The organism is Burkholderia sp. BCC0398, from assembly GCF_902833245.1.
GTDB classification, from domain to species: domain Bacteria; phylum Pseudomonadota; class Gammaproteobacteria; order Burkholderiales; family Burkholderiaceae; genus Burkholderia; species Burkholderia sola.
Genome location: NZ_CADFEM010000001.1, coordinates 683,961 through 741,631, shown reverse-complemented (window position 1 = coordinate 741,631; position 57,671 = coordinate 683,961). Strand labels below are relative to the sequence as shown.

48 protein-coding genes (2 of these 48 cut by a window edge) are annotated in these 57,671 nt (G+C 64.1%); 28 read left to right on the top strand and 20 right to left on the bottom strand.

Features of this window, described 5'->3' with window-relative positions:
* The 3 genes from HWX76_RS03245 to HWX76_RS03235 all read right to left on the bottom strand — a co-directional run.
* Positions 1-2,194 carry the 5' portion of an EAL domain-containing protein gene (locus tag HWX76_RS03245; protein WP_176015471.1) on the bottom strand. 320 nt of this gene lie to the left of the window's left edge, so 2,194 of the gene's 2,514 nt are visible here — the first part of the coding sequence; the start codon lies at positions 2,192-2,194; its stop codon lies off the left edge, out of view.
* 324 nt (positions 2,195-2,518) lie between these two features.
* Positions 2,519-3,838: an EAL domain-containing protein gene (locus HWX76_RS03240; protein WP_124631254.1), complete on the bottom strand. Its 1,320-nt coding sequence runs from the start codon at positions 3,836-3,838 to the stop codon at positions 2,519-2,521.
* Positions 3,839-4,192: 354 nt separating this feature from the next.
* Positions 4,193-5,635 carry an efflux transporter outer membrane subunit gene (locus tag HWX76_RS03235; protein WP_124631255.1) on the bottom strand — a complete coding sequence of 481 codons (1,443 nt, stop codon included), beginning with the start codon at positions 5,633-5,635 and terminating at the stop codon, positions 4,193-4,195.
* 92 nt (positions 5,636-5,727) lie between these two features.
* On the opposite strand from HWX76_RS03235, the gene HWX76_RS03230 reads away from it, so the two are divergent.
* Positions 5,728-6,780: an RNA-guided endonuclease TnpB family protein gene (locus tag HWX76_RS03230; protein WP_176015470.1), complete on the top strand. Its 1,053-nt coding sequence runs from the start codon at positions 5,728-5,730 to the stop codon at positions 6,778-6,780.
* A 35-nt stretch (positions 6,781-6,815) separates the two neighbouring features.
* Here HWX76_RS03230 and HWX76_RS03225 read toward each other — a convergent pair whose 3' ends face one another.
* The 4 genes from HWX76_RS03225 to HWX76_RS03210 form a co-directional block, all read right to left on the bottom strand.
* Positions 6,816-8,390 (bottom strand): DHA2 family efflux MFS transporter permease subunit, encoded by a 1,575-nt coding sequence (locus HWX76_RS03225; RefSeq protein WP_089489092.1) that lies wholly within the window; start codon positions 8,388-8,390, stop codon positions 6,816-6,818.
* A gap of 13 nt (positions 8,391-8,403) precedes the next feature.
* Positions 8,404-9,498, bottom strand: a complete 1,095-nt coding sequence (locus tag HWX76_RS03220; protein ID WP_089489093.1) for an HlyD family secretion protein — start codon at positions 9,496-9,498, stop codon at positions 8,404-8,406.
* 64 nt (positions 9,499-9,562) lie between these two features.
* A complete protein-coding gene (locus HWX76_RS03215) occupies positions 9,563-9,994 on the bottom strand; it encodes a MarR family winged helix-turn-helix transcriptional regulator (RefSeq protein WP_011548253.1) in 432 nt (143 codons plus the stop codon).
* Between the two features lie 105 nt (positions 9,995-10,099).
* Positions 10,100-11,020 carry a LysR family transcriptional regulator gene (locus HWX76_RS03210; protein WP_050017861.1) on the bottom strand — a complete coding sequence of 307 codons (921 nt, stop codon included), beginning with the start codon at positions 11,018-11,020 and terminating at the stop codon, positions 10,100-10,102.
* 90 nt (positions 11,021-11,110) lie between these two features.
* Between HWX76_RS03210 and HWX76_RS03205 the strand changes: the two genes are divergently transcribed.
* From HWX76_RS03205 to HWX76_RS03195, 3 genes are all read left to right on the top strand, one after another.
* A complete protein-coding gene (locus HWX76_RS03205) occupies positions 11,111-11,539 on the top strand; it encodes a MarR family winged helix-turn-helix transcriptional regulator (protein ID WP_050017862.1) in 429 nt (142 codons plus the stop codon).
* Positions 11,540-11,743: 204 nt separating this feature from the next.
* A complete protein-coding gene (locus HWX76_RS03200) occupies positions 11,744-12,991 on the top strand; it encodes an aconitase X (protein ID WP_176015469.1) in 1,248 nt (415 codons plus the stop codon).
* Positions 12,984-13,433, top strand: a complete 450-nt coding sequence (locus HWX76_RS03195; protein WP_124554529.1) for a DUF126 domain-containing protein — start codon at positions 12,984-12,986, stop codon at positions 13,431-13,433. Before HWX76_RS03200 ends, HWX76_RS03195 begins: the two co-directional genes overlap by 8 nt.
* A 13-nt stretch (positions 13,434-13,446) precedes the next feature.
* Here HWX76_RS03195 and HWX76_RS03190 read toward each other — a convergent pair whose 3' ends face one another.
* Positions 13,447-14,529, bottom strand: a complete 1,083-nt coding sequence (locus tag HWX76_RS03190; RefSeq protein ID WP_176015468.1) for an AraC family transcriptional regulator — start codon at positions 14,527-14,529, stop codon at positions 13,447-13,449.
* A gap of 75 nt (positions 14,530-14,604) precedes the next feature.
* Here HWX76_RS03190 and HWX76_RS03185 point away from each other — a divergent pair, with 75 nt between their 5' ends.
* The gene (locus HWX76_RS03185) at positions 14,605-16,638 is read left to right on the top strand and encodes an NADPH-dependent 2,4-dienoyl-CoA reductase (protein WP_176015467.1); all 2,034 of its coding nucleotides are present in this window, start codon (positions 14,605-14,607) and stop codon (positions 16,636-16,638) included.
* Between the two features lie 195 nt (positions 16,639-16,833).
* Here HWX76_RS03185 and HWX76_RS03180 read toward each other — a convergent pair whose 3' ends face one another.
* Together HWX76_RS03180 and HWX76_RS03175 are read right to left on the bottom strand one after the other, a co-directional pair.
* Positions 16,834-17,238, bottom strand: coding sequence for a DUF2471 family protein (locus tag HWX76_RS03180; RefSeq protein ID WP_050017867.1), 405 nt, complete (start codon positions 17,236-17,238; stop codon positions 16,834-16,836).
* Between the two features lie 137 nt (positions 17,239-17,375).
* Complete coding sequence (locus HWX76_RS03175) at positions 17,376-18,269, bottom strand: LysR family transcriptional regulator (protein ID WP_176015466.1); 894 nt, start codon at positions 18,267-18,269, stop codon at positions 17,376-17,378.
* 86 nt (positions 18,270-18,355) lie between these two features.
* Here HWX76_RS03175 and HWX76_RS03170 point away from each other — a divergent pair, with 86 nt between their 5' ends.
* Positions 18,356-19,141 (top strand): NAD(P)H-dependent oxidoreductase, encoded by a 786-nt coding sequence (locus HWX76_RS03170; protein ID WP_176015465.1) that lies wholly within the window; start codon positions 18,356-18,358, stop codon positions 19,139-19,141.
* 10 nt (positions 19,142-19,151) lie between these two features.
* On the opposite strand, the gene tssE is transcribed toward HWX76_RS03170, so the two are convergent.
* The 6 genes from tssE to tssK form a co-directional block, all read right to left on the bottom strand.
* A complete protein-coding gene (tssE, locus tag HWX76_RS03165; protein ID WP_176015464.1) occupies positions 19,152-19,574 on the bottom strand; it encodes a type VI secretion system baseplate subunit TssE in 423 nt (140 codons plus the stop codon).
* Complete coding sequence (gene tssH / locus HWX76_RS03160; RefSeq protein WP_176015463.1) at positions 19,571-22,288, bottom strand: type VI secretion system ATPase TssH; 2,718 nt, start codon at positions 22,286-22,288, stop codon at positions 19,571-19,573. Before tssH ends, tssE begins: the two co-directional genes overlap by 4 nt.
* A gap of 132 nt (positions 22,289-22,420) precedes the next feature.
* Positions 22,421-22,906 (bottom strand): Hcp family type VI secretion system effector, encoded by a 486-nt coding sequence (locus HWX76_RS03155; RefSeq protein ID WP_006750272.1) that lies wholly within the window; start codon positions 22,904-22,906, stop codon positions 22,421-22,423.
* 90 nt (positions 22,907-22,996) lie between these two features.
* Positions 22,997-24,775: an OmpA family protein gene (locus HWX76_RS03150; protein WP_244137934.1), complete on the bottom strand. Its 1,779-nt coding sequence runs from the start codon at positions 24,773-24,775 to the stop codon at positions 22,997-22,999.
* On the bottom strand, positions 24,772-25,527 hold the full coding sequence (locus HWX76_RS03145; protein ID WP_176015461.1) for a DotU family type IV/VI secretion system protein: 756 nt from the start codon (positions 25,525-25,527) through the stop codon (positions 24,772-24,774). Before HWX76_RS03145 ends, HWX76_RS03150 begins: the two co-directional genes overlap by 4 nt.
* Entirely contained in the window at positions 25,527-26,876 is a 1,350-nt protein-coding gene (gene tssK, locus HWX76_RS03140) for a type VI secretion system baseplate subunit TssK (protein WP_050017872.1), read from the bottom strand. The genes HWX76_RS03145 and tssK overlap by 1 nt, the downstream gene beginning before the upstream one ends.
* Before the next feature lie 580 nt (positions 26,877-27,456).
* Between tssK and tssB the strand changes: the two genes are divergently transcribed.
* From tssB to tssJ, 16 genes are all read left to right on the top strand, one after another.
* A complete protein-coding gene (gene tssB / locus HWX76_RS03135; protein WP_050017873.1) occupies positions 27,457-27,969 on the top strand; it encodes a type VI secretion system contractile sheath small subunit in 513 nt (170 codons plus the stop codon).
* Positions 27,970-28,042: 73 nt separating this feature from the next.
* Complete coding sequence (gene tssC, locus HWX76_RS03130) at positions 28,043-29,593, top strand: type VI secretion system contractile sheath large subunit (protein ID WP_050017874.1); 1,551 nt, start codon at positions 28,043-28,045, stop codon at positions 29,591-29,593.
* A gap of 78 nt (positions 29,594-29,671) precedes the next feature.
* On the top strand, positions 29,672-32,023 hold the full coding sequence (gene vgrG, locus HWX76_RS03125; protein WP_176015460.1) for a type VI secretion system Vgr family protein: 2,352 nt from the start codon (positions 29,672-29,674) through the stop codon (positions 32,021-32,023).
* Complete coding sequence (locus HWX76_RS03120) at positions 32,023-33,015, top strand: DUF4123 domain-containing protein (protein ID WP_176015459.1); 993 nt, start codon at positions 32,023-32,025, stop codon at positions 33,013-33,015. Before vgrG ends, HWX76_RS03120 begins: the two co-directional genes overlap by 1 nt.
* Complete coding sequence (locus tag HWX76_RS03115) at positions 33,008-33,772, top strand: DUF3304 domain-containing protein (protein WP_244137933.1); 765 nt, start codon at positions 33,008-33,010, stop codon at positions 33,770-33,772. The genes HWX76_RS03120 and HWX76_RS03115 overlap by 8 nt, the downstream gene beginning before the upstream one ends.
* A 124-nt stretch (positions 33,773-33,896) precedes the next feature.
* On the top strand, positions 33,897-34,661 hold the full coding sequence (locus HWX76_RS03110; RefSeq protein WP_176015458.1) for a hypothetical protein: 765 nt from the start codon (positions 33,897-33,899) through the stop codon (positions 34,659-34,661).
* Positions 34,662-34,785: 124 nt separating this feature from the next.
* The gene (locus HWX76_RS03105) at positions 34,786-35,550 is read left to right on the top strand and encodes a DUF3304 domain-containing protein (protein WP_176015457.1); all 765 of its coding nucleotides are present in this window, start codon (positions 34,786-34,788) and stop codon (positions 35,548-35,550) included.
* Between the two features lie 124 nt (positions 35,551-35,674).
* Positions 35,675-36,460 (top strand): hypothetical protein, encoded by a 786-nt coding sequence (locus HWX76_RS03100; RefSeq protein ID WP_176015456.1) that lies wholly within the window; start codon positions 35,675-35,677, stop codon positions 36,458-36,460.
* A complete protein-coding gene (locus HWX76_RS03095; RefSeq protein WP_176015455.1) occupies positions 36,450-38,699 on the top strand; it encodes a DUF2235 domain-containing protein in 2,250 nt (749 codons plus the stop codon). The genes HWX76_RS03100 and HWX76_RS03095 overlap by 11 nt, the downstream gene beginning before the upstream one ends.
* A gap of 61 nt (positions 38,700-38,760) precedes the next feature.
* Positions 38,761-39,018, top strand: coding sequence for a PAAR domain-containing protein (locus HWX76_RS03090; RefSeq protein ID WP_080334375.1), 258 nt, complete (start codon positions 38,761-38,763; stop codon positions 39,016-39,018).
* Positions 39,019-39,021: 3 nt separating this feature from the next.
* Positions 39,022-40,323 carry a hypothetical protein gene (locus tag HWX76_RS03085; RefSeq protein WP_235356299.1) on the top strand — a complete coding sequence of 434 codons (1,302 nt, stop codon included), beginning with the start codon at positions 39,022-39,024 and terminating at the stop codon, positions 40,321-40,323.
* The gene (locus tag HWX76_RS03080; RefSeq protein ID WP_176015454.1) at positions 40,301-44,089 is read left to right on the top strand and encodes an ImcF-related family protein; all 3,789 of its coding nucleotides are present in this window, start codon (positions 40,301-40,303) and stop codon (positions 44,087-44,089) included. Before HWX76_RS03085 ends, HWX76_RS03080 begins: the two co-directional genes overlap by 23 nt.
* Before the next feature lie 8 nt (positions 44,090-44,097).
* The gene (tssA, locus tag HWX76_RS03075) at positions 44,098-45,681 is read left to right on the top strand and encodes a type VI secretion system protein TssA (protein WP_176015453.1); all 1,584 of its coding nucleotides are present in this window, start codon (positions 44,098-44,100) and stop codon (positions 45,679-45,681) included.
* Positions 45,682-45,690: 9 nt separating this feature from the next.
* On the top strand, positions 45,691-47,505 hold the full coding sequence (tssF, locus tag HWX76_RS03070; protein ID WP_176015452.1) for a type VI secretion system baseplate subunit TssF: 1,815 nt from the start codon (positions 45,691-45,693) through the stop codon (positions 47,503-47,505).
* Positions 47,506-47,522: 17 nt separating this feature from the next.
* The gene (gene tssG / locus HWX76_RS03065; RefSeq protein WP_239469003.1) at positions 47,523-48,626 is read left to right on the top strand and encodes a type VI secretion system baseplate subunit TssG; all 1,104 of its coding nucleotides are present in this window, start codon (positions 47,523-47,525) and stop codon (positions 48,624-48,626) included.
* A 13-nt stretch (positions 48,627-48,639) separates the two neighbouring features.
* Positions 48,640-49,158, top strand: coding sequence for a type VI secretion system lipoprotein TssJ (gene tssJ / locus HWX76_RS03060; protein WP_050017399.1), 519 nt, complete (start codon positions 48,640-48,642; stop codon positions 49,156-49,158).
* A 99-nt stretch (positions 49,159-49,257) separates the two neighbouring features.
* Here the strand turns inward: tssJ and catC are convergent, their stop codons facing one another.
* Genes catC through HWX76_RS03045 form a run of 3 tightly spaced genes read right to left on the bottom strand, consistent with a single transcriptional unit; the run spans position 49,258 to position 51,660 of the window.
* Entirely contained in the window at positions 49,258-49,548 is a 291-nt protein-coding gene (catC, locus tag HWX76_RS03055; RefSeq protein ID WP_050017398.1) for a muconolactone Delta-isomerase, read from the bottom strand.
* Between the two features lie 43 nt (positions 49,549-49,591).
* Positions 49,592-50,494: a catechol 1,2-dioxygenase gene (catA, locus tag HWX76_RS03050; protein ID WP_089489105.1), complete on the bottom strand. Its 903-nt coding sequence runs from the start codon at positions 50,492-50,494 to the stop codon at positions 49,592-49,594.
* Positions 50,495-50,526: 32 nt separating this feature from the next.
* Positions 50,527-51,660 carry a muconate/chloromuconate family cycloisomerase gene (locus HWX76_RS03045; protein ID WP_050017396.1) on the bottom strand — a complete coding sequence of 378 codons (1,134 nt, stop codon included), beginning with the start codon at positions 51,658-51,660 and terminating at the stop codon, positions 50,527-50,529.
* Positions 51,661-51,751: 91 nt separating this feature from the next.
* Here HWX76_RS03045 and HWX76_RS03040 point away from each other — a divergent pair, with 91 nt between their 5' ends.
* Entirely contained in the window at positions 51,752-52,642 is an 891-nt protein-coding gene (locus HWX76_RS03040; protein ID WP_050017395.1) for a LysR family transcriptional regulator, read from the top strand.
* Between the two features lie 146 nt (positions 52,643-52,788).
* Here the strand turns inward: HWX76_RS03040 and andR are convergent, their stop codons facing one another.
* Positions 52,789-53,754 carry an anthranilate 1,2-dioxygenase regulatory protein AndR gene (andR, locus tag HWX76_RS03035; RefSeq protein WP_089489106.1) on the bottom strand — a complete coding sequence of 322 codons (966 nt, stop codon included), beginning with the start codon at positions 53,752-53,754 and terminating at the stop codon, positions 52,789-52,791.
* A gap of 213 nt (positions 53,755-53,967) precedes the next feature.
* Between andR and andAc the strand changes: the two genes are divergently transcribed.
* The 5 genes from andAc to HWX76_RS03010 all read left to right on the top strand — a co-directional run.
* Complete coding sequence (gene andAc, locus HWX76_RS03030) at positions 53,968-55,239, top strand: anthranilate 1,2-dioxygenase large subunit AndAc (RefSeq protein ID WP_050017393.1); 1,272 nt, start codon at positions 53,968-53,970, stop codon at positions 55,237-55,239.
* Positions 55,240-55,253: 14 nt separating this feature from the next.
* The gene (gene andAd / locus HWX76_RS03025) at positions 55,254-55,730 is read left to right on the top strand and encodes an anthranilate 1,2-dioxygenase small subunit AndAd (protein WP_006479528.1); all 477 of its coding nucleotides are present in this window, start codon (positions 55,254-55,256) and stop codon (positions 55,728-55,730) included.
* A 17-nt stretch (positions 55,731-55,747) separates the two neighbouring features.
* Positions 55,748-56,074 (top strand): anthranilate 1,2-dioxygenase ferredoxin subunit AndAb, encoded by a 327-nt coding sequence (gene andAb / locus HWX76_RS03020; RefSeq protein WP_124553930.1) that lies wholly within the window; start codon positions 55,748-55,750, stop codon positions 56,072-56,074.
* Positions 56,064-57,284, top strand: a complete 1,221-nt coding sequence (gene andAa, locus HWX76_RS03015) for an anthranilate 1,2-dioxygenase system ferredoxin--NAD(+) reductase (protein WP_176015451.1) — start codon at positions 56,064-56,066, stop codon at positions 57,282-57,284. Before andAb ends, andAa begins: the two co-directional genes overlap by 11 nt.
* A gap of 111 nt (positions 57,285-57,395) precedes the next feature.
* Positions 57,396-57,671, top strand: partial view of a DUF445 domain-containing protein gene (locus tag HWX76_RS03010; RefSeq protein ID WP_069618588.1) — the beginning only. Its footprint extends 1,011 nt past the window's final position; 276 of the gene's 1,287 nt are visible here — the first part of the coding sequence; the start codon lies at positions 57,396-57,398; its stop codon lies beyond the right edge, outside the window.

The window sequence follows — 57,671 nt, the reverse complement described above, 5'->3', positions numbered from 1 at the left end:
TCGCCAGGCTGATTCCCCGCGTCGCCAGTTCGCGCAGCAGGATGCCGATTTCCTCGCGGGTGTTCATCGCCATGCTTTCAAGCAACTCGAGCTGCAGGTATTCGGCCGGCAACGCGGTTTCGCTGAGAATGGTCGTCAGGTCGCTGAGGAAGTGGTCGGTAAAGCACTGCCGTGCCGATACGTTCACCGACACCCGCCCGAACTCGAAGCCCTCGTCGAGCCAGCGGCGCGCCTGTCGGCAGGCTTCGTGCAGCACCCATTTGCCGATCGGGACGATCAGCGCGGATCGCTCCGCCAGCCCGATGAAGTCGCCCGGCGGCACCAGGCCGCGATGCGGATGCAGCCAGCGCAGCAGCGCTTCCACGCCGACGATCCGGCCGCTCGCCAGATCGTATTGCGGCTGGTAGAACAGGCGGAATTCGTTCTGCTCGAGCGCGCGATGCAATTCGCCGAGCGTCTCCAGTTGCTCGATCGCCGACGACGTCATCTTGCTTTCGAAGAACTGGAACACGTTCCTGCCGCGGCTCTTCGCGCCGTACATGGCCTGGTCCGCGAGCAGGATCAAGTCCTCCGCCGCAGTGCCGTCGTCCGGATAGATGCTGATGCCGATGCTGGGCGTCACGAAGATCTCGCGATCGCCGATATCGATCGCCCGTCCCACTTCGTCCAGCAGCTTGCGCGCGACGCGTCCCACGTCGCGGACGTCGTCGATCTCCTCGAGCACGAGCGCGAATTCGTCGCCGCCCATGCGCGCCACCGTGTCGTTCGCGCGCACATTGGCGACGATGCGCTCGGCGACCATCTTCAGCACCTCGTCGCCGGCGTTGTGGCCGAGCGTATCGTTGATCAGCTTGAAGCGGTCGAGATCGAGGTACATCACCGCGACCTTGCGGCCGAACCGCTTCGCATGGCTGATCGCGTGCGCGAGCCGCTCCTCGAACAACATCCGGTTCGCGAGATTGGTGAGCACGTCGTGCGTGGCGAGATAGCCCAGCCGCTCCTCCGCCTGGCGCCGCTGCGTGATGTCGGAAAAGATCGCCGCGTAGTGAGAGATCTCGCCTGCGCTGTCGCGAATGCTGGTGATCGTCAGGTATTCGAGAAACAGTTCGCCGGTCTTGCGGCGATTCCAGATTTCGCCTTGCCAGTGGCCATCGGTCGTGAGCGAATGCCACAACTGCTTGTAGAAATCGGGCGTCTGGCGCCCGGAACTCAGCAAGCCCGGGTTGCGCCCGATCACTTCATCCTCGCTGTACCCGGTCAGGCGCGTGAACGCCTGGTTGACGCGCTCGATCCGCGCGCGTCGGTCGGTCACCATGATGCCTTCGAGCGCCGATTCGAACACGCGATCCGCCATGCGCAGGTTGAAGCGCGCGAGCCCCAGCGCTTCGTCGCGCTCGCGCAACGCGCTGCGCAGCTCGTTCGCGTATTCGTGCTCGATGCTCTGCAGCACGTCCGCGAAGCAGAGCAGGCCGGTCAGCCTGCCATCGTCGTCGCGGATGCCGACATGCCGCATGTTGTGTTCGGTCATGAAGCGCTGCGCCGCATACAGGCTTTGCCTGGCGGTCAGCATCTGCAGCGGCTTGCTCGCATGGGCGCCGACCGCGCCTTGGGCGCCGCCGTCCGCCAGCAGCCGGACGATGTCGCGTTCGGTCAGGATGCCGTGCTCGCCGTCGTCGTAGCCGACGAGGATCGCATCGAGCCGTTGCGCGCGCATCTGTGCGATGACGTCGTGCAGTCCGGCCTGCTCGGGCACCACGACGGGCGGATGGACGCGGATCGACTCGATCGGCTTCAGGTGCAGGAAAAATTCCGGGCCCTGGTTCACGACGACGTCGGTTTGCGTCAGCACGCCGATCGCGGCGCCATCCCGCACCACCACGAAGTGCCGCACGCCCGACTGCTTGAACTTCATCGCGGCTTCACCGAGCGGCGTGTCGGCCTCGAGCGTCATCACCGGATGGCTCATCACCTCGCTGACCGGCCGATCGAGCTCGCCCGGATTGTCGCCGGCCGACAGCGCATCGTGCTCGGTCCAGATCCCGACGACCTGTTCCTCCTTCATCACGACGATCGAGCTGCAACGTTCGGCGAACATGCGTCGCGCGGCCTCCCGCACCGGCGTGGCGGGTGCGCAGGACAGAATCTGGCGCGCGACGAGGCGCGCGATCGGAACATCGTAGCTGTTCGGGTACATTCTCTGACCAAGACGAAAAATCCTTGCCGGCGCGCTTCGATCCGGCAACCTTCGGGCGCGCCCGCGCCGGCCGGCAAGGCATGATCTTGCTCGCGTCGACGGGTTGCGCACTCATCGAGCTCGCCCACGCGGAATCGATGCCCGGTTGTCCGGCGAAACCGCACGCCGGCGCATCGCCCTCGCACGGGCTGCCGCCCTGAGTTAACGGCAGATTCGGTCAAGAGTTGAGTGCGATGACCCCATTCGGGCCGTACGTCGGCAAGTCGAGCGGCTGCGGGCTGGGCGAGATTGACGGCGCGGCCGTCGCGCCGCCCATTGCAAGGCTTACTGAGGGCGGTATGCGGGTAGCCCGCGCACCTGATCGTCGTACCACGTGGTGGCAGCGAGCCAGAGCGTGGTCAGGTCGTTCGGGGTGAAGATCGGCAATGTGTTGCACGCTGCGCGGATGACGTCGAAGTCCCCCGATTCCGCTGCCTCGCTGGCGTTCAGGAGCCAACCCAGCTCGCCATGCCGTTCGAGCAGTGCCCGCCGGATATCGGCGTGAATCGGCGTCGTCGTGACGACGTCCTCGATCGTGCTGCCGAACAGCACATGAACGAGTGAGAACACGCCTGCAATGAACGCGGTAGCGGCGAACCGGTCATCGTCGGGCCGCAGCCGGCCCGCGGCCAGTTCCATGAATCGCGCCCGCGCGCCGCATAGCTGCGCCAGCGGATCGGAGCGCAACGCGTCCAGGCGCTCATCGGCAAACAGGAGCAACTGGGTCCAGCGCGTAATTTGCCGCGTGCCGACCAGCATGATCGCCTCGCGCAGTGACGAAACGGGCTGGCTGAGCCCCACCGCGCTTGAATTGAGCAGCATCAGAAGGGGAATGACGAGGTTCGGAATGCGTTTGAGTTCGGCTTCGAGTTCAACGATCTCCGGTTCGCCGCCCAGAAGCACGAGCAGGCGCAGCAGCGCGTCGCGCGATGGCGTGACGCGCCGCGAGGTCAGCACCTGCGGTTTCGCGAAGTAGTAGCCTTGAAACAGTTCGAAGCCCGCTTGCATGGCGGAGGCATGGTCCTCCGGCGTTTCGATTTTCTCGGCGACCGACATCTTCCCGTGCTGCTTGACGGTGCCGATCAGTTCGGCAAGGTGCTCGCGCGGACATTCGAGAAAATCGATCTTGACGATATCGACGTAAGGGAGAAATTCGAACAGGCGGGGGGAAACCTCGGAAACATCGTCCAGCGCGAGCCGGTAGCCCGCGCGCCGCAGTTCGCTACAGCGCTTGCAGAGCGCGTCGTCGAACGTCACCGTTTCGAGGATTTCGAGTATGAAGCGTTCATGTGGCAACAACCAGACGATGTCGGACATCAGCACCGTTCGATCGATGTTCACATAGCCCGTGCGATCGCCCAGTGCGGCGGTGAGGCCGATATCCCCGATGAGTCTTCCGATGACCTGCGCGGTGGCGGCAGCGTCATCCGTGATGTGGGCGCGATTGGCTGTCCCCGAGCGGAACAATAGTTCGAATGCGATCAACGCTCCGCTGCGGTCCAGAATCGGTTGCCGCCCGAGGTAGACGTATTCCGGTGCGGCGGCTTTGCCGCCCGACTCCGGTTGATCGTCGGCGGGGCGGGGCGACGGTGCGCTCGTATTCAATCTTGAACGTTCCCTTTGAGTTGAGGTCTCGCGGATGCCAGGCGGGCATCCGTCGCATCCGGGGAGTTCGTTGTGCCGATGACTGACGCCCTCGCCGGCTTCTTCAACGTTCACGAAGATGCGCGCGGCCCTTCCGGGTCGGCGCCGACCCTCGCGGTTTGCTCCACCTGTCAGTTTACTCGCGGCACGGGCGGCCGCCTAGAAGTTGTCCCAGTCCCCCGCCGGGGCGGCTTGCTCTACCGGAGCGGGCGGCGCGGCGGGCCGATCCAGCGCTGACCGGGGGGGCGGATGCGTGTCGGAGGAGCCGCAGTGGGGTGCGTGTCCGGGCGGCTGACTTCGCATTGCGTGAGCCGCCTAGTTTTTCGCCACAGCGTCCGTTTCCGTCTGCGGCCCACCCGCCGCATCATTCCGGCTCCACCCACCCCCAAGCGACCGATACAACGCCACCGCCGCCAGCGCATGCTCGCGCTTGACCTGATTCAGCGAATCCGAATCGCGCAGATACACCTCCTGCGCCGACAGCACGTCCAGAAAGTCCGTCGCGCCACCCTTGTAAAGCTGATTCGCCAACCCGAGCGCTTTATCGGAAGCCGCCAATGCACTATCGAGCCGCCGCGTCGCCTCATCGGAGCTGACGAGATTCGCGCGCGCATCCTCGACTTCCCGCAGCGCTTGCAGCATCGTCTGCCGCAACCCGAGTTCCGACTCGCGCATCCGGCTTTCGCTCTGCGAGATATCGGCGGTAATCCGCCCCGCATTGAAGATCGGGCTCGTCGCACTCAGCGCCGCGCTGAACAGGTTGTCGGTCAACGTCGGCAACCCGAGATACGAGGCCGCCAGAATTCCGTCCGTCAGGTTCAACGAAAACTTCGGATACCGCTCGGCCTTCGCTACGCCGACTTGTGCCGCACGCCGCTCGACTTGAGCGTAGGCAGTCAGCACATCGGGCCGCCGCAACAATGCTTGCGAAGGCAACGTCCCCGGCGCGCCGACCGGCGGTGCCGGAATCTCCCCGGCTTGCGCCAACACGAGTCGATCGACCGATTCCGGCGTCCGCCCCGAATACACGGCGATCAGATTCAACTGATGCGAAATCTGCGCCTGCGTCGGCGGAATCCTGGCTTCGAGCGCATCGAGCTGGTTCTGCGCGCGGGTCACGTCGAGTTCCGTCGACAGCCCGAACGCCTGTCGCTTGCGCGTGAGTTCGAGCGCATGCTGCCGGATCTTCGCGTTGTCCTGCAGGATCTTCAATTCCTGCTGCGCCCAGCGCAGATCGACATACGCGGATGCCGCATCGGCAGCGAGCGCGAGGCGCATCGCATCTTCCGCATGCTTCTGCCCGACCAACTCCGCTTGAGCGGCGAGCAGATCGAGCCGTTCGCCGCCGAACACATCGGGCGACCAGCTGAGCGCGAGCCCCGCGCCGGCCTGCCGCACATAACCGAGCGGCGGCGGCGTGTTCTGCCGTGCGTCGGCCGCATGCGCGGTCGCGTCGAGTTCGGGCAGCAACACCGCGCGCTTCTGCACGGTCAGCGCCTGCGCCTGCTTCACGCGTTCGGCGGCGGCCTGCAGATCGAGATTGCCGTCGAGCACGGTCGCGATCAGCCGGTCGAGCACGGGGTCGTGGAATTGCGCCCACCAGGCGGCGGCGTCGATGTCCGCGCGCGGCACGTCGGTGTCCCATGCGGTAGGCGCGAGCGTCTGAACGGAATCGTTCAGCGCCGGATGCTGCGCGGGCTGCACCGCACACCCGGCGGCGAATGCGCTGACGGCCAGCGCGACGAGTAGCTTCTTCATCAGAATTTGCTCCGAGAAATCCCGCCATTGATGGCGGGAAGGAAAGAATTGCTGTTGACAGGCTGCTTCTTCCACGGGTTAGGATCACCGGCATGATCCTTGTCTACCGCTACCGGGTGAAGTCGCTCAACGGACTGCTTAACAAGCAGAGCCGTGCGGTGAACTACGTCTGGAACTTCTGCAACGACACGCAGAAGCACGCGCTCAAGTGGGGCAAGAAGTGGCCTACAGGATTCGACCTGAACGTGCTGACCACCGGCAGCAGCAAGGAACTCGGTATTCACTCCGGCACGGTCAACGCGACGTGCGAGCAATATGCGAAGTCGCGCAGCCAGCGCCGTCGGCCCTACCTGCGCTATCGCGGCAGGAAATCGCTGGGCTGGGTGCCGCTGAAGGGGCGTGACCTGAAGCGCGAGGGCGACGCGTTCCGTTTCGCCGGCAACACCTTCCGCGTGTTCAATAGCCGCCCGCTTCCCGAAGGCAAGATCAAGGACGGGGCCAACTTTGCGCAGGATGCACGCGGCAACTGGTTCTTGAACATAGCGATCGAGATGCCGGATGTTCAGGCTCGCCCGATCCGTTCCGGTGTGGGCATCGATCTCGGCCTGAAAGACTTCGCCACACTTTCGACCGGCGAGAAACTGCCCAATGACCAATTCGGTCGACGAGCGGCGGAAAAGCTGGCGAAAGCGCAACGGGCGCGAAAGCACAAGCGACATATCGCGAAGCTGCACGCGAAGATCGCCAATGCCCGAGCCGATTTCCAGCACAAGCTCGTGCTCGAGTTGGTGTGGCGCTTCGATTACATCGCGGTCGGCAACGTGTCGGCTGTCAAACTCGCCAGAACCAGAATGGCGAAGAGCGTCTACGACGCATCCTGGTCGTCCTTCCGAAACAAGCTCCGCTACAAAGCGATGGCGCACGGGGCCACGTTCGAGGAAGTCGACGAAAGCGGTTCGACCCAGTCCTGTTCGGCGTGCGGATCGAAAGACAGCACGACGCGGCCGAAAGGTATCGCGGGACTGCGAATAAGAGAGTGGGCCTGCAGTGACTGTGGTGTCGAGCATGATCGAGATACCAACGCTGCGCTGAACATTCTCCGATGCGGACGTGCATCGCCAGATGTGGGAATCCTCCGCGCTTAGGCGGAGGAGGACGTCAAGATGATGATCCGTGGGCCTCAGTGCGCGTCCGGCGGCGGCGCGTTCAACGTAATGGGTTTGGAAAACACGACGGCAAGCAGCGCGACGACGAAGCACAGCGACAGCGCGTAATACGCATCCGCATAGGTCAGCGTCAGCGCTTCGCGATAGATCAGGCGGTGCAGGTTCGCGAGTCCGGCTTGCGCGGTATTCAGCGTATTGCCGGCCACCGATCCCCAGTACGCGGCCTGGCGATCGAGCAGCGACGCGACCTGCGGTTCGCCGGCGCTCACGTGCTCGTTCAGCCGCAGATAATGAAAATTCAGCCGGTCGTTGAGCATCGTCGCGCTTACCGCGATACCGATCGCCCCGCCGAGGTTGCGCATCAGGTTGAACAGCCCGCTCGCCGATTTCAGCCGCGACTGCGGCAGCGAGCCGAGCGCCATCGTCACGATCGGCGGCACGCTGAACTGCTGGCCGATACCGCGCAGCGCCTGCGGCAGCAGCAGTTCCCGCCAGCCCCAGTCGTGCGTGATCGGCGTGTACAGGTAGCAGCCGAGGCCGAAGCAGATCAGCCCGAACACGAGCAGCGCACGCATGCTGACGTAGCGCGCGGCGAACGCATACGCGCACAGCGCGATCAACTGGAACGCGCCGACCGACAGCAGCGCGATGCCGATCTGCAGCGAGCTGAACGCCCGCACCTGCGCGAGAAACAGCGGCGTGAGGAACACGGTCACGAAAATCCCGATGCCGGTCACGAACGACAGCAGGCTGCCGATCCCGAAATTGCGCACGGCGAGCGCGCGCAGGTCGACGATCGGATCTTTCGCGGTCAGCGCGTGCACGATGAACAGGAAGCCGCAGATGCCGGAGATCCACGCGCAGATCACGATCGCATCGTCGCCGAACCAGTTCTTGCGCGGGCCTTCCTCGAGCACGTATTCGAGGCAGCCGAGGAAGCCCGACATCAGCACGATGCCGAGATAGTCGCCGCGTTTGATGAGGCTGAGATCGGGCGCGTCGATGTGCACGTAGCGCGGCACGAGCGCAGCCACCGCGATGCCCGGCACGAGGTTCAGGTAGAACAGCCAGTGCCACGACCATTGGTCGGTGATCCAGCCGCCGATCACGGGGCCGATCGCCGGTGCGAGCGACGCGAGCGCGCCGATGGTCGTCGACGCGATCAGCCGCTGCCTGCCGGGGAACAGCACGAACGCGGTGGTGAACACGGTCGGGATCATCGCGGCGCCGAGCGCGCCCTGCAGGCCGCGGAACAGGATCATCGAGTTGATGTCCCACGCGAGCCCGCACAGCATGCTGGTGATCGTGAAACCGACGGCGGATGCGACGAACAGCCAGCGCGTCGACATCACCTTCGACAGCCAGCCCGACATCGGGATCACGATGATCTCGGCGATCAGGTACGCGGTCTGCACCCACGACAATTCGTCCTGGCTCGCGGACAGCCCGCCGCCGATGTCGCGCAGCGACGACGCGACGATCTGGATGTCGAGCGTCGCCATGAAGAAGCCGACGCACATCAGCGCGAACGCGAACACGCGCTGCTTGGTCGGTTGCGACGCGGGGTCGCCGGAAAACGCGGTGGTCATCGTCGGCTCCCGCTCAGTGCTGGTGGTCGGTATGCACGGTCACGACCGCGGAGAGCCCGGGGCGCAGCACGTGCTCGATGCCCGGCTGCGGATCGAGATGCACGCGAACGGGCACGCGCTGGACGATCTTCGTGAAGTTGCCGGTCGCGTTCTCGGGCGGCAGCACGCTGAAGGTCGCGCCGGTCGCGGGGGCGAGGCTGTCGACGCGGCCATGCAGGCGCGTGCTCGACGCATCGAGCGCGACGTCGACGCGGTCGCCCGCGCGCATCTTGCGAAGCTGGTCTTCCTTGAAGTTCGCGTCGATCCACAGCCCGGAGGCCGGCACGACGGTCAGCAGCGGCACGCCGACGTTCGCGAGCATCCCGACGCGGCCCGTGCGGTTGCCGACGTAGCCGTCGACCGGCGAACGGATCGTCGTGTATTCGACGTTGAGCGCCGCGACGCGCTGCGCGGCGAGCGCGGTGTTCACGCGGGCCCGCGCATCGGCGAGCTGCGCGCCGAGCACGTCGAGCTGGCGCTTCGACGCGAGCAGCGCGGCGTCGCTGCGTTCGACGGCCGCGCCGGCCTTCGAATAATCGGCGTCCGCGCGCTCGACGATCTGGTTCGATACGGCGTCCGACTTCACGAGCTCGCGGTAGCGCATGCGGTCCGATGCGGCGCGCGTCAGTTCGGCCGACGACGCGTTCTTGTCCGCCGCGTGCTGGCCGATCACCGCGAATTGCAGTTGCTGCTTCGCTTCGAGTTCGGTCACGGCGGAGCGCGCGCTGTCGACTTCGGCGCTGGCCTGCGCGAGCTTCGCGTCGTAGTCGCGCGCATCGAGCTGCACGAGCACGTCGCCGGCCTTCACGCGCTGGTTGTCGGTCACGAGAATCTTGTCGACGAAGCCGTTGACCTTCGGCGCGAGCACCGTCACGTCGCCGCCGACGTACGCGTCGTCGGTGCTTTCCTGAAAGCGCAGCACGAACAGCCAGTCGAGCGCGGCGGCCGCGACCACGACGACGACGGCGCCCACCGCGATGCGCATCCACGGCACGCGGCGTCGTTGCTTCGCGGGCCGCTCGGTTGTGGCTGCTTCGCGTGACGAGGCAGCGGCTTGGGTCGTATCCATCGATTCACCTATGTATATGCACTAATCAAAGCGATCGACGACGTCGTGCCGATCGGGAAAAGGGTTAGCGTTCCGGCAGGTTGTGCGTGATCCGGAACAATTCGTCTCTGAGGCGGGCCGCCTGCGTCGACCCGAAGCACCGCTCGAACGCTTCCTGTGCGGCGAGCCAGTGCACGTGCGCGTCGGCGACCTTCGTTTCGCCGTGTGCGGTCAGTGCAAACGTCTGACCACGACATGGCGGCTCGATCCGCCCCGTCACCAGCGCCGCGCCGACGAGCGGCTTGAGCGCGCGCAGCAGCGCGGTGCGTTCGATCACCAGCACGTTCGACAGCGTCGCCATCGTCAGGCCGGGCCGCTCGCGCAGCAGCGCGAGGATGCTGTATTGCGACGGCGTCACGCCCGCTCGCGACAGGTAACGCTCGTAGAACTGCGAGATCCGCCGGGCGGCTTGCCGGACCGCGAAGCAATCGTCATCGGTGAGCGTGGTCTTGTGCATGTGCACATGTTAGGGGGCGGGACGGCGTGAAGCGAGCGGCGGGACAGGATCAGATTGGTGTCGTGGCTGTACCAATCGGCGTCGGAACGGCGCGCTCGCGCCCGGTCACGCCGCCGCGGGAACGATCCAGCCTTCGCGGTCGCAGTACGCGGCCGTGTAGTCGATGAACGCCTTCACCTTCGCGGGCAGCAGCGCGCGGTTCGCGTACGCGAGCTTGATTTCGACGAACGCATCGACGAGATCGGCGTCTTCCAGCAGCTGCACGAGCGCGCCCGACGCGAGTTGGGCCTCGACGAGCGTTTTCGGGACGACGCCGATGCCGAAGTCGTGCATCACCATTTCGCGGTTGAAGACGGGGCTGTTCGACGAGATGTCGAAGCGGAACGGCACGGTGAGCATGTTGCCGTCGACACGGAACGACAGCGCCGGCCGGCGCAGCGACGGCGAGATCGGCACGAACGGATGATTGGCGAGGTCGGCCGGCGTCTCGGGGCGCGCATGCGCTTGCAGATATGCAGGCGTCGCGACGATCACGACCGGAATGCGCTCGACCAGCCGCACGACGGTCGATTCGCTCGTCAGCATGTACGGCACGACGATGCCGATGTCGTAGCCTTCGCCGACCAGATCGACCGGGCGCTCGGTCAGCGTGACGTCGAGGCGCACGTTCGGATGCGCGCGCTTGAAGCCGGCGATCAGCGGCACGAGCCGGTTCAGCGCGGCCGTCGTATGCGCGACGAGGCGCAGCAGGCCCTCGGGCTCGCGCGTGTGCGTCTGCGCTTCCACTTCGAGCGCGTCGAGTTCGTCGAGCACGGCCGCGCACCGCTCATAGATGCGCTCGGCCGTTTCGGTCAGCGACACCTGGCGCGTGGTCCGGTGCAGCAGCCGGCTGCCGAAACGCGCCTCCAGATCCGCGACCGCGCGCGAGACGACCGGCCGCGCGAGGCCGTGCATGTCGGCGGCGCGCGTGAAGCTGCGCATCTCCACCACCGACCGGAAGATGCGCAGCTTGTCGATGTAGTCCATGTCCGTCTCCTTGACGCGATGGCCGGCCCCGGCCATGTTACGGCGGAGTGTACATTGACTTTATGCATATGCACATATAGATTCGACGACATGAACGACATTCCGATTTCCGAGGCGTGCAACTGCCTCGCGCTGCGTCAGGCGGCGCGCTTCGTCACGCAACTGTACGAGCGCCATCTGGCCCCGGTTGGCGTCACGCCCGCCCAGTTCTCGATCATGGTGAACCTCAAACGCCGGCCCGGCCTGCTGATGAGCGAACTCGCCGATGCGCTCGTGATGGATCGCACGACCTTGCTGCGTGCGCTGAAGCCGTTGCAGCGCGACGGTTTCGTCGCGACGGCGGCATCCGAGCACGATGCGCGTGCGCATGCGCTCCATCTCACGAAGCTCGGCGAGCGCACGTTCGCGCGGGCGTTGGTCGCGTGGCAGGCCGCGCAGGACGAATTCGACACCCAGTTCGGCCGCGATCGCGCGAAGGCGTTGCGCGCAGAGCTGTTCAGCCTGACGGCGGAACGTTAGGCGAGGGGCGGGCGGGTCGGTGTGGCGGTCAACTGGTGCGGAACGCAAGCCATTGGCCGCCGCCGAAGCTTCCTGTTGTGAAAATTGGTTTTTATGATGCCCGGTTTTGTCCCAATCTGGACAGTTTTTGTTTCCAGTTGTAGAGTCCTCTGACGGAATTCACGAGCCGGCGCGGCCGCCGGCACGCGTCACGAGGAGCAACCGATGCTGCAGTTGAGCGACCGCGACGACGCAATGTTGCGCGGGGATTTCGGGCACGGCGTCGCCCGCGCGATGCGGATCGTCGCGCGCACCGCGCAAGTGATGTCCGCGCCGCACCTGATCGACATTACGTCTGCCCATATCGACGGCTGTCTGTATCACGGCCAGACGAGCCTCGACTTCGTCGACTATTTCGTCGACACGGGCGCGAAGGTCGCGGTGCCGACCACGTTGAACGTCGGCTCGCTCGACCTGATCCATCCCGAGCTGTACCACGGCGACCGCACGATCCAGCGCGATGCGCAGCGCCTGATGGACGCGCACTTGCTGCTCGGCTGCGAATCGAGCTTCACGTGCGCGCCGTATCAACTGAAGCATCGTCCCGCGCTGGGCGAGCAGATCGCGTGGGCCGAATCGAATGCGATCGTGTTCGCGAACTCTGTGCTCGGCGCGCGCACGAGCCGCTACGGCGATTTTCTCGACCTGGCCGCCGCGATCACTGGGCGCGCGCCGTATGCGGGGCTGCATGTCGACGCGAACCGCGCCGCGCGAATCGTGTTCAACGCGCCGGATTTCACCGGCCTGCCGTCGCGCGACATCTATTTCGCCGCGCTCGGTCTGGCGGTCGGCAAGATCGCGGGCGCGGTCGTGCCGGCGATCGTCGGGCTGCCGGCCGACACCACCGAGGACGAACTCAAGGCGCTCGGCGCGGCCGCCGCGTCGAGCGGGGCCGTCGCGCTGTTCCATGCGGTCGGCGTGACGCCCGAGGCGCCGACGCTCGACGCCGCGTTGCACGGGCGCGCAGCGCTTCGCACGATCGACATCACGATGGCCGATCTCGACGAGATTCGCCGCACGCTGAATCACGGCGCGGCCGGCGACGCGCTGGTCGCGGTCGCGCTCGGTACACCGCATTTCTCGCTGGCCGAATTCCGCACGCTCGACACGTTGCTCGACGCGTTCGACGGCAAGCCGGCCTGCGATTTCTACGTGAACACGAGCCGCTTCATTCTGTGGGAGCTGGAGCAAGTCGGCCTCGCGGAGAAATTCGCCGCGCGCGGCGTGCAGATCGTCGTCGATACCTGCACGTACATCACGCCGGTGATGAAGCGGTTGTCGGGGCTGGTGATGACCAACTCGGGGAAATGGGCGTCGTATGCGCCCGCGAACATCGGCGTGACGGTCGCGTACGGCAGCATGCGCGAATGCGTGCGGTCCGCGTACGAAGGCAAGGTGCGATTCGATGACTGAAGCGACGGACACATTCTTGACGGGCGACACGCTCGTGCCGGGCAGCGCGTGTGCGCGGCCTTTCGTGCTCGACAAGCCGCTCAGCTTCTGGGGCGGCTACGACTCGGGCGCGGGCAGGATCGTCGATCGCGGGCATCCGCAGGCCGGCGCGAGCCTCGCCGGCAAGGTGATGGTGATGCCGCACGCGAAGGGATCGAGTTCGAGCAGCAGCGTGCTCGCGGAAGCGGTGCGCAACGGCACCGGGCCGGTCGGGATCGTGCTGAAGGAGCGCGACCTGATCATCTCGATCGGCGCGATCGTGGCCGCGGAGCTGTATGCGATCGCGGTGCCGGTGGTGTGCGTGAGCGATGACGTGTACGACGCGATCGTCGCCGCAACGGGTGAGGTGCGGATTGACGCGGGCGAGGGGGACGGCGGCGCGCGGATTTATATCGGGCGCTGATACGTCGCGCACGTCATTCGCGTCCCGTCCCCGCAGCCGCTTCCCGAAACGCGCTCGGCGTCTGCCCGGCCCAGCGCCGGAACGCGCGCGTGAAATTCGCCGGGTCGGTGAATTGCAGCCGTTCGGCGATCGTTTTCAGGTCGAGATCCGACGCGGCGAGCAACTGCTTCGCATCACGAAACCGCGCTTCGTCGAGCAATTGCCGATAGCTCGACCCGGCTTCCTCCAGCCGGCGTCGCAGCGTGCGCGTCGACACGAGCAGCGCGTCGGCGAGCGTGTCCGGCCCCGGATAATCGCCGGCGGCGCGCGCCAGTTCCGCGCGAACGCGCTCGACCAGATCGCCTTCCTCCTGCCGCACCTGCGCGTATTCGCGTTCCACCTGCACGAGCGCTTGCCGGTGCGCGACTTCATCGGCGAGCGGCAGCGGCCAGTCGAGCACGTCGTGCGCGATCCATAGCGCATTGGCCGCACAGCCGAATTCGACCGGTGGCAACGTATCGCGATAGCGCGCGAAATACGCGGGCTCCGGCCACGCGAATTGCAGCCTGATCGGCGGTGACGTGCGCCCGGACCATTGCGAGATGTTCTGCGCGAGCCCCGTCAGCACGAATTCGAACATCACGTGATGCTGCAGCACGGGGTTTGCCTGCACGCCGTGCAGTTCGAGCGTCGCGCCACGCTCGTCTTCCGCATAGGTCAGCCGGTACTGGCGATTGCGCATCCGGAAGTAGCGCTGCGTGACGAACAGCGCGTCGCGGATGTCCCGCGCGGTCAGCGTCGCGTAGCCGAGAAAGCCGTGCACGGTCGGTTTCAGCAGCAGCCCGAACGCGAGCCCGATGCCCGGATCGCCGCCGATTTCGATCGCGTTGAGCACCAGCCGCCCCCATTGCGACGGCGCGACGCGCGCGTCCGGTTCGGCCAGCACCGCGTCGCGCAGGCCGGTGCCGGCGCGCACGGCGGCGAGATCGACGCCGCGAGCGGCCAGCGCCTGCAGCAGCAGGCGCGTATAGGCGACCGGAATCGTTGGCCGGCGCAGCCCGAGGCGATCCTTGCGAGACGGGGAGGTCATGTCGATTTGGCCGGAAATGACAAGCATTATGGCTGTTTGCCCCCTCACGTTCAAGGCGGCGCGCGCCTACGATGGCAGGCATCGCTTACCCGCCGAATCATCATGACGACATCCTTTCCCCACCTGCTCGCGCCGCTCGATCTCGGTTTCACGACGCTGAAGAATCGCGTGCTGATGGGCTCGATGCACACCGGCCTCGAGGACAGCCGCAAGACGCTGCCGCGCCTCGCCGAATATTTCGCCGAACGCGCGCGCGGCGGGGTCGGCCTGATCGTGACCGGCGGCTTCGCGCCGAACGTGGCCGGCTGGACCAAGCCGTTCGGCGGCACGCTGATGACGTCGGCCGCCGCGCGCCGGCATCGCGAGATCACGGGCGCCGTGCATGCGGAGGACGGCAAGATCGCGCTGCAGATCCTGCATACGGGCCGCTACGGTTATCACCCGTTCGCGGTCGCGCCGTCGAAGATCAAGTCGCCGATTTCGCCGTTCGCGCCGCATGAGCTGAGCGCGCGCGGCGTCGAGCGGCAGATCCGCGCGTTCGTGCGCTGCGCGACGCTCGCGCGCGAAGCCGGTTACGACGGCGTCGAGATCATGGGCTCCGAGGGCTACCTGATCAACCAGTTCATCTCGATGCATACGAACAAGCGCAGCGACCAGTGGGGCGGGTCGTATGAGAACCGCATTCGCTTGCCGATCGAGATCATCGAGCGCACGCGCGAAGCGGTCGGCCGCGACTTCATCCTGATCTACCGGCTGTCGATGCTCGACCTGATTCCGGACGGCAGCGACTGGAGCGAAACCGTGCAGCTCGCGAAGGCGGTCGAGCGCGCGGGCGCGACGATCATCAACACGGGGATCGGCTGGCACGAGGCGCGCGTGCCGACGATCGCGACGTCGGTGCCGCGCGGCGCGTTCGCGTGGGTGACGAAGAAGATGAAGGGCGAGGTCGGCATCCCGCTCGTGACGACCAACCGGATCAACAGGCCCGAAGTGGCCGAGCAGATTCTCGCGGACGGTTGCGCGGACATGGTGTCGATGGCGCGCCCGCTGCTCGCGGATGCCGAGTTCGTCGTCAAGGCCGCGCAGGGGCGGGCCGACGAGATCAACACCTGCATCGGCTGCAACCAGGCGTGCCTCGATCACGCGTTCAAGAACAAGATTGCGTCGTGCCTGCTGAATCCGCGTGCGTGCCACGAGACGGAGCTGAAATACACGCCCGCGCCGCAGCCGAAGCGGATCGCGGTGGTCGGCGCGGGGCCGGCCGGCCTCGCGTGCTCGACCGTGCTCGCGCAGCGCGGCCATCAGGTCGACCTGTTCGACGGCGCGGCCGAGATCGGCGGCCAGTTCAACATGGCGAAGCGGATTCCGGGCAAGGAGGAGTTTCACGAAGCGTTGAGCTACTTCGGCCGGCAGGTCGAGTTGACCGGCGTGAAGCTACACCTGAACCGTCGCGTCGACGCGAGCGACCTGATCGCGGGCGGCTACGACGAGATCGTGCTCGCAACCGGCGTCGCGCCGCGCGACCCGAAGATTCCGGGGCAGGACGGGCCGAACGTGCTCAGCTATATCGACGTGCTCGCGGGCAAACAGCCGGTCGGGCGGCGGGTCGCGGTGGTGGGCGCAGGCGGGATCGGCTTCGATGTCGCCGAGTATCTGGTGCAGGACGGTGAATCGCCGGCACTCGATCTGGACGAATGGAAGGTCGAGTGGGGCGTGACCGACCCTGCCGCGACGCGCGGCGGCGTGACGCGTGCGCAGGTGTCGGCGCCGGCGCGGGAAGTGACGCTGTTGCAGCGCAAGGCCGCGCCGCTCGGCAAGGGGCTCGGCAAGACGACCGGCTGGATTCACCGTGCGACGCTGAAGATGAAGCAGGTGAAGATGGTCGGCGGCGTGAACTACGAGCGGATCGATGCGCGCGGGCTGCATGTGTCGTACGGCGAGCAGCGCACCGATCACGAACTGATCGAAGTCGACACGATCGTGCTCTGCACCGGGCAGGAGCCGCAGCGCGCGTTGCTCGCGCCGCTGCAGGCGGCCGGTCGCTCGGTGCACCTGATCGGCGGCGCGGAACTGGCCGCCGAACTCGATGCGAAGCGCGCGATCGATCAGGGCGCGCGGCTCGCGGCGCGGTTGTAACCGGCGGGCGCTGCGATGGTCGTTCGGACGGTCGTCGCGTCGCGATGATCGGCTGAAGCGACGGTTCGCGGCTTGCCGCAGGATGCGCCGATTCGCGGCGCAAAATCATAACGAGCCGCAGGGCCGACCGCGCCACCACCCAACGTGGCGACGCGAGCCCCGCAGGCCGTGCCCGCGGCGATCGGCCAGCGAGCGTCAGGCTGCCTCGGCCCGTTCTTCCTCTTCCGCTTCGAGCATCGCCTTGACGATCAGGTAGACGGCCGGCAGGTCGTCGTCGTCGCGGCGCCAGTCGACCGGCTCCTCGACGTCCGCGGCGACCAGCCGGCTGTCGCGCAGCCGGATGAACGCGTCGACGACGGTCGGATCGTTGCGGTTCAGGAACCCGGGATTCGAGAACGCCAGCTCTTCGACGTTCAGCAGCGCCTGCCAGCTCATCGTGCGGACTGCCGCCGGATGCGTGCGGCGTCGCAGGCCGAGCGCTCGCTGCGCGGGGCCGCCGACGACACGCTGCAGATCGACGACCGCCCGCTGCGCGGCGCGCTCGAAGTGGACGGGATTGAAGCCGGGTTGCTCGGGATCGAATGCGGATGACTGGAACATGGTCGCCTCACTAAAGACCGTCTCGGGATGACGGAATTCGGGTCAAATGACGCAGAAACACTGTAAATATATACAGTGATTGGTGGACTTTCAAGCCCCCGATGACAGTAAATGTCAGCCGCGTCGCGACCGGCGTGTCAGACCGCCGCCGCGATCGTCTCCCGCAGCCACCGATGCGCGGGATCGCGATGCACGCGCTCGTGCCACAGCATCGACATTTCATAGCCGGGCACCTCGACCGGCGCATCCACCACGCGCAGCGCGGGCACGTCGCGCACCAGCCGCTCGGGCAGCATCGCGACGAGATCGGTGCTCGCGACGGCCGACATCACGAACAGGAAGTGCGGCACCGACAGCACGACGCGCCGCACGATGCCGACCTTCGCGAGCGCTTCGTCGGTCGCGCCGAAGAAGCCGCCGCCGTCCGGCGACACGATCACATGCTCGAGCGTGCCGAACTGCGCGAGCGTCGGCCGCCGCTTCAGCTTCGGATGCCCGGCACGGCCGATCAGCACGTAGCGCTCGACGAACAGTGGCAGGCGCCGCATGCCGGGCGGGGATCCTTCGGTCGTATGAAAGGCCAGGTCGATGCCGTTTCGTTCGGCATCCTGCTCGATGCGCGGCGGCACCAGTTCGACGACGGCGAGCCGCGTACCGGGCGCGGTCGAACGCAGCGTGCGCAGCGCGGGCAGCACGATCGTCGATTCGCCGTAGTCGGTCGCGGCCACGCGCCACGTGTTCGTCGCGGTCGCGGGATCGAACGGCGTGGCCGGGATCACCGCGCGCTCGACGGCTTCGAGCGCTTCGCGCAACGGCTCGCGCAGCGCTTCCGCGCGCGCGGTCGGACGCATCCCGCGCGGCCCCGGCAGCAGCAGCGGATCGCCGAATACGTCGCGCAGTTTCTGCAATTGCACGCTGACCGACGGCTGCGACATGTTCAGCTTCTCGGCCGCGCGCGTGACGTTGTGCTCGGCGAGCAGCACGTCCAGCGTGACGAGCAGGTTCAGATCGAGCCTTCTGAGATTATTCATGGCTATAGCTGGAATATCAGGAATTCATTTCAAATATACCGTCGAAGGCGGCATCCTGCAGTCATTCAATCCACGGAGTGACGAACATGAATGTGCTGATCGTGTATGCCCATCCGGAACCGCGTTCGCTGAACGGCGCGCTGCGCGACTTCGCGGTCGCGCATCTTGAAGCGGCCGGCCATGCGGTGCAGGTGAGCGACCTGTATGCGATGAACTGGAAGGCGGTGCTGGATGAGAACGACGTGACCGATCGCGCGCCCGACGATCGCTTCGATCCGGCGCTCGATTCGAAGCGCGCGTTCGAGGCGGGCACGCAGCGCGACGACATCGCGCGCGAACAGGACAAGCTGAAGTGGGCCGATGCGGTGATCCTGCAGTTTCCGCTGTGGTGGTTCTCGATGCCGGCGATCATGAAGGGCTGGTTCGAGCGGGTGTATGCATACGGCTTTGCGTACGGTGTCGGCGAGCATTCCGATACGCACTGGGGCGACCGCTACGGCGAAGGGATGTTGGCCGGCAAGCGGGCGATGATCGTCGTCACGACGGGCGGGTGGGAGCCGCACTACAGCCCGCGCGGCATCAACGGGCCGATCGACGACTTGCTGTTCCCGATCCAGCACGGGGTGCTGTATTACCCGGGGTTCGACGTGCTGCCGCCGTTCGTGATCTACCGGACGGGCAAGATGAACGCCGCGCGCTTCGACAAAACGTGTACGGCACTCGGCCAGCGTCTCGACGATCTGTGGACCACGCCGCCGATTCCGTTCCGCCAGCAGAACGCGGGCGATTACGAGATTCCGGCGCTGACGCTGAAGGAAGAAGTCGCGCCGGGGAAAGTGGGGTTTGCGGCGCATCTGGCGCACGAGGGCTGATCGCGCTCGATCATGAGCGGGCGACGTACCGTTCGATGCGCAGGCGACCGGGTGGCTCGAAGTAAGTGCCGAAGCGCACGAGCCCCGCGTTCTTCAGGTGGCAGGTCATCTCGAAGCTGACGAGGATGCCGGGATCGTGGTTGTCGACGATCCCGACGTCGATCGAGCGAATGCGCGGCTCATACTTCAACAGCGTCGCTTCCATCTGCCGCTTGAGCAAGTGCGACGATGCGGGCAGGGCCTTGTAGATGTTCGTCAGGTCGGGCAGGCCGTAGTCGGGCAGGTGCTTGAGCGCGCCTGCCCGCGTATTGAGAATGCGGCGCACGTTTTGCTGCACGCTCAGACATTCGAGCGTCCGGTCGTCGTAGGCGCCGATGGGCTCGCCGCCGATCTGACCGAGCAGCATGTCGTAGAGGGAAGGGCCGGCGGTCATCGGCGGCTCCATCGTCCGGCCGCGTCATCGGCGGCCGTCGATGCATCGACGAAATCGATCGTCAACGCACCTTCGGCAGTGACGGACAACGCGATCCGACGCGGTGCGCTGTCCGATGCCATGCGCACGAGCAGTTCGTGCGACAAGGCGGGCAGCACGCGCTGATTCAGAAATGCGTCGACACTGCGCGCGCCGGATTCTCGGGACACACAGTGTTGCGCGATCGATTCGACCACGTCGTCCGCATACGCCAGTGTCGCGGCATGCTGCCGCTGCAGGCGCTCGGCAATCTTGTCGAGCTTGAGGCGTACGATCGACGCAAGCGCCGCGGCATCGAGCGGCCGATAGACGAGCGTCTGGAAGCGCGCGAGCAACGCCGGCTGGAAATGCGCGACCAGTTGCGCGTGAATGACTTCCCGCAATGCTGCCTGCGTGATCGATGCGTCCTCAACCGTCGCATCGTCGATTTGCATGCTGCCAAGATTGGACGTCATCACGATCACGCAGTTGCGGAAATCGATCTCGCGCCCTTCGCCGTCGCGCATCGTGCCGCGGTCGAACACCTGATAGAAGATGTCGAGTACGTCGCGATGCGCTTTCTCCACTTCGTCCAGCAACACGACGCTGTAAGGGCGCTGACGCACGGCTTCTGTGAGAACGCCGCCGCGACCGTACCCGACATAGCCGGGCGGCGAACCCTTGAGCTGCGAAACTGTATGCGCTTCCTGGTACTCGGACAGATTGATCGTTGTCAGTGCTCCCGCGCCACCGAACAATACGTCGGCGAGCGCGAGCGCCGTCTCGGTCTTGCCCACCCCGGACGGTCCCGCCAACAGGAACACGCCAAGCGGCGCGTGTTCGCTTTTAAGGCCGGCCTTCGCGGTGCGCAGGCTTTCGGCCAATGCCGCGATCGCGTCGTCCTGTGCGACGACACACGACGCGAGCGCCGTCTCGAGTGTGAGCAGGTTCTGCAGTTCGTCCTCGACGAGATTGCCGACCGGAACGCCCGTCCATTCGGCGACGACACGCGCGACGGATTGCGCATCGACGTCGGCCGCCATCATCGGCGGCTTTCGTTGAACGGCCGATAATGCGCCGAGTGCGCCCGAGATGGCCGCGGGATTGGCCGCTCGATCGGCTGCATCGCGCAGGGAATGCACGACGCCGACGAGATCGCGTTCGCGCGAGTACTGAGCGAGTACCTGGTCGGCGGCGGCGCATGCGGTGTCGTATTCCATGTCGATCGACGCACGCCGCTCGGCCACGCCGGCAATTCCGGCGCGGATGTCCGCGTCGAGCGCATCGCGCTCCAGTTCCAGTGCGGCGACCGAGGCGCGCGCCTGTTGCAGTTCCGCGGGCGGTACATCGAGCGCCATCCTCACACGTGCGGCGGCCGTGTCGATCAGGTCGACGGCCTTGTCCGGCAATTGCCTCGCCGGAATATAGCGACGCGACAGCCGCACGGCGGCGACGATCGCTTCGTCGCGGATATGAACGCGATGATGCTGCGCATAGCGGCTCGCAAGGCCGCGCAGCATCAGGCACGCGGCAGTATCGTCCGGTTCGTCGACCTTGATGACCTGGAAGCGCCGTTCGAGCGCGGCGTCCCGCTCGAAGTATTGCTTGTACTCGGCCCACGTGGTGGCTGCGATCGTCCGCAATTCTCCTCGCGCAAGCGCCGGTTTGAGCAGGTTCGCTGCGTCGGCGCCGCCCGCCGTGTTGCCTGCGCCGATCAGCGTATGCGCTTCGTCGACGAACAGCAGGATCGGCGTGGTGGCGGCGCGCACCTCGTCGATCACGTTCTTCAGGCGCTGTTCGAATTCGCCCTTGACGCCCGCACCGGCCTGCAGCAAACCGAGATCGAGCGTGAGGATGCGCGTATCGCGGATCGTTTCGGGCACGCTGCCTTCAGCTACGCGCAGCGCGAGCCCTTCGACGAGCGCGGTCTTGCCGACGCCCGGTTCGCCGACGAGGATCGGATTGTTCTTGCGGCGACGTGCGAGCACGTCGATCATCTGGCGGATTTCGCGGTCGCGACCGAGCACCGGGTCGATTTCGCCGCGCCGCGCCTTGTCGGTCAGATCGAGCGCGAAGCGTGCGAGCGCACTGCCGTCGCTCGCCCGCTGCGACGTGTGGGGCCGCGCGCCGTCGCCCTCGGGCGACAGGGGCGTGTCGTCGTCGAACGCGCCGCCGGGCCGGTCGGCTTCCTGCTCCGATACGATGTGGTCGCGCGCGTTCTCGCAAGAACGCCGCCCGAGCCGCGGCAGCACGCGCCGGATTTGCGCACTCGAAACCGATAGCAGCGGCCACGCGCGCTGGGTGCGCAGCACATGCGGGGCATCGACGATTGCCTGCAGCAGATGGCCGGACCGAATGACGCCGTCGGGATCGTCCGACACCGTTTGCGCCCATGCGTCCTCGATCACCGTGGCCAGTTGACGAGAAAGCGCGGGCATGCCGCGCAATGTGCGCGGCATACGATCGATCACGTCGACCAGCGCTTCCCAGACGGCATCGATGTCGAGATCGTAGTGGCGCAGCACCGCGGGAATGTCGCCGTCGTCCGCCTCGAGCAGTTTCAGCACCCAGTGCTCGACTGCGATTTCATCTGCGAGCCGGGTCTGGCACAGGCTGGCGGCGGCTTCGAGTGCGTGCGTGCAGTGAGGATTGAGACGGCGAATGAGGTGGGAGGCATCGCGGAGAGGCGGCGTCATGTCGATAGCGATCAGGAGGGGGAGGGAGCCGTCGAGGCCATGCGAATCGGCGGCGGCAGGCAAGTGGACCAGAGCCAAGCGGTGGCGGAGCCCGTCGCATGCACGCGCCGGTTCCGCCAGCCGCTCAAACCATCAGGAGCGCTCGTTCCACGTGTCCTTGTGGATGATGTTGCCGTCCTTGTACGACCACGTGATCGTCTCGTAGCGCAGTTCGACGTCTTCGAGATGGTTGTGCTTTTCGTAGTCGGGATTTTTGATGTCGAGCATCTTCGGCTTCACGGCAACGATCTTCACGTTGTCGAGCTTCGTGTTGAAGTACTCCTTCTCCTTGCCCGCATCGTCGATCCGGTACCACTTGATCTCGACCGACTTCAGCGTCTGGCCGCTCGTCACGGCCTTGTACAGATACGGCGTCGATGCGTCCGTCTCTTTCGTCAGCGTGATCGGCTTGTGCACGCGAGTGCCGGTCAGTTTGCCCGTATTGCCGTCGGTCGGGATGTGCACGCCGTGATCGAACGCGACCAGCTCGACGCTCCCCTCGCGGTCCTGAACGGTCACCGACCCCTTGATGTCTGCGCCACCGTCGTCCTTGAGCCACATGTAAGCCGGAATTGCCATTTGTTCACTCCTTCTTCTTCGTACTGCGAATTGCCGGAAACGGATTCCGGCGCTGATAAACCCGGAGCAGATGCCCGGGAACCCAACGCGTTAGCTCGAGGGTCCGGTCGATACGGCAGGCGACGGCGTATCGGGCACGAGCGTGATTTCGACCCGCCGATTCTTCGCCCGTCCGTCGAACGTCGTGTTGTCCGCGATCGGCCGCGTATCGCCGTAGCCCTGGATCGCGAATTGTGTCGACGGCATGCCCGACGCGTCGACGAGCCAGTCGCGCACCGCTGCGGCACGATCGAGCGACAGCTTGAGGTTGCGTTCGGGGCGGCCCTGATCGTCCGTGTAGCCGGCGACGAGTACCCGTTTGCCGGGGTGTGCGTTGATCAGCGCCAGCGCGCCGACCATGGCGCGCGTGGTGCCGGGCTTGAGCTGCGCCTTGCCGCTGTCGAAAAGAGCCAGGCTGTCGAGTGTGACGACCGTGGGTGGTGGCGCAGGCGGTTCGTAGGAAGCGATTGCATCGTCGAGCAACGGCAACAGGGGCGAGCCGCGGTACGTGCCGAACGACAGCCGGAGCGGAACGCCGATACGGGCATAACGGTCGAGCTGGTCGCGATCCGATGCAAGCGACCGGAGCGCGTCGCGCTTGGCGGCGTCTTGTGTCGCGGGGATGAGGGCGTAGCGCTCGAGATGCGCGCCGATTCGCGCCATCAGCGCTGCGTTGTTGACGGCGGCTGCGCAGATGGCGGCCGTGGCTGCGCAAGCGGCGATCGCGACGACGTGGGCGACGGCGGTGACGCGCGGCGATCGCTTCGCCTGCCGCGGCACTGCGTCGATCAGCGGCTGGGGCAGCGGCCAGGGCAGCGCCGAGGCAGGAAGCGCGGGCGGGGCGATGCCGGTCCGCGCGTGTGCTTCGCGTTCCCACGGCGTGTCGGGGCTCGTCGCCGGGCCATGGTCGATCCAGCCGGCACCGAACAACGGCCAGGGAGAAGCGGGCTGGCGGCCTTCGGTCAGCGTGTCGAACACGATACGGCGTGTCCACCCGATCATCGATGGAAGCGCCGCCGCGTGTGCGGCCGCCCACGGACTTGCGTCGGCATGACACGCATCCGTTTCGGCTGCATCGATTGCCGTGTCGAAGTCACGCATATTCGCGATCCGCAAGCCGGTCGACAGGCCATACCACCGGGGTGCCAACGGGCCGCTTGCCGGACTATCGCCAGCGTGTGCGTTCGACAGTCGTTGGTAGATCGCAACGTAACCGGGCAACGACAAGCCCAGCATGCGCGACGTATCCGCGGTTGCCTGCCGGATCACGCGCAGCGCCTGCGACAGCGTGTCGTCATTCGCGTGGCTGGCGGGCGCCACCGACAACACGATGCAATCCGGCGCATTGCCGTCGCGCCACTGGCGGACCGCGACGGCGAGACGAGCCAGATCCTTCGGCTGGTCGACCCGCAGCCAGATTGCACCGTCGCCGACGTGCACGAAACGCGCGTGAGTGCTGTCGCGATCGAACAGCGCGGGCAAGCCGTCGCCGACGACGAGCGCAAGCGGCATTCCGGTGCGCAACGCGATGGGCAGGTCGGCCGTCGCTGCGCCGAGTTGCGCGATCACGTGCACGTATCGTTCGCGAGCGCGGGCTATGCTTCGCGAATACAGCCAGACGATCAGCAGGGCCAGTGCGATAACGCTCGCAATCAGCCCCCACATGACGTCGCGGTCGATGGGCACCATCCATCCGATGACGCCAAGCGCCAGCAACGTCGATATCGTCACGACCGTGCGCAACGGATAGCCGAGTCCTGCAAGGGCGGCACGCGCGGCGTCGGCATCCGCGCGCGTCGCTGACGGTGGAAGAACGGTTTCCGACGTCACGGCTGGTTGGTTTTCTGAACGAGTTGGGCGAGGTCCGCGTCGAGCATGCGATCCCAGGCGAACCACGCGCAGAGTGCGATCACGCAGGCGGCGCCCGCGATCACCCATGGCGAAAGATGCGTGAGCCGGTCGAGCAGACGCACGTTCGCGCGATCGACGACGAACCTCGGCCGCGCGGCAGGCCGCAACTGGTCGATCTGCGTCGCCAGCGCCGCGATCAGTGCCTGACGTTTCGCTTCACCGTCGTGGGCGCCCGTGGACGAGCGCGAGCGGGCGGCGTAGCAGCCGCGAAATCCCAGGCCGAGAACGGCCGCGTAGCATTCGAGCAGGTCGACGTTCGGTGCGGATTCGCGCATCCGGTATTCGATTCGTTCGTAAATGCGCGTGCCGGCGTCGTGAATGCTGAATCGGTCGACCTGTAGCGGTGTCTGTTCCCAGTTCGCCTTGTCGGCCGCTGGAAGATGGCGCAGCGCAGCTTCGTCGATCAGCCCACACAGCGCGATCGCGGCATCGTCCCGTACGTCGGCGGCCACCCCTTGCGCATCGAGCGCAGCCGCGAATTGCGCCACGAGCTGCATGCACTGCAGACGGAGGCTTTCAGGGTTGTCGACTCGCCCGCCGTTCGACAGATGGGAGACGAGTAACGCCGTATCGCGCAGCAACGCACGCATGGACGGTCGGGCCGAATGACCGGATGACGGCTCCCGCGCGAGCAGCGCGGATTCGTGACGGCTGGAGACGATGGCATTCATCAGCGCAGCACCGCGTAGAGTTCGATCGATGCGTCGGGAACCGAAGCCGGCAAATAAATCTGGCACGCGCGTGCGGCCAACATCCTTGCATGCGCGGCATCGTGTGCGTCGAGTGCGAAATAGTGATTGTCCAGCCGGACCGGAATGGCGCCCGGCACTCGTTGCACCGCCTTCAGCGGAATGCCGGCGACCGCGGAACTGACGATGTGTTCGACGTCGTCCGGTGCGCCGATCTTGCAGAGGCGCGGGAACTGTTCGACGAGCTCGAATGCCGGCAGGGCCGCGTTCACCGACAGATACCAGTCAGCCGGGCCCTCGACGATGCGCTCGTCGACGAACTGACCGGCCCAGGTGGTCGATGTCGTATGTGACAGCCCGATCGGAACGACACGCGACGGGATGATCGCGTCGAGCAGGTCGCGGATCAGCGATTCGAGCGTCGCGAAGACGTCATGTGCGGCGGCGTGGTCGTACGGCGGGATGTCCGCCAGCGACACGCGCGTCGAGAACGTCGTCAACGATCCTGCCAATTGCGCGAGCACCTGGTACAGGCGATCCGTGGGTTGCGCCGGATGCGACGCGAGGAAGCGCAACTGCGGCCATGCCTGGTGAATGCAATGCAGCAGCCAGAACAGCTGGACGTCGGCGACACCGTATTCGGCCACCTGCTCGATGCGCTCGCTGCGGCGCTCGCCAAGGAGCACGCTCTTGGCGGCGAGGATATCGGCGAGCCGCCGGATGCGCTCGATATGCAGTGCATGCCCCGACAGAGCGAGGCAAGGCGGGACGTAGCGGCGATCGACCTGGAACTGCCCGCTCGTCGAGCGTGTCAGGCGCGCGATCGCGCACACCGTGTCGTCCGCATGCGACTCGAAGCCGAACAACACCCGGACCGCGTGGCGCTCGGCGGCGATTTCGGTGTCTCCGGTGCCGTTCAGGTCCGTCACCTTGACGAACTCGCGATAGGCGCGACGCGGGCGGGCCAGCGCCGTCTCGTCGAAGCGGCAGTTGTTGCCGTTCGCATCGGGCAACGCGAGCGCCGCGAGCACGTCGACCGTCTGGGTATCCGCGGGAATTTCGCCGACGAGGTCGCGCGCCGGCGGCAACGCATCGGCAACGGTCGTATCGATCGGCGAACCGTCGGGGAAGCGCAGTTGCAACCGCGTGAGCTTGAGGCGACTGGACGACAGCGCCTCCTCGTCGATGTCGACACACAGCGTTCCCCACGGCGCCACGGTCAGCGCCGAAGCGAGTTGTTGCAGCGCGAATCCGTTCCAGCGCTCCTGCTGCTGGAAATGCTGCTGCGTCAGAATGAGCCCTTCATGCCAGAGCGGTTTGTCGATCCGCATGGTGTGGTCGTCACGATCCAGGAATGATGAGGCGCCGATTCTATACATCGTTTTCCGATTTCGTATACCCGGGTTTATTGGAGAGTGTTGAAAAATGTGTCTTTTAAATTGAGATAAGCGTGATATTTATTTTGAGATTCTCTGCGTGGGACGTGTTTTGTGATTGAGAACGGTTTGCGAGGGGTTGTTTATCGGGATTGTGATTTTTGAGGGGCGTGAAGTTTTTGTAAATATATCAATGAGATGGGTTGGAATTGACGACTTTTTGGATAGCATGGATGGCCGGAGTGTGAGCGCGGCAGAGCGTATGAAGAAGCGGCGCAAAAATTAGGATGTGTCTTATTATTAAAAAAACCGAGCTGTCGCTCGTTTCCAATTTTTTGCATTGCCGGTTTACTCGTCGATAAAGGCCGTGATATTTTCTGCCGCCTGAGTCGGATATCGGGCCGCGCATATTCGACTCGGTCGTTCGTCGATGCACGTTGCGGGGTTCCGCATGGGCGATAAGGACGACGGAGCATCCTTGAGTCGTGGGTGCGTGTCGCGGAGTCTTCAAGCTTCCTGAAATAAGGAGAACGAATTGGATAGCTTTCAGCGAGAGATCCCGAAAAGCCGGGTGTCGATCACCCTCGATCTGCATACGGGTGGAGCGCAGAAGAAGGTCGAGTTGCCACTGAAGCTGCTGGTCGCCGGCGACTTCAGTGCCGGGCGCGAGCAGGCGCCGCTGGCCGAGCGCAAGAAGGTGAACATCGACAAGAACAACTTCGATGCCGTGCTGGCGGACTACGCGCCGGATCTCAGGATCGCCGCGGCCAATACGCTGGCCGGTGACGGTTCGGAACTGCCCGTCAACCTGTCGTTCCGGTCGATCAAGGATTTCGCGCCCGAGCAGGTCGCGCGCCAGATTCCCGAGCTGCAGGCGCTCCTCGCGATGCGCAATCTGCTGCGCGACCTGAAATCGAACCTGCTCGACAACGGGACGTTCCGCCGCGAGTTCGAGAAGGTGCTGAAGGACGACCGCCTGTCCGCGAAGCTGCGCGGCGAGCTCGCCCAGATCGCGACCGCCGCGACGCAGCCGGAAGGGCATGCGTGAACGAGGCCGGGCAAAGCGCGCATTCAGCGCATTCCGCAACATCGTAGCGATTCGATCGCAGACAGGATCCGAGATGAAATCCACTGAAACGCAGCAAACCGGCGCGACCGAGACCGTCGTGCTGGATGCCCCGCAGGGCGATGTCGACAGCGTCTATGCATCGCTGTGCAGCAAGATCAACCTGAAGCCGATCCGTGAAGCGCGCCCGCTCGAGGCGTTCCGCGACAACGACATGCTGTCCGAGGCGTCGGCCGACGAGCGCATCGCGCGCGGGATGGGCGCGTTCCTCGAACTCGTCGCGAAGACGAGCCAGCCGGTGGACCGGCTCGACAAATCGCTGCTCGACTTCCACATCGGCCAGATCGACCGGCAAATCGGCCGTCAGCTCGACGCCGTGATGCACACGTCGGAATTTCAGGCGCTCGAAGCACGCTGGCGCGGCCTGAAGATGCTCGTGAGCCGCACCGATTTCCGCAAGAACGCACGCATCGAGGTGCTCGACGTGTCGAAGGACGCGCTGCAGCGCGACTTCGAGGACACGCCCGAACTGATCCAGAGCGGCCTGTATCGCCTCACGTACATCGAGGAATACGACACGCCGGGCGGCCAGCCGATCAGCGCGATGATCAGCGACTTCGAGTTCGCGAATTCGCCGATGGACGTCGCGTTGCTGCGCAATATCTCGAAGGTGGCGGCTGCCGCCCATATGCCGTTCATCGGCTCGGTCGGGCCGACGTTCTTCGGCAAGCAGTCGATGGAGGAAGTCGCAGCGATCCAGGACATCGGCAACTACTTCGATCGCGCCGAATACATCAAGTGGAAGAGCTTCCGCGATACCGACGATGCGCGTTACGTCGGCCTGACGATGCCGCGCGTGCTCGGCCGCTTGCCATACGGCAAGGATACGGCGCCGGTGCGCGCGTTCAACTACGAGGAGGCCGTCAAGGGCCCCGACCACGACAAGTACCTGTGGATGAATGCGTCGTTCGCGTTCGCGGCGAACATGGTGCGCAGCTTTGTTAGCAACGGCTGGTGCGTGCAAATCCGCGGGCCGCAGGCGGGCGGCAAGGTCGAGGATCTGCCGGTTCACCTGTACGACCTCGGCACCGGTCACCAGCCGAAGATCCCGACCGAGGTGCTGATCCCTGAAACCCGTGAATTCGAGTTCGCGAATCTCGGCTTCATCCCGCTGTCGTTCTACAAGAACCACGACTTCGCGTGCTTCTTCTCCGCGAACTCGGCGCAGAAGCCCGCGCTGTACGAGACCCGGGAAGCGACCGCGAACAGCCGCATCAACGCACGGCTGCCGTACATCTTCCTGCTGTCGCGCATCGCGCACTACCTGAAGCTGATCCAGCGCGAAAACATCGGCACGACGAAGGATCGCCGTCTGCTCGAACTCGAGCTGAACAACTGGATCAAGGGGCTCGTGACCGAGATGAAGGATCCGGGCGACGAACTGCAGGCGTCGCATCCGCTGCGCGAGGCGAAGGTCACGGTCGAGGACATCGAGGACAACCCGGGCTTCTTCCGGATCAAGCTGTTCATCGTTCCGCACTTCCAGGTCGAAGGGATGGATATCGGGCTGTCGCTCGTGTCGCAGATGCCGAAGTCCAAGAACTGATCTGACGTTAGTCGCAGTGGCGCCGGGGTGGACAGGGGCACCCCGGCGTGCCGTGCAGTCGCGCAACCGAGAGATTCCATGTCGATGATTCTGCCTTCGCAGGCTTATGAATTGAAGCTCGCGCCGCATCCGGCGCCGTTCTCGATCCTGAAGTTCAGCGGGCTGGACCGCGTGAGCCAGCTCTATCGATACGACATCGAATTCACCAGTCCGGCGGCCGGGATTCCGATGGACCAGGTACTGGGCAGGCCGGCGAAATTCGTGGTCGATCCGGTCGATCCCGACATGGACTATCTTCGGAAGATGTTCGGGGAAAATGCCGCGCAGTTCAGTGCCAAGCCGAGTGCGTATACGGTCCATGGCGTCATCACGCAGTTCGACGAACTGGAGACATCGGCGGACGAAACCCGCTACCGCGTCGTGCTGGAGCCGACGCTGGCGGATCTCGCCCGCGGCGTGACGAGCCGCTTGTTTCAGAAGCAGTCGGTCGACGAGATCGTGACCGGCACGTTGCGACATTACGGTTACCGCGCGGGCGTGGACTTTCGGTTCCAGTTGCGCGGGCAATACAAGCGCCGCGAATACGTGACGCAGTATCACGAGACGACGTTCGCGTTCATTCAGCGCATTTGTGCGGAAGAGGGCATCTGGTTTCGCTGGGAGCAGAAGAAGGATCGTGCGGTGGTCGTGTTCGGCGACGATCTGGATGCCTATGCGCGCAAGCAGCGAACGGTGCCGTATCGACGGGAATCGGGGCTGGAGAGTGTCGGTTCGGATGCGATCAAGACGCTAGGACGCGAGATGAAGCGCGTGCCGGAGGCGGTGCGGCTGCATGACTACAACCATCGGCAGGCCGGCGTATCGCTGCTGGTCGAGGAAAACGCGGCGCGCGACGACACGACGACACATTCGGTCGATTATCGCTGGGGCGAACATTACGAGACGCCCGAAGAGGGGAAGCGCATTGCGCGGTTGCGGCATGAAGCCTATCTGGCCGGGCAGATCACGTTCAAGGGGACCGGCAATCCGTTCTGGCTCGAGGCGGGCGAGGTGATGCGTGTCGAGCCGAAGCCGGCCGATGCGAAACATGGGGTCTTCGTTACGTCGGTCGAGTCGCACGGCGGGCGTAACGAGTCGTACTGGGTGGCGTTCGAAGGGATTCCGTCGGATCGTGTATGGCGCACGTCGATGGGCTCGATTTCGCGACCGGTGGTCGACGGGATCCTGCCGGCGCGGATTACGTCGCCAGGCAACTACAAGTATGCGTATCTGACCGAGCAGGGCTGGTACGTGATCAAGCTGCCGTTCGATCTCGATGAATGGAGCCCCGGTGGGACGAGCCGGCCGGTGCGGTTTGCGAAGCCGTACAGCGGCGACAACTACGGGCATCACTTTCCGTTGATCGACGGGGCGGAGGTGGCGATCGTCCATACGGACGGCGATCCGAACCGACCGGTGATCATCGGCGCAATGCATGACAGCGTGCATCCGGATCTGGTCAATAACCTGAACCATACGCGGAATCTGATTCGGACGGCTGCGCGCAATGAGTTGCGGATGGAGGACAAGGAGGGCGTCGAGCATATTCATCTGACGACGCCCACCCAGACGAGTGAGCTGAATCTAGGGCATATGGTCGACGATGCCCGCCACGAACGCGGCCAAGGCGCCGAGCTACGTACCGACGGGCATCTTGCCGCGCGTGGTCCGAAGGGCATGCTGTTGAGTACCGAGGCGCAGGTGGGCGCTGCCGGGCACCAACTCGACATGAAGGACGCGCACGCGCAGTTGCAGCGGGCGATCGATCGCATGGAGTCCCTTTCCGAGGCGGTACGTGCGGCGGAGGCGACCGTCGCGGAGTTGCAGCAACAGAAGTCGTTCTATGCGGAAGCGCTGGATGGTTTGAAGCGTGCCGCCATTCTGGCGAGCGCACCGTCAGGTATCGGCCTCACGTCCGGCGAGCATTTGCAGCTCAATGCGGACCGGAATCTGATCGCGACGGCCGGCGGGAATTTCGACGTCGGCGTCATGCGCAACTTCACGGTTGCGGCCGGGAAGCAGGTATCGCTTTTCGCACAAGCACAGGGCGTGCGGGTGACGGCCGCCAAACAGGACGTTGTCGTTCAGGCCCGTACGGGAGCGATGGCGCTGTCGGCGTCGAAGGACCTGAACTTCACTAGTAGTGAGGGTGCGATTCTCGCGGCCTCGCGCGGTGCGCTGACACTCGCCAGTGGTGGCGCCTACCTCAAGATCGACGGCGGCAATATCGAGCTCGGATGCCCGGGGGATATCACGCTCAAATGCGGAAATTTCCATTGGACCGGCCCAGCGTCGCTTGACACCCGTCTGCCGAATATGCCCATTGGGCCATGCAAGGAGTGCCTGCTGGATGCGCACCGTGGTGTCGAAGCGATGACGGAGGTCGCTTGATGGCCGGAACCGGACGTGCGACCCCAACCCGAGAGTCGGACGCGGGATGGGAGGCGTGGCGTGATCGATTGGTAGCGCAATTCGACACGTTCGACGTGGACGGCGTTGCGGCGTACCTGTACATGCTCGCCGATGCGCGTGCCAATCCGGGGCTCGACAAACTGCTCGTCCAGGTGCCGCTGCTCGAATGGGAGTCGCTCTGGGGCGGCAGCGTTCTCGAGTCCTATACGGACATCGCCCCGTATCTGATCGGGATCGATCGCTTTGCATTCGATGATTCGCGCGACCTCGGCAGCCGGCTTGTCCGGCGACTTTGGAGAGAGTCGAGCGGACGGCACATGCTGACGTGGATATGGTCGCCATTTCCCATTCGGTCACTGGCCGCGCATTTTCGCTCGTTCTGCCGTTACTCGACGCCCGACAAGCGCGCGTACTTTCTGCATTTCTACGATAACCGGATTCTTGCCCGGTTACGAGGAGTCTGGAGCGCAGAACAGGCTCAGGCGTTTCTGTCGCCATGTGTCGAGATATGGCATCGCGATCGTGATTCGAACGAGATCGTCTGGCGCAACGATGCCGGTGTCGCCGATGCAGTCGTCGACGCAGAGCAGGTGATGACGATCGAGCAGCACATGACGTTGCTGCATCTCGGCCGTGCCGACAAGCTTGCGATGCAGTTGCGCACGATGTATGGCGCGATGCTCGACGATTTTACGGATCTGGCGCTCTACCGCCGTATTTCGGAACAGCTCGAACGTGCTGGCCGATACCGTATAGCCGACGATGACGATCTCTTGAACTACGTTTCAAAGGGCGTCGTTATTTCGCCGCGGTTCGATGAGCATCCGGTGATCCGGGGCAGATTGGAGCGCGCGATGAGCGGTGAGCAGACGTTTCGAGAGGCATTGAGTGATATCGACGCGGAGGTATTGCGGGAGACGGCTCGCATCGCGTCGGATTCGGACGAGGCGGGAGGAACGTCGCGTGATTAGTCGGCTTTTCATCCTATTGGTTCTGGCGCTGGCGCTAACCGGCTGCGATGCATTTTCCTCCGAGCCGACCTACCGTGGTGTCAGCATCATGGGGCTCAACTACACGCCGTTCAATCTGAGCGGGTTCACGATTCGCGACAAGTATGGCAACAGAGCGGGTGGAGGAGGTGATCTGCCGCCGGGTACGGGCGCGGGAAGACTGAGTTGTTGCTACAAGCTGAAGGGGACGGAATTCACGGTTGAGTGGGAGATATATGACCAGGATGAGTTCATGAAGGATCCGTATGCACCGATCAAGAAGATCCACAAGACGACCGCGGTGAAGTTTCCACCGACAGAAATCAAAGGTGGGGCGGGGGAGGACGTATTGGCCGTGCACTTTTATCCGGACGATCACATCGAGTTCGAGATTCGGAACGACATGAGCGGGACGAGGATTGACTACACGGAAATCGATTACTGGCTTCAAACCAAATACGGGAAGGCGGCGAACCCTGACGACGCCGACATGGCCGTCGCCTATCGACGCACGGCGCGTATCGCGGCGCAGGGCTGGTTGAAGTATCGCCTAGCCGATACGACAGATTTGGAGCAGTACGTGTACTACAGACAGATCGTTAATCCGAAATTCGATGAGCATCCAGCGGTGCAACGGATTCTGAAGGAGACGAGCGGCAAGCCAGGCGCCTTTGGTGTTGCGATGCAGAGCTTGCCAGACACCGTCGTGCAAGAGATCAAGCGGGGCCGCTTTGATTAGACATCGACACGAGCACGAGATTCTCTATTCGAAAAGGCGCCCTTCTTGATCGTCAGACCGTGTTTGCGAGTCGAAGTCTGCGTGTTACGTCGGATTGTGTCCTTGAATTCGGGGTGTTTCAGCAATGATTAAACGGGTTGTCGTCTTCCTCGCTGCCGCATTGACGTTGGGTGGCTGTGATGCATTTTCCGCCGAGCCGATCTACCGTGGTGTCAGCATCATGGGGCTCAACTACACGCCGTTCAATCTGAGCGAGTTCACAATTCGCGACAAATATGGCAACAGAGCCAGCGGAGGAGGTGACCTGCCGCCGGGTACGGGCGCGGGAAGCCTCAGTTGTTGCTACAAGCTGAAGGGGACGGAATTCACTGTCGAGTGGGAGATATATGACCAGGATGAGTTCATGAAGGATCCGTACGCGCCGATCAAGACGATCCACAAGACGACCGAGGTGAAGTTCCCGCCGACAAAAGTCAAAGGTGGGGCGGGGGAGGACGTGCTGGCCGTACACTTTTATCCGGACGATCACATCGAGTTCGAGATTCGGAACGACATGAGCGGGACGAGGATCGCCTATACAAAAGTGGACCACTTGTTTCAGACCAAATACGGGAAGGCGGCGAACCCTGACGATGCCGACATGGCTGTCGCCTATCGGCGCACGGCACGAATTGCGGCCCAGGGCTGGCTGAAGTATCGCCTGACCGACACGACAGATCTCGTGCAGTACGTGTACTACAGACAGATCGTTAATCCGAAATTCGATGAGCATCCAGCGGTGCAACGGATTCTGAAGGAGACGAGCGGCAAGCCAGGCGCCTTTGGTGTTGCGATGCAGAGCTTGCCAGACACCGTCGTGCAAGAGATCAAGCGAGGTCGCTTTGATTAGACATCGACACGAGCACGAGATTCTCTATTCGAAAAGGCGCCCTTCTTGATTGTCAGGTCGTGTTCGCGAGTCGGAGTCCGTGTGTTACGTCGGATTGTGTTCTTGATTTTCAGGTGTTTAAGCAATGATTAAACGGATTATCGTCTTCCTCGCTGCCGCATTGACGTTGGCTGGCTGCGACGCATTTTCCTCCGAGCCGACCTACCGTGGTGTCAGCATCATGGGGCTCAACTACACGCCGTTCAATCTGAGCGAGTTCACAATTCGCGACAAGTATGGCAACAGAGCGGGTGGAGGGGGTGACTTGCCACCGAGTGCTGGTGCCGGAAGCCTAACTTGTTGCTACAAGCTGAAGGGGACGAAATTCACGGTTGAGTGGGAAGTCTACGACGCGGATGAAGCGATTAAAGATCTGTACGCGCCGATCAAGAAGATCCACAAGACGACCGAGGTGAAGTTTCCGCCGACAAAAGTCAAAGGTGGGGCGGGGGAGGACGTGCTGGCCGTACACTTTTATCCGGACGATCACATCGAGTTCGAGATTCGGAACGACATGAGCGGGACGAGGATCGATTACACGGAGGTTGACGACTGGCTTCAAACAAAATACGGGAGGGCGGCGAATCCGGACGACGACGACATGTTCGTGGCTTATAGACGCACGGCTCGAATCGCGGCGCAGGGCTGGCTGAAGTATCGCCTGACCGACACGGTGGATCTGGAGCAGTACGTGTACTACAGGCAGCTTGTTAATTCCAAATTCGATGAGCATCCAGTGGTGCAACGGATCCTGAAAGAGACGAAAGGCAAGCCGGGCGCCTTTGGTGCTGCGATGCAGAGCTTGCCGGACACCGTCGTGCAAGAGATCAAGCGAGGTCGTTTTGATTAGACATCGACACGAGCATGAGATTCGCTATTCGAAAAGACGCCCCTCTTGATCGTCAGACCGTGGTTGCGAGTCGAAGTCTGCGTGTTACGTCGGATTGTGTCCTTGAATTCGGGGTGTTTCAGCAATGATTAAACGGGTTGTCGTCTTCCTCGCTGCCGCATTGACGTTGGGTGGCTGTGATGCATTTTCCGCCGAGCCGATCTACCGTGGTGTCAGCATCATGGGGCTCAACTACACGCCGTTCAATCTGAGCGAGTTCACAATTCGCGACAAATATGGCAACAGGGCGGGCGGAGGGGGAGATTTGCCGCCGGGCGCTGGAGCCGGACGGTTGAGTTGCTGCTACAAGCTGAAGGGGACCGAATTCACGGTTGAGTGGGAGATATATGACCAGGATGAGTTCATGAAGGATCCGTACGCGCCGATCAAGACGATCCACAAGACGACCGAGGTGAAGTTTCCGCCGACAAAAGTCAAAGGCGGGGCGGGGGAGGACGTGCTCGCCGTGCATTTTTATCCAGATGATCACATCGAGTTCGAGATTCGGAACGACATGAGCGGGACGAGGATATCTTATGCAGAAGTCTATCACTGGTTTAGAAAAAAATATGGGAAAGCGGCTGACGGCGATGACGTAGATATGGCTATCGCGTTCAGGCAGATAGCGCGTATTGCAGCACAAGGAGTGGTTAGGTATCACCTGACTGATACCGCAGATCTGGAACAGTATGTCTACTACGTGAAACTCGTTAATCCTGAGTTCGATCGGCATCCGGCCGTTCGAAAAATACTGCTGGAGACGCGGGGCAAGCCCGGTGCGTTTGGTGCAGCGATGCAGAACTTGCAGGACACCGTTGTTCAGGAAATCAAGAAAGGTCGCTTTGAGCGAGGTGTGGAAGGTGGAAAATAAAGCCAACAAGGCCGTCGTCGGGCCGGAAGATCGAACTCCGGCGGAAGTGCGTGCTGCAATCGGGGAAAAGGGGAAAGCGTATCCCCATGACGAATGTATTCCATGTGGAGCGGTGATACACGTCGGATTTTTCTTCGACGGATTTGGCCGTCACCGCGACCACGATGACAAGAGCACCTCTCGATATTCAAACATTTGTCGACTCTGGGAAGCTCATCGTGAAAACAAGGACCGCCGTCAGCGGCGGGAACCAAACCAGTTTTGGTATCGATTTTATTATTCTGGACTGGGAACGGAGCTGAACAAGGATGCTCGAGAGGGTCAAATCGTGTCCGCAGCATTCAAGCTCGGAAGGCAGGGCGCCGATGCAGCCGCTTCAATCGCAGTTGGTGTCGGCGAGAGCGTGACCGGCGTGAAACGGCTTCCTATCAACCCGCAAGACACTATCACCGAAGGATTCAAGAAGGGTCTCAAGGAGTTTTCGTTTCGGCCGGTCGTGCAGTCTTTCAAAGACCTGGTCAACTCCGTCGAATCCGTGCCCCGCAATATCGGCCGAGTGTTGCAACTGCAGCGTGACAACCGCTGGGTTCGACGCGGTCGTGCTGCCACGCGCGCGGTTCTTTACGATGCGAAGAAGAATTTTCCGTCCATCGCGCAAAGCGCCGCCAAGTCGGTGTTCTTTGGCGTGGTGATCGATTCGATTCCGTGGTTTCGTGACAACCGCGCTGTCGCGCGAGTTTTCGGAACGGGCGTCGATGATCGGCTGGCGGCCGCGATGAAGCAGTTCGAGATCGCAATCGACGACGTCAGGCAGAAAATGCCTAAGATCCAGCGGATCCAGGTATCCATCTTCGGCGCCGATCGCGGTTGTGTTCTCGCCCGGGCGCTGGCGAACGAACTGACCCAACGCTATAAGCGTCCGAGCGAGGCGACATTGGCCTTTGTCGATCCGAAGGATTCGAACCAGACGGCGATTCCGATCGAAATCAAGTTCATGGGGCTGCTCGACGCCGTATCGTCGGTGATGGAGGAGAACAAGCTGCTGGGGATCGTGCCGATTCTCGGCCTGCTCAAACAGAACTACGGAGATCGCGCTCTCGCGGTACCGGCGTCCGTGCAGCGATGCGTGCATTTTGCGGCAGCTCATGAGCTGCGCTTCTATCAGCGGCTCGATAGCCTCGAGAACACGCGCGGCCTTCAATATCTCTATCCGGGAACGAGTGAAGACATCACCGGCGGAGCGCCGCCAGGATCGCTTGGGGCACGCGCGGAACTTCAGCGCGTCGCGTTGCGCGACATGCTCAATGAAGCGGTATCGCATGGTGTCGTCATGGACACCATGGAAGATTTGGCTAAATTTAAACCCGATGTGTTTCGGCGATTCACTCTCGCAAACCCCATCCCCGACGGAAAATCCACCTACAAAATCGGAGAATTGATCGACGCCTACCGTCAGATGGTCCCCTACGTCGCACGTTTGAATTTCGTCGAACATATGCAGATATTCCTGCGCTGGATGGCGGTTCGCTACCAGTCCCCCGAGTTTCGCGCAACCGTAACGAGCCGCTTCGACGATCTCGCGTCCCGGCACCGGGAGCGGCTGAAGGAGCGCAACGAAGCCGAGGCGGCCTACGTTGCATTACGCAACCAGCGACCACCGGCAGATAGCGTGACGCTCAACATAGCTTTGGCTCGCTGGCAGGATTCGGTCCTGCCGGAGATGCTTTCCAATCGCGATGCAGGTATCGAGAAGAATCGCCCTTCGGTAGGCGTCTGGGATCGCATCCAAAGCGAATCCGAAGAGTTGATGCGACGCGAATCCCGACAAGCCGGCCTTCAAAAATCGGCAGATCTTATCCGTGAAAAGGCTCAAGACGGTTCATTACCGTGGGACGCGGACCCGGAGTTCAGCGCATCGATGATCGAGGCCTGGATGATGACGCCGGAAGAGGAGACGCTGATCCAGGCATGGAAGATGGGCCTGAGCGGCAAGAACCCGCTGCCGCCCAAGGTCATGGCGCTGTTCGACCTGCTGGTTCACGACACGATGCTGACGAGCTGGCACGACCACGTGCTGTCGTCGAACCTGTACTTCCAGACACGAGCGATCGACACGTTCGGAACCAGCGATTACGTCGAAGAGGACAAGAAGCGCAAGCGCGACGAAAAGCACGGCGAGCGCGTCAGGCAGGCCAGCGAGGCGATGAAGCCTGCCGGCCGGGTGCCAGGGCGCCTATAACCAACATCAATCGCTTGCTGTCGAACTGCAGTGGCGATACCAGTTCAATTCGGGGATACACATGGCGGGCATCATTCGCGTCGGAGACACTCATACCGGCGAAGGCCACGTAACGGCTGGCTCGGCGACGTGCTTTTTCATGGGGCGTCCGCTTGCTCGACTCCACGATCCGGTGACCTGTCCGCGCCACGGCGACAACCGTATCGCAACCGCGACCTCGGGCGCATTCGATGACGGTCGCGAAGTCGCTCAGCACGATGACTTGTGTGCGTGCGGTTGCCGGTTGATTTCTTCTCTTCCGAATAGCGGGCGCCGTTAAGCAATGGCACTGGATTTCTCGTCCCTCCCGCCGGAGAAGCCGGTTCCTGATGAATCGCCGTCGCGGGTTCTCTGGGCTGCGGTGTTCATCGTGCTCACGGCGGTCGGGGTATTGGCTGTGCTGATGCTCTGGCCGAAGGATGAGCCGACTCACACGCCATGGTTCTGGATATGCGTGTCCGTATATCCGACGGGTTTTTCCGCCTTCGTCGTCTCCCGGCGATATCGGGCATACGAACTCGAACGCGCGAAAGTCCAGGCCTGGAACGATGCAAGCAGGAAGTACAACGCGCAGGCTTTTGCGCGAGAGAGCGTGCCGATGCTTGTCCTGGCAGCGGCTGCACGTGTAACCGCAGACGATACGGACAATGGTATCGACCCGATCGTCGATGGCGCGATGAAGTTGCGTGCCAAGGCTTCGGAGCGGCAAGCAAACGAATCGGTTTCGGCAAGATGGTTCGAGCCGATTGAAGCCCGCCTGGCCGCTGACGATGCGGAACGTCAGGATCAGGTTCTTGAATGGTTGTACGAGCGACTCATCGACGACTTGCATGAAACCTTGAACGCGCTTCCTGCGGATCTGCCACTGCGCGTCTTGCTCGACATTTCCGGCTATGTCGGAGAGTCCGACGTGGTCGAGCAATGGCGGGAAGAATGGAGGCGTCACACGTTGCGCTTCGCCAGAACGGACCGAGCGCCCGAATCGCTCGATTTGATGACGGTCGATTCCTGGCTTGACGATCGGAACGGGCCGTTGCATCAGCATGCGGTGTTACTCGTATCCATAGCGCTCGGCACAGTGATTGCCGAGTCGCCGGCGCCCGGTTCAGCCGAGGCCGGGGTGGGATTGCTGCTGGTTTCCGAGACCCTGGCATCGCGCTTCGAGTTGCGACCGATCGCTGCATTCCACCGTCCCCGGCGAGCCGGTAATGACGATCCTGGCCATGCACTGACCTATGGGATTCGTTGGGGCGGTACCGCGCCGGATGACATCGGAGCGCTGTGGACGAGCGGATTCGACAGCCGAACGGCCGGTTCCTTGCGCACGGCGTTACGCACGGGCAATCCGGAAGGGGAAAACGACGAAGCGGTGCCAGAGTTCGAACTCGATCGAATCGTCGGCAAGGCGGGGGCCTCAGCCGGATGGCTTGCCGCAGCTTGTGCAACGTACGTCGCCGGTCAAGCGCCAAAGCCGCAACTGGTCGCACAGCGCGACGAAAACCATGTGTTCATCGCTGTCGTGACGACCTTGGATAACGCATCAACAACACACGCATTTCCGCATGAACCGGATATTCAAAATTGACCTGTTCGGGGCCATTGTTTTTGTCGTCCTTCCTGGGCTGATCGTATGGATGCGACCGCACTGGGTTGGGATAACCGAGGCGGATCGAGGGTTGGCGCTCGTCATTTTGTGCGCCATATTCGTGGCACTCTTGTTGATTTTCAGCTTCAGCGATTCGTCTCGGCCGGCGAATGGCTGGCGCGCCGTGAAGAAATGGGTCAAGGATCACACGCGTCGCACGGCGGCTCCGTCGGGAAGCGATTCGGCGGTTAATGCCGCGACGCGAGCCGAATCGTTGAAGCAGGTCCAGAGCGAGAGGCATGGCTGGCGATGGCGCTATCGCGATCGGTGGGTGCTTGTCGCCGGCGACTATCCGCTTGTCCGGCGGCTCGCGCCGGGGTTGGCCGATACCGGCTACGCGATTCTCGGCAATACGGTCGTGTTGTATGCGCGGCAAATCGACGACAAACTCGACACGGAATGGCTTGATCAGATTCGTCGCTTGCGCCGTCGTCGTCCGATCGACGCGATTGTGGCCATTACCCGTCACCGGAGTTCCGGCGATGCGTCGTTTGACGTGGACGAACTCGCTGCACGGCTTGCTCGCCACGCGCGCATGTTATGTTGGGCCGCACCGGCGTATCTGCTGGATGTGACGGATTTCGGCAGCGACCGGGCCGGCCCGGATGAAGCGATGGGCTTCATATGGGCGAACTCAAGCGTGAGCGGTGAGATGATTGACGAATCGCTGGGCAATCTCGTCGACAATCTGTCGGACATCGGTGTCGTGCGCCTCGCAGTGAATGCCGATGATCGTTACCCTGCCGAGCTGGCGCAACATGTCTCGAGGTTGCGCGGAGCGCTATCTGACCTGCTGCACCGAACCGCTGAATCCTCTGTTTCGAGGCATACGCTTCACGGGGTGATGTTTGCGCCGTTATTCAAAGAGCGGGCGCCGCAGTCTCCGGATTTCGATCTGCCGAGTGGCGATTCGAATGATGGCGACCCGGCGATCGACCCTCAACACCGAACCCTCTGGCAAACCATCGCCGACCACAGCCGCAAGGTCCACGGCCGCCGCGTTGGCTTTTCACTGTCGACCACCGCAGCCTGGATGACGATGGCCCTGATCAGTTGCTGGTTTGCCGGCACGATGCTGTCCGGTTTCTCCAACCGCGCAACGATCGGAAGCGCAACGGATACGGCTACCAAGCTCACCGGGCCCCTGAACCCGACGCAGTCGCTGCAAACGCTTACCGACCTCGGCCGGCAAATGGATACGCTCGAAATCCACCAGCGTAGCGGTGCGCCTTTGATCGCCCGTTTCGGCTTGAACCGCGACCACGCGCTGCTCGACGCCCTTTGGCCTTACTACGCCGGTGCCGCGAACCGCATCCTCGTCGGCCCGATTCGCCAGAAGCTCGACGCGAGGCTGCATCAGCTTGCGTCGCTGTCCGACGCGGAAATCGCCAGCGGCGGCGATGCTCAGGTACAGGCCGCTTACGATACGCTCAAGACCTACATGATGCTCGCCAAACCCGCGCGGGCAGTGGCTGCATTCCTGCTGCCGCAACTTGTCGCGACGTCTGCACCCGAACGCCCGACTCATTCGCAGCTGTCGAAGGGTAGCTGGGAAGACCTGCGTCAGCAAGCGATCGCGTTCTTCGCCAACCACGTTGGACGTGGCGCTGCATCCAGCCAAGCCGCGTTGGCGATTGTTCCGGATGGCAACCTGGTCGCGTCTACCCGACAGACGATCATAAGTGTCCGGGGTATTCAGAACTCCGGGGACGCGATCTACCAACAGATCATCGACGAAGCGACACCGAAATACCCGCCGCTATCACTCGCGACGCTGCTCGGCGACGCGGCGTCGCAATCCTCCGCGGGCGGTGCAACGAGTCGTGGCCTGTTCGGCACGACCGCGACCGTGCCCGGCGTATTCACACGTGCTGCGTGGGAGGAGCGAATCTCGAAGGCAATCGACGAAGCCGGCGAGCAACGCGATGTGGCAAGCGACTGGGTGCTCTCCGACACCAAGGTAGCCAATGCATCCCCGTCGACATTGAAGGGCGAACTGCGCCAGCGCTATTTCGACGACTACGCGCGGGCATGGGCGCTCTTCCTCAACAGCCTGCGCTGGCAACCTGCGCCGACGCTGTCGGCCACTGCCGACCAGTTGACGCTGCTCGGCGATCCGCAACGCTCGCCGCTCGTCGCGTTGATGAGTGCGATCGCGTATCAGGCGGGAACGGGAGCCAACGCCCAATCGCTGTCCGACACGCTGGTCAGCAAGGCACAGCAACTGATCGGCGCGGACGAAAAGGATCCGTCGAAGCAGGCCAAGCCTCAACTGGCGCCACTTGCCGCCGCATTCGGTCCGATCCTGCGTCTGACCGGTAGTGATCTCGCTTCAGGGGCGCCATCCGGCGGCAAGGGGAACGCCCCGCCGGCAGCAACCGGCGACCTGAGCCTGGCCCGCTATCTGGAGCGGATCACGGCCATGCGCCTGAAGACATCGCAGATCGTCTCCAGTCCGGATCCGGATGCGCTTGCACGCCTGGCCGCGCAATCCGTGCTGCAGGGCAAGACGTCCGATATCGCCGACAGTCGCGATTACGCGAGTCGTGTCGCTGCGAGCCTCGGCGAACAATGGTCGGGCTTCGGCGCATTGTTCCGCGCGCCGTTCGATCAGTCGTGGCAGGTCATCGTGCAGCCTGCCGCGTCGAGCCTGAACGAAATCTGGCGCACCGTGATCCTCGCTGACTGGAACAAGGCGTTCGGTGGCCGCTACCCATTCGCGGATTCCGACAACGACGCATCGCTGCCCGAGATGGCGCGTTTCATGCGTCCGGATAGTGGCGTGATCGCGCAGTTCGTGACGTCGCAACTGGCCGGTGTCGTCGAACGGCAGGGCGACCGATGGGTCGCCTCGCAAGGGGCCGATTCCGGCGCATTGACGATCGATCCGGCGTTTCTCAACGGCCTGAACAAGCTCGCGCGCACGTCGATGGTTCTATTCCCGTCCGGCGACGCACGCGTGCGTTACGAACTGCGGGCCGAGCCGACGCCGGGCGTCACCGACATGAGATTCGTGCTGTCCGGCCGCGAACTGCATTACTTCAACCAGAAGCAGGAATGGACGCCGTTCGAATGGCCGGGACAATCGCTCGAGAACCTGTCACATATCGAATGGCAGACGGAGCAGGGCGGGTTGCGCACCGCACTCGATTCGCAGGGGCGCTTCGGTCTCGTTCGGTTGCTGGAGCGCGCGAAGGTCGTACAGCAGGACAACGCGCGCTATTTGCTGACCTGGACGCCAGACACGAGCCAGGGTATCCCGCTCAAGGTGCAATTGCGCAGCGAAGCCGGCGGTGGTCCGCTCGATGTTCTCCAGTTGCGGAATTTCGTGTTGCCGGCACGTATTTTCGTGACGGGATCGGCAAATGCCGGGGTTCGGGTATCGGCAAGCGGCCCGCCGCCGCTGCCGATGTCGGCGATCGAGGCCGCGAAGCATGCAGCCGTGCCATTGCCACCGGGGGTGCCGGGCGGAGGCGCCTTGCCGGACGCCGTCATGCAGGCGACGACGGAGCAGGCATCCGGTCAGCGTACCGCGCTCGAACTTGCTCAGGCGAAAGCGCAGGTCACGGAGCGTGGAATGGCGAAACAAACGACTGTGCCGAAGGTCGCGATTTCGCCATTGGCGACCACGTCGGGACGTTCCGAATCCTCCTCCAGTCCGTTCGGACACGCCCTCAGCCTGCTGGGCGACGCATTCGTTTTTTGAGATCCTCCATGACGCTTGCCAATTTTGTGAAGACACTCGTCGGCGGCTCCCGTATCGATTCGCTTCAGCGGGCACGGACGGATACCTGGGCCACATGGATTGCACCGATACCGGGCGAGCATGCATACGGACGCGATCCCGGCTACGAAGACGCATTCTTCGAACTGAAGGACGAAGCCGGAAAGCTGTCGGGAATCGATGACGGGTTGATCGTCCGTGCATGCGAACACCTGCTCAAGGAGACCGGCAAGGATTTGCGGCTCGCCGGCTACTACGCGTTCGCACGCCTGCGGCAGGACGGCACGGCCGGGTTCGCCGACGGACTTGAGCTGGCCGCTGCACTCGTCGACCGGTTTGGCGAAGCGGCTTTGCCCGTCCGTCACGAAGCCAAGAAGGCTGCGCTTGAAATGCTGGCGACTGCGCGTGTGATCGAGACGCTGGATAGTCGTGGCGACTTTGTGCCCGCTGATCTCGAACGTACGTTGGCCGCGCTCGACGTGCTCGTGGCGCATACGGCCGCGTGGCCCGATGCTGCCCGTCCGAATCTGCAGCCACTCGTTTCTCGCTTCGAGAAAAAGGAAGCGCCGGCAAGCAGCGTCGATTCCGGCAAGGCGATGCCGGCAGCGGCTGCGCCGGGCAAAACGTCGGCGGGGTCGATTGCGTCCACACGCGATTTGCTCGATCAGGCCCGCGCGATGTCGGCGTGGCTCCGCGATCAGGAAAACGGCTACTTGCCGTCGGTACGCCTCGTGCGAAGCGTTCGGTGGGATACCTTGCACGAAGTTCCGCCTGCAGACGCCGCGTCGCATACGCGTCTGGCACCGCCACGCGCCGAGTTGCGGCAGCAGATGAAGCGTCTCGTGCTGCAGAAGCACTGGCACGAGTTGCTGGAGCGTGTGGAGGGTGCGTTCATGGAAGGCGTGAATCACCTGTGGCTCGATCTCCAGTACTTCCAGCACGTGGCGCTCGATCACGTCGGTACGCCATACGACGCATGGCGGGCGTTGCTGCGTGCCGATTTCGCGCTGTTTCTCGAACGATTGCCGGGTATCGAACGGCTGGCGTTCAACGACGGTACACCATTTGCCGACGACACGACACTCGAATGGATTGCTCGCCATGCGGTCGTACGCGACCTGGAAGCGGGCGAGACGATTGCGCCACTGCCGGTCTCGGCGGAAAGCGAGAGCGATTCGACCGGCGACTGGCCGGAGATCGAAGTCCAGGCTCGCGAACTGGCTACCCGTGAGGGCATTGAGACGGCTTTTGCGTGGCTCGAAGCGCTGCCCGGCATGAAAACCGATCGACATCGCTATTTGCAGCGGCTCGTGATGGCCCGCTTGGCCGACCATGTCGGCCGTCACGATGCGGCGCTCGCGCTGCTTGCCGAACTCGACGGAACGTCCCGCTCGCTGCCGATGATGCGCTGGGAGCCGGCGCTGACGTTCGAGGTCAAGCAGCAACTGGTCAAAGCACTGAAAGCGATGAGCAGCCGCAAGGACGCCGACAAGCCCGCGCTCGCCCGTCGCATCAGCGAACTGCATGCGGAACTCACGGTACTCGATCCCGCACGCGCGTTGACCCTTTCGTAACGGATTTCCATGGACAACAACGATTCCATCCTGCGCTACTACGAAGCCGAAATGCGATACCTGCGCGAGTCCGGCAAGGCGTTCGCGAAGGCGCATCCCGACCGTGCGCGCCTGCTCAATCTCGATCGCGTCGGCGATCGCGATCCGTATGTCGAACGTCTGTTCGAAGGCTTTGCGTTTCTGACAGGTCGGCTGCGGCAAAAGCTCGACGACGAACTGCCCGAACTGACCGAAGGGCTCGTCAGTTTGCTGTGGCCGCACTATCTGCGGATGATTCCTTCGCTGTCGATCGTCGAGTTGACGCCGTTCGCGGAGAAACTGCAGAAAACCGAAGTCGTGCCGGCCGGGGTGCCGGTGCGGTCCGCGCCGATCAACGTGCCGTCGCCGGGCGGAGTAGAGGGCGTGACGCCGCGGACGGTGCAGTGTGTGTACCGGACGACGCAGGCCGTTGCATTGCAGCCGGTGTCGATCACGCATGCCGGGCCGACCGTGCGCCATGACGGTCGCTCGGTGATTCGACTTGGCTTCTCACTGCAGGGATCGGCGCTGCGCAGCGAAACGGACTTGTCGCGGTTGCGGTTGCATCTGAACGCGGATCTACCGACCGCATTCGCGATGCATCTTGCGCTGACGCGTCAGATCGATGCGATTTGCTTGCGTGTTCCGGAAGTCCGCGACGGCGAACCGGTAGCGCTCGCAGGCGTAACGATCGAGCCGGCAGGGTTCTCGACGGAAGAACGGCTGTGGCCCAAGGCCGACGCGGCGTTCTCGGGATATCAACTGCTGCTCGAATACTTCACGTTCCGCGAGAAATTCCTGTTCATCGATCTATGCGGGCTGGACCTCTCGACGCTTCCCGAAAAATCGACTCGCTTCGAGCTGGAGATTCTCCTGAAGGAAGCGTATCCGTCAGATCAGCGTTTCAACGCGGAGAACGTGCGGTTGTTCTGTACGCCGGTCATCAACCTGTTCGAACTGGATGCCGAGCCGATCGAGATCGACCATCACGAAACCGAATATCGCGTCGTGCCGGCCGGTCATCAGGGCGAGCATGTCGAAACGTATTCGGTCGATGCGATCGCGACGTTCGATCACGATACGGCCGAGCGATACGAATATGTGCCGTTCGCGACGTTCCGGCACCGCGGCGGCATGTTGCGGCACGAGGCGCCGGAACGTTATTTCCACACGCGCGTGCGTTCGGGGGTATCGGGCTTGCATGAGATGTGGGTGATTCTCGGCGGTCACGCGTGGGAAACGATGGACACGCTGCCCGAGGAAAGCCTGTCGCTGCGCGTGACCGGCACGAACGGGCTGCTGCCGCGCAAGGGGCTGCGCGAAGCGAGCCTCGACGAGCTGGCGGCCAGCACGCCGAACGTCGCGGGCGTGCGCAATCTCGTATCGCCGACATTGCCGCTGTATCCGCCGACGGAGGATCGCTTCCAGTGGCGCGTGCTGTCACATCTCGCACCGAACTTCCTGTCGATGATGAACGCGGAGGTGTTGCGCGGCGCTTTGGCGCTGTACGACTGGACGAACGAAGAGCTGAACCGGCGGCGGCTCGCCGGCATCCTGCACGTGTCGCAGGAAATGATCGAGGAGGTGTCGGGCGGGGCGGTCGAGCGCGGCGTGCTGATCGAGGTCACGCTCGATGCGCACGCTTTCTCCGGTGAAGGCGACGTGATGCTGTTCGGCGAGTTGCTGCACCGGTTCTTCGGCGCGTATGCGGAGCTCAATCTGTTCACGAAGCTGGCGATCGTCAGTCTGCCGTCCCGGTCGCGGACGGAGTGGCCGCGCAGCAAGGCACAGCGGGCGCCGTTATGAGTTCATCGATCGATCGGATGCGTGCTGAAGCCGCTGAGGCGAACGGTCTGCCGGCAGTGGCCGAGAGGTTGTTCGAGCGGGCGCCGAAGATGACTTTCATGCAGTTCTGTCGTCTGCTGGAAGCCTGTGCGCCCGAACGTCCCGGGTTTGGTACGCGCGATACGCCGGAGCATGAGCCGGTGCGATTCCGGCCGCGTCCGCGGTTGGGGTTTCCGGCGGGTGAGGTGGCCGCTGTCGAATTCGACGACGAGCACCTCGATGCGCCGCCGACCGTGCGCACGACCTTCATGGGCCTTTATGGCGTCGATGCGGCCATGCCGTCGCACATGATCGACGAGATCGTGCTGCGGGAGGAGGGGCACGAAGCCGTCGAGGCGTTTCTCGATCCGTTCAACCACCGGGCGGCGACGTTGCTGTATCGCGCATGGAAGAAATACCGCTATCCGGAGCGTTTTCGGGCAGGCGGAGTCGACGATTATTCACGGAGCCTGTTATGTCTCGCCGGATTCGGATGGGGTGACAAGCCTTTGCGGGCAGGCTTGCCCCATTCGCGGATGCTCTCGTTGCTGGGGCTGCTGATCCAGCGGACACGCACGTCGGAAGGGCTCGCCGGCGTGGTGGCGCTCGCCGCGCCGGGCGCCGATGTTCGGGTGGACGAATTCTGGGCGGTGACGACGAGTAGCGGTCGGCCAAAGCCGTTGACGTCGGCGAAGCCGGATGCGGATGTGCTTTCGGATGGGAAGCGTAGCGGGCTCGGCGGCGGTTACGTGCTCGGCAGGCGTCTCGCGTATCGCAGTCGAGCCGTGCGTTTGACGTTGTGGCCCGTTGATGCGCAGCAGGCTCAGGACCTGCTGCCGGGTGCGTGGCTGCATCGGGAGGTGATGGCATTCGTCCAGCTGTATGTCGGCATCAAGGCCGACGTGCATTTGCGGATGAAAGTATCGACACGGTTCGTTCCACCCCCGACCGTCGGCGTCGAACGTGCCGCCCCCGCGCCGCGTCTCGGCTGGACGACCGTGCTGCCGTCAGTCGATGAACGCTTGATCGATATTGCGCTCGGGGTGTACGAGGCGTTTTCCGTGCCGCCGCCCAATCCGTATCTCACGCCACACGTCACCTGATTCCGGAGTTTTCATGTTCTATCGAATGAGTGCGGCCGTCGCTGCCGCTGTATTGCTGCTGTCGGGGTGCGGTGCATGGCAGTCGGTGTCGGATGCGTCGACGAATGCCTATCGCGCGGTGTTCTTCAAGCAGGTGAAAGTGCTGGACATCGACTTGATCGCACGTGCTGCGCTGAACCCCGACGATGCGGGGCGACCGACATCGGTTGCCGTCCGCGTCTATCAGCTGAAGGACCGCAAGATGGTCGATGCGGCATCGTATGACGATCTGTTGAAGAACGACCGCACGATACTCGCGCAAGACCTGCAGGGCGGCATGTCGGCTGTCGTGAATCCGGGGGCTTCGTCGAGCCTGTCTCAACCGATGCAACGCGAGACCGAGTACGTGGCGATCGTTGCGCTGTACCGCGCCCCGGGCGCGGCTGAAAACTGGAAGCGCGTCATCGAGAAAAAGAAGCTCGATCCGGACAAACCGCTACGCGTTCGTTTGACGGCGACCGGATTGCAGATGGCGGGGGATGCGCCGAAGTGATTGCGAGGCTCTCGCGTTCGCTGGAGCGCTCAGCACGTGTGTTGAACGCAAAATTCGGCCCATGCGCCGGTTTCCCGGCAATCATGGGCCGCACGGGCCTCACCGATCGTCTTCCCGCACCGAAGACGGATGCCGGCACAGCGCCCGCACTTCCATCTCCATATACGGAAACAGCGGCAGCTGACTCAGCACGTCATGCAGCTGCTGCACGCTTTCGACGTCGAAGATGCTGACGTTCGCATACTGCCCGGCGATTCGCCACAGATGACGCCACGTCCCTTCGTTCATCAGCCGCTGGCACATCGCCTTCTCTTCCGCCTTCAGCGTGGCCGCCTTGACCGGATCCATGTCCGCCGGCAGGCGAACGGTCATTTCCACATGAAACAGCATCCTGCACTCCTTGCGTTGTCGATTCGTCGAACGGGAAGGGCGCTCACGCCTGCGCGCGGGCCCGCTCGACTTCGCTGCCCGGCACGTCCTGCTTGTCCTTGAGCAGCGAGAAGTCGAAGTCGATCAGCGCGAACTGCCCGTCGACGCCGTACGGCTTGCCTTCCGCGCCCTCCGCCTGCTTGACCGGCGGGATCAGCCCGTCGCGCGTCGCGAACGCGAAGTCGTCCCACAGATGCGGATCGCCATCGATGTTGATCTGCGTCGTCAGCTTACGATAACCGTCCGCCGAAACGAAGAAGTGAATGTGCGCCGGGCGATGGCCGTGGCGGCCGAGCTGGTCGAGCAGTTGCTCGGTCTTGCTGCCCGGCGGCACGCTGTAGCCGACCGGCAGCACGCTGCGGAAGCTGTAGCGGCCTTCGGCATCGGTGCGGATCGAGCGGCGCAGGTTGAACGCGGGCTGCGACGCGTCGAAGTACGAGTAATTGCCCAGATGGTTTGCATGCCACACCTCGACCAGCGCGTTCGCGAGCGGCGCGCCGTCCTGGCCGAGCACCCGGCCGCGCATGATCAGCGTCTGGCCCGGATCGGTGCCGTCGTCGAGACGCGCGTGGCCGACCGATTCCGGCGCACCGGCGACATACAGCGGCCCTTCGATCGTACGCGGCGTGCCGCCCTGGATGCCGGCCTTCGCCTCGGCTTCGTCCATCCGCACGTCGAGGAAGCGCTCGAGGCCGAGGCCCGCGGCGATCAGCCCGAATTCGCGGCCGGCTTCGTTCAGGAAGTTGAGCGCGGTCCAGAACTCGCTCGGCTGCACGTCGAAGTCCTCGATCGTGTAGCAGAGGTCCTTCACGATCCGGTTGACGATCGCGCGCACGCGCGGGTTGCCGGGCTTCTCGGCGGCGTCGTCGAAGGTCTTCAGCAGGGCGTCGATGGCTTGCTTGTTCATCTGTGTCTCCGGTTTCGGTTGTCGTGTGGGGATCAGCGGGCGTCGCGTCGCATCCGTTCGATGCGGGCCCAGTCGAAGGTGATGCCGAGGCCGGGCGTCGCCGGCAGATGCAGCTTGAAATCCTGGTAGCGCAGCGGCTCGACGAGGATCTCCTCGGTGAGCAGCAGCGGGCCGAACAGTTCGGTGCCCCATTTCAGCGAGTCGAACGTGCTGAACAGTTGCGCGGACGCCATCGTGCCGGCCGCGCCTTCGAGCATCGTGCCGCCGTACAGGTCGATGCCGGCCGCCGCCGCGATCGACGCGACGCTCGCCGCGCCCTGCAGGCCGCCCGATTGCGCGATCTTCACCGCGAACACGTCGGCCGCGCGATCCTGCGCGAGCGCGAATGCATCGACGGGGCCGTGCAGCGCCTCGTCGGCCATGATCGGCACCTGTGCGAGTCGCGTGAGGCGTTTGAGCCCCGCGCGGTTGGTTGCGGCGATCGGCTGCTCGACGAGGCTCACGCCGGCTTCCGCCAACCGCGCGCAGGCCCAGATCGCATCGGTCTCGCTCCAGGCCTGATTCACGTCGACCCGCACGTCGCCGCGCTCGCCGAGCGCGCGCTTGATCGCGACCACGTGCGCCACGTCGTCGGCGACGGCGTTCGAGCCGATCTTCAGCTTGAACGCGCGATGGCGGCGGGCATCGAGCATCGCTTCGGCTTCCGCGATGTCGCGCTGCGTGTCGCCGCTCGCGAGCGTCCATGCGACATCGACCGCGTCGGTCCGGCGTCCGCCGAACAGTTCGGACAGCGGCACGCCGAGACGCTGCGCCTGCGCGTCGAACAGCGCGGTCTCGATCGCGCACTTCGCGAAGCGGTTGCCCTGGAACAGCTTGCGTGCCCGCGCCATCGCGGCGCCCGGACGCGTCGCGTCCATGCCTTGCAGCAGCGGCGCGAAGTAGGTATCGATATTGACCTTGATGCTTTCGGGGCTCTCCTCGCCGTACGCGAGGCCGCCGATGGTCGTCGCCTCGCCGACGCCTTCGATACCGTCCGTGCATCGAATTCGGATCAGTACGAGCGTCTGGCAATTCATCGTCGCGACCGACAATTTGTGGGGCCGGATCGTCGGCACGTCGACGAGCAACGTCTCGATGCGTTCGATGGTGGCGGCAGTTGCTATCATGCGATTCCTCCTGTTGGTGCACATGGTAGGAATTCCCGCCCCGCGTCGTCCAACACTCTTTCCGACTACTTCCATACCTTCGAGGCATGAAATGGAATTGCGCCAGCTCCGTTACTTCATCGCCGTCGCCGAGGAAATGAACATCACGCGGGCCGCGGAGCGCCTGCACATGACGCAGCCGCCGCTGAGCCGCCAGCTCCAGGCGATCGAGGAAGAGATCGGATTGCCGCTGTTCGAGCGCGGCGCGCGGCCGCTGAAACTGACCGATGCCGGGCGTGTGTTCTATGCGCAGGCGAAACGTCTGGTCGACCAGGCCGACGAACTGGGGCCGCTGACGCGGCGGCTCGCGCAGTCGTCGGAGCGGATCGTGATCGGCTTCGTGCCGTCGGCGCTGTACGGCGCGCTGCCGGACGTGATCCGCGCGTTTCGCGAGGCGCAGCCGGACGTCGAGCTGTCGCTGATCGAGATGTTCACGCTCGAACAGCTCGGCGCGCTGAAGGGCGGGCGGATCGACGTGGGGTTCGGCCGCCTGCGCTTCGACGACGACCAACTGGTGCGCGAGGCGCTGATCGAGGAAAAGCTGATCGCGGCGCTGCCGGTCGGGCACCGGCTCGCCGATCCGGCCCGGCCGCTGACGCTCGCGGATCTCGCGAACGAGACGATGATCGTCTACCCGAGCACGCCGCGGCCGAGCTTCGCCGATCAGCAGTTGTCGGCGTTGCGCGACGGCGCGGTCGTGCCGGCGGCCGTGCACGAGGTGCGCGAGCTGCAGACGGCGCTCGGGCTCGTCGCCGCGCAGGTGGGCGTGTCGCTGGTGCCGGAGAGCGTGGAGGGCGTGCGCGTGAAGGGCGTCGTCTATCGGCGCTTGCCGGAGCCGGGCGCGACGTCGCCGATCATCATGAGCCGCCGGTTGCACGGCGAAAGCGCGGCGACGGCCGCGTTCTGCGCGATCGCGCGGGAGATGATCGTGCCGGCGGCGTGACGTCATGAACTGCAACTAACGGTCGATCCCGGACGCGCAGCCGAATTCCGACAGGGCGGTGCGACGAGAGCCGTTCCGGCACGGTCAAAGCCGGCGAGTAAGCCGCCGCGTGGTGAGGGTGGTGCGCAAGCGCAGCGGGACGACCGTTACGCCTGACGCTGCGCGTCGAGCGTCTCCGACGGCGACTCGCCGAACCTTTCCCGATATGCGATCGCGAACCGCCCGAGATGGGTAAACCCGCAATCGAGCGCGATATCGGCGATCCGCCGGTCGGCTGCCGCGCCGCGCAGCAGTTCGCGCGCGTGCGCGAGCCGCGTCGCACGCAGGTATTGCATCGGGCTCATCCCGCGGAATTGCAGGAACGCGTCGCGCAGCGTCCGTTCGGGCACGTTGGCGGCCTGGACGATATCGGCAAGCTGCAGCGGCTGCGCATAGTGCGCATCGACGAATTCCTGCGCGCGCCGCACGAAGCCCGGCGCCGGGTCGCGGTGCGACGCCTGCAGCACGGACGGCGGATGGCCTTCGATCAGCAGGTCGATCAGCAGATGCTCGAGCTGCGACGCGACACGCGGGTTCGCGTTCGCGCGTTCGAGCAACTCGGGCGACCGCGCGACGAGCATCAGCTGCTGGCGCCACGCGGCGAGCGCGGCGTCGCTGACGTGCAGCACCGGGTCGAGCGTCGTGCGCGGGTCGCCGGTCAGCGCGCCGACGGTCGCCGCGTCGATGCGCAGCACGAACTGCTCGCAATCGGCCGACAGCACCGCGTCGAAGCGTTCGCCGGGCGCGCACAGCACGCCGGTCTGCCCGTCGACGCCGAGCTGCCGCCCCATCGCGCGCACTTCGGCCTGGCCGGACAGGCAGAACATCAGCAGGTAATAGCCGTCGACGGCGTCGACCTGCACGCGCATCGCGTCGCCGAACGCGATCGTGCCGATCCCGAGCCCGCCCAGCCGGACGAAATCCATGTGCGACGCGCCCCGTACGCGGCCGCTCGGCAGCAGCGCGTGCGGCTGCATCACGCGCGAGATCCGCTCGCGCGTCTCGTCGAGATCGCGGGATTCGAACAGCCGGTGCGCGCGCAGCGCGAGCGGCTCGAACGACGTTGGGGACATGGGCCTCAGCCTTGGTATGGACGACGCGCGCTTCGATCCGACGAATGGGTCGCGATCGTGCGCCGGGTCGCGTGTGCCGTCATGCTAGCGCAGAAATCCGCCGAAAGTGGATATTGCGCCGCCGCAATCGCACTTTCCGGATAGACGCCGAATATTAGCTTTTCAAAAATCGGCTCCATGCATTCAACGCAACGGATCGACAAGGAGTCCGACATGGAGCAGACAGAATCGCCCGTCGTTTTCGCCTCACGCGGCGACGCATCCGACGTGAGCTTCCCGCACGACGACGGCTCGCGCGTGCCGTACAAGGTGTTCAGCTCGCGGGCCGTCTACGATCGCGAGCAGGAACGCATCTTCCGCGGGCCGACGTGGAATTTCGTCGCGCTCGAAGCCGAAATCCCGAACGCCGGCGACTTCAAGAGCACGTTCGTCGGCGACACGCCGGTGGTCGTCACGCGCACCGAGGACGGCGCGCTGTCCGCGTGGGTGAACCGCTGCGCGCACCGCGGCGCGCAGGTGTGCCGCAAGTCGCGCGGCAACGCGAGCTCGCACACGTGCGTGTATCACCAGTGGAGCTTCGACAACCAGGGCAACCTGCTCGGCGTGCCGTTCCGGCGCGGCCAGAAGGGAATGACCGGGATGCCGGCCGATTTCGATCCGAAGCAGCACGGGCTGCGCAAGCTGCGCGTCGACAGCTATCGCGGGCTCGTGTTCGCGACCTTCAGCGATGAAGTCGCGCCGCTGCCCGAGTATCTGGGCGAGCAGATGCGTCCGTGGATCGACCGGATCTTCCACAAGCCGATCGAGTATCTCGGCTGCACGCGCCAGTATTCGAAGTCGAACTGGAAGCTGTACATGGAGAACGTGAAGGACCCGTATCACGCGAGCATGCTGCATCTGTTCCATACGACCTTCAACATCTTCCGCGTCGGGATGAAGGCGCGCTCGATTCCGGATGCGAATCACGGGCTGCACAGCATCATCACGGTGACGAAGACGGGCGACGATACGTCGGCCGCGTACAAGCAGCAGAACATTCGGTCGTTCGACGAGGGCTTCCATCTGGAGGACGAATCGATCCTCGATCTCGTGTCGGAATACGACGAGGACTGCACGAACCATATCCAGCCGATCTTCCCGCAGCTCGTGATCCAGCAGATCCACAACACGCTGGTCGCGCGGCAGATTTTGCCGAAGGGCCCCGACAACTTCGAGCTGATCTTCCACTTCTTCGGTTATGCGGACGACACGCCCGAGCTGCGCGCGCTGCGCATCAAGCAGGCGAATCTCGTCGGGCCGGCCGGCTACATCTCGATGGAGGACACCGAAGCGACCGAGCTCGTGCAGCGCGGCACGGTGCGCGACGCCGATGCGACGTCGGTGATCGAGATGTCGCGCGGCAATCCGGACCAGCAGGACACGGTGATCACCGAGAGCCTGATCCGCAAGTTCTGGGTCGGCTACCAGAAGCTGATGGGCTATTGACGCGGGAGCAAAAAATGACGGAAGACATGAAGACGTGGTTCGAGATTTACATGCTCCAGAACCGCTATATCGGGCACCTCGACAACGATCGGCTCGAACACTGGCCGGAGATGTTCACCGAGGACTGTACGTACGAAATCGTGCCGAAGGAGAACGCCGATCTCGGGCTGCCGGTCGGGATCGTCCATTGCACGAACCAGCGGATGCTGCGCGACCGCGTGGTGTCGCTGCGGCACGCGAACATCTATGAAGAGCACACGTACCGGCACATGACGTCGGGCCTGACGATCGTCGCCGAACGCGACGGCGAGTTCGATACCGAGAGCAACTACGTGGTCGTGCAGACGCGCAGCAACGGCGAGTCGAACGTGTACCAGGCCGGCAAGTACTACGACACGGTCGTGCGTACGCCGGACGGGCTGCGCTACAAGACCAAGCGCGTGATCTACGACACGTCGCGCGTGCAGACGCTGCTCGCGACGCCGATCTGACGAAGCAAGGAATCGACATGATTGAAGCAACGCTGGCCGAGTGGCATCCGCTCGGCGCTTTCGACGAATTCTCCGAAGACGAACCGGCGGCGCGCGTCGCCGGCCAGAAGCCGATCGCCGTGTTCCGGATCGGCGACGAACTGTTCGCGATGCACGACCTGTGTTCGCATGGTCACGCGCGCTTGTCCGAGGGCTACGTGGAGGACGGCTGCGTCGAATGCCCGCTGCACCAGGGGCTCATCGACATTCGCACGGGCGCGCCGAAATGCGCGCCGATCACCGAGCCGGTGCGGACCTATCCGATCCGGATCGTCGACGGGCAGGTGGAAGTCAATGTCGGCTGACCCGTTCGTGATCGTCGGCGCCGGCCACGCGGCGCGGCGTACGGCCGAAGCGCTGCGCGAACGCGATGCGGCGGCGCGTATCGTGATGATCGGCGCGGAGCGCGAGCTGCCGTACGACCGGCCGGCGTTGTCGAAGGATGCGCTGCTGACGGACGGCGGCGAACAGCGCGCGTTCATCCGCGATGCCGCGTGGTACGACGCGCAGCGCATCGAGTTGCGGCTCGGCACGCGCGTCGATGCGATCGAGCGCGATGCACGGCGCGTGCGGCTCGACGACGGTGTGTCGTTACCGTACGGCAAGCTCGTGCTCGCGACGGGTTCGCGCGTGCGCACGTTCGGCGGGGCGATCGACGAAGGTGTCGCCGTGCACTACGTCCGCACGGTCGACGATGCGCGTGCGTTGCGTGCGCAACTGGCGCCCGGGCGTCGCATGGCGGTGCTCGGCGGCGGCTTCATCGGCCTCGAAGTCGCGGCGGCGGCGCGTCAGCTCGGCTGCGACGTGACGGTGATCGACCCGGCCGCGCGCTTGCTGCAGCGCGCGTTGCCGGAAGTGGTCGGTGCTTATGCGCGTCGGTTGCATGACGCGCGTGGCGTGAACTTTCAGATGGCGACGCTGCCGCGTGCAATTCGTCGCGCGCCGGGCGGTGGCGCGATCGTCGAGACCGATCGCGGCGACGTGCCGGCCGACATCGTCGTGGTCGGCATCGGCGTGGTGCCCAACGTCGAGCTCGCGCAGGCGGCCGGGCTCGACGTCGATAACGGGATTCGCGTCGACGCGGGCTGCCGCACGGCCGATCCCGCGATCTTCGCGGCGGGCGAGGTGACGATGCACTTCAATCCGCTGCTCGGGCGGCATGTGCGGATCGAATCGTGGCAGGTGGCCGAAAACCAGCCGGCCGTCGCGGCCGCGAACCTGCTCGGCGCCGACGAGCGCTATGCCGAGCTGCCGTGGCTGTGGTCCGATCAGTACGACTGCAACCTGCAGATGCTCGGGCTGTTCGGCAGCGAACGCACGATCGTCGTGCGCGGCGATCCGGCGAGCGGGCCGTTCACGGTGTTCGGGCTCGGCGACGACGGGAAGATCGTCGCGGTGGCCGCGGCGAACCTCGGGCGCGACATCGGCGCGTCGCGGCGGCTGATCGCCGCAGGCGCGGTGCCCGATCCGGTGAAGCTGGCCGACCCGGCGGTCAATCTGAAGACGTTCATGTAGCGGCGCGGCGCGGGCGGCACGCATGCATCGTGCACGCCCGCGCCGGCTACGGGTTTGTCGGTGGCGTCGAAATCGGGGATATTAACGGCATCGCCGATCCGCCCGTCCTCCATGACGCCAGACAAAGCCCTCGAACTGAAACGCAGCAAGCGCCGCGCGCTATGGCTGCTGCTGGCCGCCGTCGCGGTGTTCGTCACGACCATCCTGCTGCCGCGCGGCCCGTGGGTCGACGGCTTCAAGGCGGTCGCCGAAGCCGCGATGGTCGGCGCGCTCGCCGACTGGTTCGCGGTCGTCGCGCTGTTCCGCCGCGTGCCGATCCCGTTCGTGTCGCGCCATACCGAGATCATCCCGAAGAACAAGGACAAGATCGCCGACAACCTCGCGGTG

Excerpts from the sequence above, each read along its gene's own strand:
- HWX76_RS03235 (WP_124631255.1), bottom strand. The coding sequence starts at position 5,635 with ATGAAGAAGCTACTCGTCGCGCTGGCCGTCAGCGCATTCGCCGCCGGG.
- HWX76_RS03230 (WP_176015470.1), top strand. The coding sequence starts at position 5,728 with ATGATCCTTGTCTACCGCTACCGGGTGAAGTCGCTCAACGGACTGCTT.
- HWX76_RS03225 (WP_089489092.1), bottom strand. The coding sequence starts at position 8,390 with ATGACCACCGCGTTTTCCGGCGACCCCGCGTCGCAACCGACCAAGCAG.
- HWX76_RS03220 (WP_089489093.1), bottom strand. The coding sequence starts at position 9,498 with ATGGATACGACCCAAGCCGCTGCCTCGTCACGCGAAGCAGCCACAACC.
- HWX76_RS03215 (WP_011548253.1), bottom strand. The coding sequence starts at position 9,994 with ATGCACAAGACCACGCTCACCGATGACGATTGCTTCGCGGTCCGGCAA.
- HWX76_RS03210 (WP_050017861.1), bottom strand. The coding sequence starts at position 11,020 with ATGGACTACATCGACAAGCTGCGCATCTTCCGGTCGGTGGTGGAGATG.
- HWX76_RS03205 (WP_050017862.1), top strand. The coding sequence starts at position 11,111 with ATGAACGACATTCCGATTTCCGAGGCGTGCAACTGCCTCGCGCTGCGT.
- HWX76_RS03200 (WP_176015469.1), top strand. The coding sequence starts at position 11,744 with ATGCTGCAGTTGAGCGACCGCGACGACGCAATGTTGCGCGGGGATTTC.
- HWX76_RS03195 (WP_124554529.1), top strand. The coding sequence starts at position 12,984 with ATGACTGAAGCGACGGACACATTCTTGACGGGCGACACGCTCGTGCCG.
- HWX76_RS03190 (WP_176015468.1), bottom strand. The coding sequence starts at position 14,529 with ATGCTTGTCATTTCCGGCCAAATCGACATGACCTCCCCGTCTCGCAAG.
- HWX76_RS03185 (WP_176015467.1), top strand. The coding sequence starts at position 14,605 with ATGACGACATCCTTTCCCCACCTGCTCGCGCCGCTCGATCTCGGTTTC.
- HWX76_RS03180 (WP_050017867.1), bottom strand. The coding sequence starts at position 17,238 with ATGTTCCAGTCATCCGCATTCGATCCCGAGCAACCCGGCTTCAATCCC.
- HWX76_RS03175 (WP_176015466.1), bottom strand. The coding sequence starts at position 18,269 with ATGAATAATCTCAGAAGGCTCGATCTGAACCTGCTCGTCACGCTGGAC.
- HWX76_RS03170 (WP_176015465.1), top strand. The coding sequence starts at position 18,356 with ATGAATGTGCTGATCGTGTATGCCCATCCGGAACCGCGTTCGCTGAAC.
- tssE (WP_176015464.1), bottom strand. The coding sequence starts at position 19,574 with ATGACCGCCGGCCCTTCCCTCTACGACATGCTGCTCGGTCAGATCGGC.
- tssH (WP_176015463.1), bottom strand. The coding sequence starts at position 22,288 with ATGACGCCGCCTCTCCGCGATGCCTCCCACCTCATTCGCCGTCTCAAT.
- HWX76_RS03155 (WP_006750272.1), bottom strand. The coding sequence starts at position 22,906 with ATGGCAATTCCGGCTTACATGTGGCTCAAGGACGACGGTGGCGCAGAC.
- HWX76_RS03145 (WP_176015461.1), bottom strand. The coding sequence starts at position 25,527 with ATGAATGCCATCGTCTCCAGCCGTCACGAATCCGCGCTGCTCGCGCGG.
- tssK (WP_050017872.1), bottom strand. The coding sequence starts at position 26,876 with ATGCGGATCGACAAACCGCTCTGGCATGAAGGGCTCATTCTGACGCAG.
- tssC (WP_050017874.1), top strand. The coding sequence starts at position 28,043 with ATGAAATCCACTGAAACGCAGCAAACCGGCGCGACCGAGACCGTCGTG.
- vgrG (WP_176015460.1), top strand. The coding sequence starts at position 29,672 with ATGTCGATGATTCTGCCTTCGCAGGCTTATGAATTGAAGCTCGCGCCG.
- HWX76_RS03120 (WP_176015459.1), top strand. The coding sequence starts at position 32,023 with ATGGCCGGAACCGGACGTGCGACCCCAACCCGAGAGTCGGACGCGGGA.
- HWX76_RS03110 (WP_176015458.1), top strand. The coding sequence starts at position 33,897 with ATGATTAAACGGGTTGTCGTCTTCCTCGCTGCCGCATTGACGTTGGGT.
- HWX76_RS03105 (WP_176015457.1), top strand. The coding sequence starts at position 34,786 with ATGATTAAACGGATTATCGTCTTCCTCGCTGCCGCATTGACGTTGGCT.
- HWX76_RS03100 (WP_176015456.1), top strand. The coding sequence starts at position 35,675 with ATGATTAAACGGGTTGTCGTCTTCCTCGCTGCCGCATTGACGTTGGGT.
- HWX76_RS03090 (WP_080334375.1), top strand. The coding sequence starts at position 38,761 with ATGGCGGGCATCATTCGCGTCGGAGACACTCATACCGGCGAAGGCCAC.
- HWX76_RS03085 (WP_235356299.1), top strand. The coding sequence starts at position 39,022 with ATGGCACTGGATTTCTCGTCCCTCCCGCCGGAGAAGCCGGTTCCTGAT.
- HWX76_RS03080 (WP_176015454.1), top strand. The coding sequence starts at position 40,301 with ATGAACCGGATATTCAAAATTGACCTGTTCGGGGCCATTGTTTTTGTC.
- tssA (WP_176015453.1), top strand. The coding sequence starts at position 44,098 with ATGACGCTTGCCAATTTTGTGAAGACACTCGTCGGCGGCTCCCGTATC.
- tssF (WP_176015452.1), top strand. The coding sequence starts at position 45,691 with ATGGACAACAACGATTCCATCCTGCGCTACTACGAAGCCGAAATGCGA.
- tssG (WP_239469003.1), top strand. The coding sequence starts at position 47,523 with ATGCGTGCTGAAGCCGCTGAGGCGAACGGTCTGCCGGCAGTGGCCGAG.
- tssJ (WP_050017399.1), top strand. The coding sequence starts at position 48,640 with ATGTTCTATCGAATGAGTGCGGCCGTCGCTGCCGCTGTATTGCTGCTG.
- catC (WP_050017398.1), bottom strand. The coding sequence starts at position 49,548 with ATGCTGTTTCATGTGGAAATGACCGTTCGCCTGCCGGCGGACATGGAT.
- catA (WP_089489105.1), bottom strand. The coding sequence starts at position 50,494 with ATGAACAAGCAAGCCATCGACGCCCTGCTGAAGACCTTCGACGACGCC.
- HWX76_RS03045 (WP_050017396.1), bottom strand. The coding sequence starts at position 51,660 with ATGATAGCAACTGCCGCCACCATCGAACGCATCGAGACGTTGCTCGTC.
- HWX76_RS03040 (WP_050017395.1), top strand. The coding sequence starts at position 51,752 with ATGGAATTGCGCCAGCTCCGTTACTTCATCGCCGTCGCCGAGGAAATG.
- andR (WP_089489106.1), bottom strand. The coding sequence starts at position 53,754 with ATGTCCCCAACGTCGTTCGAGCCGCTCGCGCTGCGCGCGCACCGGCTG.
- andAc (WP_050017393.1), top strand. The coding sequence starts at position 53,968 with ATGGAGCAGACAGAATCGCCCGTCGTTTTCGCCTCACGCGGCGACGCA.
- andAd (WP_006479528.1), top strand. The coding sequence starts at position 55,254 with ATGACGGAAGACATGAAGACGTGGTTCGAGATTTACATGCTCCAGAAC.
- andAb (WP_124553930.1), top strand. The coding sequence starts at position 55,748 with ATGATTGAAGCAACGCTGGCCGAGTGGCATCCGCTCGGCGCTTTCGAC.
- andAa (WP_176015451.1), top strand. The coding sequence starts at position 56,064 with ATGTCGGCTGACCCGTTCGTGATCGTCGGCGCCGGCCACGCGGCGCGG.